Origin of the sequence: Geobacter benzoatilyticus (assembly GCF_017338855.1) — a bacterium.
Classification (GTDB): domain Bacteria; phylum Desulfobacterota; class Desulfuromonadia; order Geobacterales; family Geobacteraceae; genus Geobacter; species Geobacter benzoatilyticus.
This window is the reverse complement of sequence record NZ_CP071382.1, coordinates 1,226,148-1,283,818: the sequence shown is the minus strand read 5'-3', so window position 1 is coordinate 1,283,818 and position 57,671 is coordinate 1,226,148. Positions and strand designations below refer to the sequence as shown.

49 protein-coding genes, 1 tRNA gene and 2 pseudogenes (2 of these 52 cut by a window edge) are annotated in these 57,671 nt (G+C 58.2%); 26 read left to right on the top strand and 26 right to left on the bottom strand.

Annotation, left to right across the window (positions count from 1 at the left end; genetic code table 11):
• On the top strand, positions 1-1,950 hold the end of the coding sequence (locus JZM60_RS06055; protein ID WP_207164607.1) for a hypothetical protein. The gene continues 1,989 nt to the left of window position 1, outside the view; 1,950 of the gene's 3,939 nt are visible here — the last part of the coding sequence; its start codon lies beyond the left edge, outside the window; the stop codon is at positions 1,948-1,950.
• On the opposite strand, the gene JZM60_RS06050 is transcribed toward JZM60_RS06055, so the two are convergent.
• Positions 1,951-3,768 carry a KUP/HAK/KT family potassium transporter gene (locus tag JZM60_RS06050; protein ID WP_207164606.1) on the bottom strand — a complete coding sequence of 606 codons (1,818 nt, stop codon included), beginning with the start codon at positions 3,766-3,768 and terminating at the stop codon, positions 1,951-1,953.
• A gap of 154 nt (positions 3,769-3,922) precedes the next feature.
• Here JZM60_RS06050 and JZM60_RS06045 point away from each other — a divergent pair, with 154 nt between their 5' ends.
• The 5 genes from JZM60_RS06045 (at position 3,923) to JZM60_RS06025 (ending at position 10,479) form a co-directional block, all read left to right on the top strand.
• Positions 3,923-6,295, top strand: a complete 2,373-nt coding sequence (locus JZM60_RS06045) for a U32 family peptidase (protein WP_207164605.1) — start codon at positions 3,923-3,925, stop codon at positions 6,293-6,295.
• A 162-nt stretch (positions 6,296-6,457) separates the two neighbouring features.
• Positions 6,458-7,363 (top strand): Hsp33 family molecular chaperone HslO, encoded by a 906-nt coding sequence (gene hslO, locus JZM60_RS06040; RefSeq protein WP_207164604.1) that lies wholly within the window; start codon positions 6,458-6,460, stop codon positions 7,361-7,363.
• Between the two features lie 72 nt (positions 7,364-7,435).
• Positions 7,436-8,116: a cyclase family protein gene (locus JZM60_RS06035; RefSeq protein ID WP_207164603.1), complete on the top strand. Its 681-nt coding sequence runs from the start codon at positions 7,436-7,438 to the stop codon at positions 8,114-8,116.
• An 11-nt stretch (positions 8,117-8,127) separates the two neighbouring features.
• Positions 8,128-9,888 (top strand): diguanylate cyclase, encoded by a 1,761-nt coding sequence (locus JZM60_RS06030; protein WP_207164602.1) that lies wholly within the window; start codon positions 8,128-8,130, stop codon positions 9,886-9,888.
• A gap of 72 nt (positions 9,889-9,960) precedes the next feature.
• A complete protein-coding gene (locus JZM60_RS06025; RefSeq protein ID WP_207164601.1) occupies positions 9,961-10,479 on the top strand; it encodes a BCAM0308 family protein in 519 nt (172 codons plus the stop codon).
• Between the two features lie 37 nt (positions 10,480-10,516).
• Here the strand turns inward: JZM60_RS06025 and JZM60_RS06020 are convergent, their stop codons facing one another.
• From JZM60_RS06020 to JZM60_RS06010, 3 genes are all read right to left on the bottom strand, one after another.
• A complete protein-coding gene (locus tag JZM60_RS06020) occupies positions 10,517-11,410 on the bottom strand; it encodes an RluA family pseudouridine synthase (protein WP_207164600.1) in 894 nt (297 codons plus the stop codon).
• On the bottom strand, positions 11,407-11,928 hold the full coding sequence (locus JZM60_RS06015; RefSeq protein WP_207164599.1) for an NUDIX hydrolase: 522 nt from the start codon (positions 11,926-11,928) through the stop codon (positions 11,407-11,409). Before JZM60_RS06015 ends, JZM60_RS06020 begins: the two co-directional genes overlap by 4 nt.
• A 72-nt stretch (positions 11,929-12,000) precedes the next feature.
• Positions 12,001-12,456 (bottom strand): hypothetical protein, encoded by a 456-nt coding sequence (locus JZM60_RS06010; protein WP_207164598.1) that lies wholly within the window; start codon positions 12,454-12,456, stop codon positions 12,001-12,003.
• 188 nt (positions 12,457-12,644) lie between these two features.
• On the opposite strand from JZM60_RS06010, the gene JZM60_RS06005 reads away from it, so the two are divergent.
• Both JZM60_RS06005 and JZM60_RS06000 read left to right on the top strand, forming a co-directional pair.
• Entirely contained in the window at positions 12,645-13,706 is a 1,062-nt protein-coding gene (locus tag JZM60_RS06005) for a hypothetical protein (RefSeq protein WP_207165512.1), read from the top strand.
• Positions 13,703-15,010, top strand: a complete 1,308-nt coding sequence (locus tag JZM60_RS06000) for a M16 family metallopeptidase (protein WP_207164597.1) — start codon at positions 13,703-13,705, stop codon at positions 15,008-15,010. Before JZM60_RS06005 ends, JZM60_RS06000 begins: the two co-directional genes overlap by 4 nt.
• 4 nt (positions 15,011-15,014) lie before the next feature.
• Here the strand turns inward: JZM60_RS06000 and JZM60_RS05995 are convergent, their stop codons facing one another.
• The 3 genes from JZM60_RS05995 to JZM60_RS05985 all read right to left on the bottom strand — a co-directional run bounded on the left by JZM60_RS05995 (position 15,015) and on the right by JZM60_RS05985 (position 18,738).
• Entirely contained in the window at positions 15,015-16,472 is a 1,458-nt protein-coding gene (locus JZM60_RS05995) for a transglutaminase family protein (protein ID WP_241426384.1), read from the bottom strand.
• 7 nt (positions 16,473-16,479) lie between these two features.
• The gene (locus JZM60_RS05990) at positions 16,480-16,692 is read right to left on the bottom strand and encodes a hypothetical protein (RefSeq protein ID WP_207164596.1); all 213 of its coding nucleotides are present in this window, start codon (positions 16,690-16,692) and stop codon (positions 16,480-16,482) included.
• 153 nt (positions 16,693-16,845) lie between these two features.
• The gene (locus JZM60_RS05985; protein ID WP_207164595.1) at positions 16,846-18,738 is read right to left on the bottom strand and encodes a potassium transporter Kup; all 1,893 of its coding nucleotides are present in this window, start codon (positions 18,736-18,738) and stop codon (positions 16,846-16,848) included.
• A 311-nt stretch (positions 18,739-19,049) separates the two neighbouring features.
• Here JZM60_RS05985 and JZM60_RS05980 point away from each other — a divergent pair, with 311 nt between their 5' ends.
• Positions 19,050-19,232 (top strand): hypothetical protein, encoded by a 183-nt coding sequence (locus JZM60_RS05980; protein WP_207164594.1) that lies wholly within the window; start codon positions 19,050-19,052, stop codon positions 19,230-19,232.
• A gap of 133 nt (positions 19,233-19,365) precedes the next feature.
• On the opposite strand, the gene JZM60_RS05975 is transcribed toward JZM60_RS05980, so the two are convergent.
• The 4 genes from JZM60_RS05975 to JZM60_RS05960 form a co-directional block, all read right to left on the bottom strand.
• Positions 19,366-19,441: transfer RNA gene (locus JZM60_RS05975), tRNA-Asn, on the bottom strand.
• Between the two features lie 207 nt (positions 19,442-19,648).
• On the bottom strand, positions 19,649-20,596 hold the full coding sequence (locus JZM60_RS05970; protein WP_207164593.1) for a hypothetical protein: 948 nt from the start codon (positions 20,594-20,596) through the stop codon (positions 19,649-19,651).
• Positions 20,597-20,618: 22 nt separating this feature from the next.
• Entirely contained in the window at positions 20,619-21,626 is a 1,008-nt protein-coding gene (locus JZM60_RS05965; protein WP_207164592.1) for a diacylglycerol/lipid kinase family protein, read from the bottom strand.
• The gene (locus JZM60_RS05960; protein WP_207164591.1) at positions 21,623-22,822 is read right to left on the bottom strand and encodes a CDP-alcohol phosphatidyltransferase family protein; all 1,200 of its coding nucleotides are present in this window, start codon (positions 22,820-22,822) and stop codon (positions 21,623-21,625) included. Before JZM60_RS05960 ends, JZM60_RS05965 begins: the two co-directional genes overlap by 4 nt.
• 86 nt (positions 22,823-22,908) lie before the next feature.
• On the opposite strand from JZM60_RS05960, the gene JZM60_RS05955 reads away from it, so the two are divergent.
• Positions 22,909-23,865 carry a metallophosphoesterase family protein gene (locus tag JZM60_RS05955; RefSeq protein ID WP_207164590.1) on the top strand — a complete coding sequence of 319 codons (957 nt, stop codon included), beginning with the start codon at positions 22,909-22,911 and terminating at the stop codon, positions 23,863-23,865.
• Between the two features lie 27 nt (positions 23,866-23,892).
• Here JZM60_RS05955 and lptG read toward each other — a convergent pair whose 3' ends face one another.
• Together lptG and lptF are read right to left on the bottom strand one after the other, a co-directional pair.
• On the bottom strand, positions 23,893-24,957 hold the full coding sequence (gene lptG / locus JZM60_RS05950; protein ID WP_207164589.1) for an LPS export ABC transporter permease LptG: 1,065 nt from the start codon (positions 24,955-24,957) through the stop codon (positions 23,893-23,895).
• Positions 24,954-26,078, bottom strand: coding sequence for an LPS export ABC transporter permease LptF (gene lptF, locus JZM60_RS05945; RefSeq protein WP_207164588.1), 1,125 nt, complete (start codon positions 26,076-26,078; stop codon positions 24,954-24,956). The genes lptG and lptF overlap by 4 nt, the downstream gene beginning before the upstream one ends.
• 158 nt (positions 26,079-26,236) lie before the next feature.
• Between lptF and JZM60_RS05940 the strand changes: the two genes are divergently transcribed.
• From JZM60_RS05940 to JZM60_RS05900, 9 genes are all read left to right on the top strand, one after another.
• Complete coding sequence (locus tag JZM60_RS05940; RefSeq protein ID WP_207164587.1) at positions 26,237-26,995, top strand: phosphocholine cytidylyltransferase family protein; 759 nt, start codon at positions 26,237-26,239, stop codon at positions 26,993-26,995.
• Between the two features lie 96 nt (positions 26,996-27,091).
• Positions 27,092-28,273, top strand: a complete 1,182-nt coding sequence (locus JZM60_RS05935; protein WP_207164586.1) for an N-acetyltransferase — start codon at positions 27,092-27,094, stop codon at positions 28,271-28,273.
• 17 nt (positions 28,274-28,290) lie between these two features.
• Positions 28,291-29,118, top strand: a complete 828-nt coding sequence (locus tag JZM60_RS05930; RefSeq protein WP_207164585.1) for a nucleotidyltransferase family protein — start codon at positions 28,291-28,293, stop codon at positions 29,116-29,118.
• 97 nt (positions 29,119-29,215) lie between these two features.
• Entirely contained in the window at positions 29,216-29,680 is a 465-nt protein-coding gene (locus tag JZM60_RS05925; protein WP_207164584.1) for an HIT family protein, read from the top strand.
• Positions 29,677-31,461: a fatty acyl-AMP ligase gene (locus tag JZM60_RS05920; protein WP_207164583.1), complete on the top strand. Its 1,785-nt coding sequence runs from the start codon at positions 29,677-29,679 to the stop codon at positions 31,459-31,461. Before JZM60_RS05925 ends, JZM60_RS05920 begins: the two co-directional genes overlap by 4 nt.
• Positions 31,458-32,426: an NAD-dependent epimerase/dehydratase family protein gene (locus JZM60_RS05915; protein WP_207164582.1), complete on the top strand. Its 969-nt coding sequence runs from the start codon at positions 31,458-31,460 to the stop codon at positions 32,424-32,426. Before JZM60_RS05920 ends, JZM60_RS05915 begins: the two co-directional genes overlap by 4 nt.
• Before the next feature lie 34 nt (positions 32,427-32,460).
• Positions 32,461-32,712 carry an acyl carrier protein gene (locus JZM60_RS05910; protein ID WP_207164581.1) on the top strand — a complete coding sequence of 84 codons (252 nt, stop codon included), beginning with the start codon at positions 32,461-32,463 and terminating at the stop codon, positions 32,710-32,712.
• 3 nt (positions 32,713-32,715) lie between these two features.
• A complete protein-coding gene (gene spt / locus JZM60_RS05905) occupies positions 32,716-33,918 on the top strand; it encodes a serine palmitoyltransferase (RefSeq protein WP_207164580.1) in 1,203 nt (400 codons plus the stop codon).
• A 69-nt stretch (positions 33,919-33,987) separates the two neighbouring features.
• Positions 33,988-34,977, top strand: a complete 990-nt coding sequence (locus JZM60_RS05900; RefSeq protein WP_207164579.1) for a glycosyltransferase family 4 protein — start codon at positions 33,988-33,990, stop codon at positions 34,975-34,977.
• On the opposite strand, the pseudogene JZM60_RS05895 reads toward JZM60_RS05900, so the two are convergent.
• Positions 34,945-35,409 (bottom strand): annotated as a pseudogene (locus JZM60_RS05895) (IS630 family transposase); the annotation flags it as partial. The gene JZM60_RS05900 and the pseudogene JZM60_RS05895 overlap by 33 nt on opposite strands.
• Positions 35,410-35,592: 183 nt before the next feature.
• On the opposite strand from JZM60_RS05895, the gene JZM60_RS05890 reads away from it, so the two are divergent.
• Positions 35,593-36,735 carry an IS256 family transposase gene (locus tag JZM60_RS05890; RefSeq protein WP_241426420.1) on the top strand — a complete coding sequence of 381 codons (1,143 nt, stop codon included), beginning with the start codon at positions 35,593-35,595 and terminating at the stop codon, positions 36,733-36,735.
• 54 nt (positions 36,736-36,789) lie between these two features.
• Here JZM60_RS05890 and JZM60_RS05885 read toward each other — a convergent pair.
• The 6 genes and pseudogenes from JZM60_RS05885 to JZM60_RS05860 form a co-directional block, all read right to left on the bottom strand.
• Positions 36,790-37,428 (bottom strand): annotated as a pseudogene (locus tag JZM60_RS05885) (IS630 family transposase); the annotation flags it as partial.
• A gap of 166 nt (positions 37,429-37,594) precedes the next feature.
• Positions 37,595-39,187 carry a rhamnan synthesis F family protein gene (locus JZM60_RS05880; RefSeq protein ID WP_207164578.1) on the bottom strand — a complete coding sequence of 531 codons (1,593 nt, stop codon included), beginning with the start codon at positions 39,185-39,187 and terminating at the stop codon, positions 37,595-37,597.
• A gap of 236 nt (positions 39,188-39,423) precedes the next feature.
• Positions 39,424-40,410 carry an IS30 family transposase gene (locus JZM60_RS05875; protein ID WP_207164577.1) on the bottom strand — a complete coding sequence of 329 codons (987 nt, stop codon included), beginning with the start codon at positions 40,408-40,410 and terminating at the stop codon, positions 39,424-39,426.
• 211 nt (positions 40,411-40,621) lie between these two features.
• Positions 40,622-41,617 (bottom strand): radical SAM/SPASM domain-containing protein, encoded by a 996-nt coding sequence (locus tag JZM60_RS05870; protein WP_207164576.1) that lies wholly within the window; start codon positions 41,615-41,617, stop codon positions 40,622-40,624.
• A gap of 106 nt (positions 41,618-41,723) precedes the next feature.
• Entirely contained in the window at positions 41,724-42,890 is a 1,167-nt protein-coding gene (locus JZM60_RS05865) for a glycosyltransferase family 4 protein (protein WP_207164575.1), read from the bottom strand.
• Positions 42,887-43,882 (bottom strand): phospholipase D-like domain-containing protein, encoded by a 996-nt coding sequence (locus JZM60_RS05860; protein WP_207164574.1) that lies wholly within the window; start codon positions 43,880-43,882, stop codon positions 42,887-42,889. The genes JZM60_RS05865 and JZM60_RS05860 overlap by 4 nt, the downstream gene beginning before the upstream one ends.
• A gap of 235 nt (positions 43,883-44,117) precedes the next feature.
• On the opposite strand from JZM60_RS05860, the gene JZM60_RS05855 reads away from it, so the two are divergent.
• The 4 genes from JZM60_RS05855 to JZM60_RS05840 all read left to right on the top strand — a co-directional run bounded on the left by JZM60_RS05855 (position 44,118) and on the right by JZM60_RS05840 (position 49,643).
• Positions 44,118-45,830: an ABC transporter ATP-binding protein gene (locus JZM60_RS05855; protein WP_207164573.1), complete on the top strand. Its 1,713-nt coding sequence runs from the start codon at positions 44,118-44,120 to the stop codon at positions 45,828-45,830.
• 5 nt (positions 45,831-45,835) lie between these two features.
• A complete protein-coding gene (locus JZM60_RS05850) occupies positions 45,836-46,537 on the top strand; it encodes a hypothetical protein (protein WP_207164572.1) in 702 nt (233 codons plus the stop codon).
• A 409-nt stretch (positions 46,538-46,946) separates the two neighbouring features.
• A complete protein-coding gene (locus JZM60_RS05845) occupies positions 46,947-49,214 on the top strand; it encodes a sigma 54-interacting transcriptional regulator (RefSeq protein ID WP_207164571.1) in 2,268 nt (755 codons plus the stop codon).
• Between the two features lie 237 nt (positions 49,215-49,451).
• A complete protein-coding gene (locus JZM60_RS05840; RefSeq protein WP_207164570.1) occupies positions 49,452-49,643 on the top strand; it encodes a ribbon-helix-helix protein, CopG family in 192 nt (63 codons plus the stop codon).
• Positions 49,644-49,734: 91 nt separating this feature from the next.
• Here JZM60_RS05840 and cysS read toward each other — a convergent pair whose 3' ends face one another.
• The 6 genes from cysS to JZM60_RS05810 all read right to left on the bottom strand — a co-directional run bounded on the left by cysS (position 49,735) and on the right by JZM60_RS05810 (position 56,385).
• Complete coding sequence (gene cysS / locus JZM60_RS05835; RefSeq protein ID WP_207164569.1) at positions 49,735-51,186, bottom strand: cysteine--tRNA ligase; 1,452 nt, start codon at positions 51,184-51,186, stop codon at positions 49,735-49,737.
• Between the two features lie 16 nt (positions 51,187-51,202).
• Positions 51,203-52,864, bottom strand: coding sequence for a glutamine--tRNA ligase/YqeY domain fusion protein (locus tag JZM60_RS05830; RefSeq protein ID WP_207164568.1), 1,662 nt, complete (start codon positions 52,862-52,864; stop codon positions 51,203-51,205).
• Positions 52,865-52,900: 36 nt separating this feature from the next.
• Positions 52,901-53,374 carry a 2-C-methyl-D-erythritol 2,4-cyclodiphosphate synthase gene (gene ispF / locus JZM60_RS05825; RefSeq protein ID WP_207164567.1) on the bottom strand — a complete coding sequence of 158 codons (474 nt, stop codon included), beginning with the start codon at positions 53,372-53,374 and terminating at the stop codon, positions 52,901-52,903.
• Complete coding sequence (ispD, locus tag JZM60_RS05820) at positions 53,371-54,069, bottom strand: 2-C-methyl-D-erythritol 4-phosphate cytidylyltransferase (RefSeq protein ID WP_207164566.1); 699 nt, start codon at positions 54,067-54,069, stop codon at positions 53,371-53,373. The genes ispF and ispD overlap by 4 nt, the downstream gene beginning before the upstream one ends.
• 113 nt (positions 54,070-54,182) lie before the next feature.
• Positions 54,183-55,571 carry an L-seryl-tRNA(Sec) selenium transferase gene (gene selA / locus JZM60_RS05815; RefSeq protein ID WP_207164565.1) on the bottom strand — a complete coding sequence of 463 codons (1,389 nt, stop codon included), beginning with the start codon at positions 55,569-55,571 and terminating at the stop codon, positions 54,183-54,185.
• Positions 55,572-55,677: 106 nt separating this feature from the next.
• A complete protein-coding gene (locus tag JZM60_RS05810) occupies positions 55,678-56,385 on the bottom strand; it encodes a GntR family transcriptional regulator (protein WP_207164564.1) in 708 nt (235 codons plus the stop codon).
• 164 nt (positions 56,386-56,549) lie between these two features.
• Here JZM60_RS05810 and JZM60_RS05805 point away from each other — a divergent pair, with 164 nt between their 5' ends.
• Together JZM60_RS05805 and JZM60_RS05800 are read left to right on the top strand one after the other, a co-directional pair.
• Entirely contained in the window at positions 56,550-57,605 is a 1,056-nt protein-coding gene (locus JZM60_RS05805) for a potassium channel family protein (RefSeq protein WP_207164563.1), read from the top strand.
• On the top strand, positions 57,598-57,671 hold the start of the coding sequence (locus JZM60_RS05800) for a sugar phosphate isomerase/epimerase family protein (RefSeq protein WP_207164562.1). Its footprint extends 697 nt past the window's final position; only the first 74 of its 771 coding nucleotides appear in the window; the start codon lies at positions 57,598-57,600; the stop codon falls past the right edge of the window. Before JZM60_RS05805 ends, JZM60_RS05800 begins: the two co-directional genes overlap by 8 nt.

Genomic DNA, 57,671 nt, shown 5'->3' with positions numbered 1-57,671 from the left:
ATCCCCTACGGGCAGCCGGCCCTGGGGGCCGTGGGATCCATGGCCACGGTCATTGCGGACTGTGCCACCGGCGACGCTGAACCCCTCGACACGGCCGGAAAGCTCGGCGGCATACTGGCCACCTACGGCAAGGCCAGGCTGGATGAAAAAGCGGGAGAAATCACCAAGGCGGCAGACAAGAAGAAGCCCGACCCCGAGGCGGAGAAGGCCAAGGAAAAGGCGGCACAGCTTACCCACGTGGGGAAAACCATCGGGCCGGCAGTTACCGAGATATCAGGGGCACTCAAGGGGCTGAGGGTCCCCCAGAGCGAGGTGGATGCCGAACTGGCGCGCCTTGAGGCGAAGACGCCGGAATTCGGCGAGATGGCAAAGAAGATCCAGGGGCTCAACCGGAGGAAGGCGGCTTTCGCCGAAAAGCTGGATGAGACCCTCCAGGCCCTGGGGGGCGCCTACGGCAGAATCTCATCCAACCTGAACGCCATGGGAACCCTGGTCCGGCAGGGGCGGGACACCCTCGCCCACCTGGACCACGAGGCGGTGCTCTATACCCGCGACCTGGGGCAGCGGGCCCGGCAGACCCTGGTCAAGTACCTCTACTACCTGGTCAAGTCCTACGAGACCTCGGTGCTCAAGGAGGTGGAAACCGCCAACTACCAGCTTACCGACATCTTCGACAAGATCAGCGACCTGCTACAGGCGGGGGATAACCGCTCGAAACTGGATGTCACCAGGCTCGGGGTCTTCGCCGACCAGCTCAGGCCCATTTTCCGGGACAACCTGAGCCGCATCGAGCACAAGCTCATGGAGGACTTCCGCCCCGAGTACACCATCCGGCTCGAATCGCGACTCTCTGCCGAACAGACCCCCGGGATCATCCGGCAGCTGAACGACACGGGAGAGGCGGTCATCAACCTGCGGGATAGCGGCCTGATCCTCCCCGACCGGGAGAAAATCAAGATCGCCGACATTGAAGTCTCCGGCCTGGGTTTCGGGGACCGGGATCTGCCGGCCGGCGGAACCCTGGAGATAACCCTGGAGCCCCTCGGCGACGGCACCATCCGCTCCGGGGACCGGCTCTACGCAGTGCGCCACCCGGCCGGCAGCGGCCAGGGGGAAGGGGCTGAACTGCCGTCCCAGCAAATATGGGGGGCCACTTACCACTTCAGCAACCGTCAGCTCTCACCCATCAAGCCGAGCAGCGAATCCCTCGCCCTTCTCGGCTATCTCCTCCGGGAGACCGACGACAAGACCAGGGAAAAGCTGGCAAAACCGGCGGCCTGGACTGATCTGCGCATCCGCTTCCGCCGTTACGTTGAGGGGGGACCAGACCTGGAGAGCCTCCTCCTCGCCTGGCAGTTCAATTTCGCCACCCCTGTCGCCACCAACCGCCACGTCCTCGACGTCCGCGCCGAAGGGGGGGCTGTGCCCCTCATCCAATGCTCGCCGCCGGACATCAACGAGCGGGCCGACGGCTTCGGCTCCCTCTACCGCATCTACCGTCGGGCGACCCCCGTCACCCTCGCGGCTCCTCTCCAGTACGGCGAGCTCCTCTTCAGCCACTGGGAGTTCATCAACACCGATACCATGAAGAGCCGGATCATCCATGAGCCGAGCTGCTCCTTCAGCATCGAGGACAACCTCCGGGTCATCTGCACATACCAGGAGAAGTGCCCGGTCGCCACGCTCGCCATGCCCAAAGTCAAGACCAGGCGCAAGACCGTCACCAACGAGATGCTGTTGAAGGCCATGGCCGACGACCGCAGGGCGCGGCCGGCCCTTTCGAGCGCCATCCTCAACCGCCCTTCCCTGGCGGATGGGGTGAAACGGGGGTATCTCCCCGCCGATTCGGAGGTCGTTACCCTGGAGGGCCCCCGGGAGAAGGACGGTCTTACCTGGTACAAGATCGACCACGGGGGAACGGTCGGATGGGTCCATGAGGAGAGTCCGTGACTACATCTCCACCCGCGTCACGACCCCCTGGAGGCGGCTGGCAGGAAGTTTGTGGAACTGGACGAAATTGGGAGTGAGCTTCTTGAATACCGAGAAGACCCGCCAGATGGGGTTGCGGGTGGCGATGTCCTCGACCCCGTAGAAGATGACCTTCTCCTGGATGCCGTTTGCCTTGAGGTGCGTCTCGATATCCACAACCTCCATGTACCCCGCCTCGATCCGGAAGGCATCGAGCCCCGGCCCGATTCCCTTGATGAGCTCGGTTTCCACACCCAGGGGTTCGTCCGTGATCAGGAGGGAGATGAAGACGTTGCGCTCGTAGATGATGTTGCTCCGGATGATGCAGTGGACCACGTAGGGGGGGACCACGTCGGTTTCCCGGGTGAAGAAGAGGCCGGTCCCCCGGATGGGTCCCTTGGCGTAGATCTGTTCGTAGGAGAGGAGGAAAGTCTCCAGGTCCAGGGGCTTGAGGGCGTGGTAGAGGGAACGCTGCCCCCTGGTCCAGATGATGATGGTCACGAAGGGGATCGAAGCCAGGACAATGGACCAGTAGGCACCATGGGGGATCTTGGAAAAAGTGGAGAAGAGGTAAGAGGCGTCGATAACGGTGATGGCCAGAGCCACCAGGGCCCGCCACTTCTTCGTCGTATGGGCGAAGACGATGATCATCATGATGCCGGTGATGGTCATGGAACCGGTAACCGCCATGCCGTAAGCGGCGGCCAGGTTCTCGGACTTGCGGAAGACGAGCATGATGAAGATGACCGCCACCATCAGCGACCAGTTCACGGCCCCGAGATAGATCTGCGATTTGATCTCCCGGGAGGTGTAGTCCACCCGCATCAGCGGCAGGAGCCGCGTGGTTATCCCCTGGTAGACGATGGAGAATACCCCGCTGATAATGGCCTGGGATGCAATGATGGTGGCCATGATGGTGAGGATCAGGAACGGGATGTAGAGGACCGGCGCCTGGCTCTGGACCATGCCGAAAAGGAGGTTCTTCGCGTCGGGATGGGAGATGGCGAAGGCCCCCTGGCCCAGATAGTTCAGATAGAGGGCCACGAAGACGAAATGCCATGCCCGGACGATCGGCTTTTTGCCCAGGTGTCCCATGTCGGCGTAGAGGGCCTCGCCACCGGTGGCGCAGAGGATGACCTCGGAGAGAACAAAATAGCCGGCCAGGCCATTCTCCCTGAAGAAGGTGAACGCGTGCCACGGATTGATCGCCTCCACAATCTCCGGCATGGAGAGGGCAGAAGCAATGCCGGTGACGGCCAGGGTACCGAACCAGACCGCCATGATGGGGCCGAAGGCGCCGGCCACCCGGTCGGTGCCCTTGAACTGCACGGAGAACAGGCCGATGGCAATGGCCGCGGCAATGGCCACCAGGGTTCCGGTGGAAAGCCCTTCGAGGCCGGGTATAAGGAGAAGCCCCTCCACGGCGGAGAGAATACTGATGGCGGGGGTGATAACCCCGTCACCCAGGAGCAGCGACACCCCCACGAAGGAGAGAAACCCGGCAAAGGCCACGAGACGCCCGGTCTTCACCAGCTTCATGATGATCTCCCGCAGAACGATCTCCCCCCCCTGCCCCTTGCGCCCCAGGCTCATGGCGAGCCAGGCATACTCCATGGTGACGAGGATCGTCATGGTCCAGAATACCAGGGAAAGAATGCCGAAGACGTTTTCCCGGGTCGCCTGCGTCAGGGTGAAAATAACCGTGAGGGTATAGATGGGACTTGTGCCGATGTCGCCGAATACCAGCCCCAGGGCCTTAACGATTCCCCCCAGGAATGATTCGTCCTTGTGGTGTTCCATGAATGGTTTCCCCCGCGATTCAGCCGGTATTCTCCGGGTTTTGCAACCGGCACACCTTATACCACCTTAACACCGCATGGCACAAGCGCAAACCGGCTTCAGCACCGAGCCAATCCCCTTGACCTTTCCGCCCCCCTTCGGGTAGTCTGGACCGATGACAAAACCTTACGAACAGCCGAAAAAACCGGAACTTCTCGCCCCTGCCGGCTCCCTGGAGGCCTTCTTCGCCGCCATGGAGAAGGGGGCCGACGGGGTCTACGCCGGGCTGCGGGAGTTCTCGGCCCGGGCCAAGGCGAAGAACTTCTCCCTCCCCCAGATGGAGCGGATGGTGGCATACGCCCACGGCCTCGGCCGCAAGGTCTACATCACCCTCAACACCCTGGTTAAGGAGGGGGAGCTGCCGCAGCTTGTGGATACCCTCGCCGCCCTGGAGGCCATGGGGGCCGACGCCGTCATCCTCCAGGATTTGGGAGTTGCCCGCCTCATCCGGGACCACTTCCCGGGGCTCGCACGCCACGCATCCACCCAGATGACCATCCACAACCTCCCCGGTGCCCGCATGCTGGGCGAGATGGGGTTCGAGCGGGTGGTCCTCGCCCGGGAACTCCACATCGACGACATCAGCCACATCAGCCGGGAGTCGGGGGTGGAGATCGAGTGCTTTATCCACGGCGCCCTCTGCTTTGCCATCTCGGGGCAGTGCTTCTTCTCATCGTTTCTCGGGGGGCACAGCGGCAACCGGGGGCGCTGCGCCCAGCCATGCCGCCGCCATTACCGTTATCGGGGGAAGGAAGGATACTTCTTCTCCACCAACGACCTCTCCGCCGTGGACCTCATCCCCGACCTGGCCGCCGCCGGGGTGGCATCCCTTAAGATCGAGGGGCGGATGAAGTCGGCCGAGTACGTGGCCAGCGTGGTGGAAGCCTACCGCCTCGTCCTGGACGCCCCGGAGCGCAAGCGCGCCGAAGCGGCCGCCCGGGCCAAGGAGATCCTGAAGCTCTCCTTCGGCCGGGTCCCCACCAAGGGGTTCATGGCCTCCCACACACCAACCGACATCGCCATCCCCACACTCCGGGGCGCCACCGGCCGCTACCTGGGGGAAGTAAAAAGCGTCCGGGGGGACCGGCTCACCTTCGAAACCAAGGACCGCCTCTTCGTGGGGGATCGGATCCGGGTGCAGCCCAAGAGCGACATGGCCGGCAAGGCCTTCACGGTGAAGGACATCTTCCTGGGAAAAGAGCGGGTGAAATCGGCCAGGGAGCGGAGCATCGTCACGGTGGTGTCCCCCTTCGCTTTCAAGGCGGGGGACGCGGTCTTCAAGGTCTCCTCCGAAACAGCCTTCACCATGAGCGAAAACGCTTGCCTGAAGCGCCTCGACGCGGTGAAACCGGGAAAGATTCCCTGCAACCTGGAGCTTTCCCTGGCCGACGGGACCCTGCGCATCGTGGCCCGGGCCGCCGGGGCAACGTTTGCCGCCGAATTTCCCGTGGGGCCTCTGGAGCCCTCCACCACCAGCGACATGGCCGGCGTTCTCCGGGCCCAGTTCTCCCGTACCGGCGAGACCCCCTTCGAACTGCTGGGCCTCGCCGCCCCCGGCTTCCCGCCGGTACTCATCCCGCCGGCCCGGCTCAAGGATATCCGCCGTGATTTCTACCGCCGGTTTGGCGAGCAGGTGGCCGTCAAGATCGCCAAGCACCGGGCCGAGGCACGGAAACTGGCCCTGGCTTCCCTGGTCCCGCCCGGCCACCCGCGGCGGGAGACGAAAGCTGAAGCAACGGTCCGGATCGAGCACCTGCGGGACACGACCATCCTCCGGCAGCAGGGGGTCGATGCCGTCATCCTCCCGGTCTCCCGGGCAAATATTCACCAGATCCACCTCGCGGCGCGAAAGCTCCGGGGAGACGAGGGGCGAATCATCTGGCACCTTCCCTTTGTCATCTTCGATGCTGAAATCCCCTTTTACGAGGAGGCGATCGCCCTCCTCATGGGGCAGGGATTCCGGCGCTTCGAGCTTTCAAACCTCTCCCACTTCCCCCTCTTGGCGGGACGGGACGTGGAACTTGCCACCGACTACCGCCTCTTCTCCCTCAACACCCAGGCCGTCATGGCATGGCACGAGCTGGGGGTGACGACCGCCACCCTCTACATCGAGGACGATGTGGAGAACATGGCGGCGCTCCTGGCCGCGCCGGTGCCGGTGCGGCGGCGGGTCCTGGTCTACGGCGGGGTCCCGGCCATGACCACCCGGGTCGCCATCAAAGGGGTGAAGGGAGACGCCCCCCTGGTCTCGGACCGGGGAGAAGAGTATGAGGTGGCGGTGCGGGGGGACCTCACCACCATCACCCCGGCGATCCGCTTCTCCATCACCCACTTCCGGAGCAGGCTCCAGGAGGCGGGATGCGGCTCCTTCGTGGTGGACCTCTCCCAGGCCCCCCGGGAGCGCTGGCGCCCCATCCTCGACGCCTTTGCAAGGGGCGAGGGGATTCCGGAGACAAGCGAATTCAACTTCGTGATGGGGCTCGTGTAAGGCCAAAACCGCACGAAAAGCATTTACCACAGAGGGCACGGAGGTGCACGGAGGAAACCCAAAACCGGTTCTCTTCTTTGAGAAAGCTTTTCCTCTGGTTTTTTCTCTGGGTCCTCTGTGGCCAAACGGATTTTAAAGATTTGCTTTTATAAGGAATAGGCAATGGTAAACAGCACCGAAACGATCAGCACCGACTACCTCGTCCGCGTCATCACCAAGGACGGCAGCATCCGGGCCCTGGCCTGCGTCACCACCGGCCTCGTTGGGGAGCTCTGCCGCCGCCACGGCACCTGGCCCACCGCCTCGGCGGCCCTTGGGCGGGCCTTGACCGGCGGCGCCCTCATGGGGGCGCTTTTGAAGACCGGCCAGCGGGTGGCGCTCCGCTTCGAGGGGAACGGCCCCCTGCAGAAGATCCTCGTGGAGGCGGATGCCAACGGCGCCGTCCGGGGGCGCGTGGGAAACCCGGAGGTGAACCCCCAGCGGAAGGACGGCAAGCTGGACGTGGCCGCCGCCATCGGCAACGCGGGGCTCCTCACCGTCACCAAGGACCTGGGGCTCAAGGAGCCCTATACCGGTACGGTCCTCCTCTACACCAGCGAAATAGCCGAAGATCTCGCCTACTACCTGACCGACTCTGAACAGGTGCCGTCGGCGGTTGGGCTCGGGGTCTACGTGGAGCCCGACGGCGCCATTGCGGCGGCCGGCGGGTTCCTTATCCAATCCCTTCCCCCCCATAACGACGAGGCGGTGGACCAGCTCATGGAGCGGATCGCCGCGATGCCGCCGGTTACGGAGCTGCTGCGGCAGGGGAAAAACCCCGAGGAACTCCTGGAATATCTCTTCGAGGGGATACCCTGCGATACCCTGGAGAAGCGGGCCCTGGCCTTTGTCTGCTCCTGCAGCCGGGAGCGGATCGAGCGGGTCCTGATATCGCTCGGCCGCGACGACCTGGCCGCCCTTCTGGCCGAGCAGGGGGAGACCGAGGTAACCTGCGAGTTCTGCCGGGAGCGCTACCACTTCGGCCGCGACGATCTGGAGCGGATTCTGGCCGGGCTTTCGGCAATGTAGGATTCCTCCCCTCGCAAATCCCTCCGCTGCGGGTATACTTTTCAGTAATCCCTCACGCAGCGGAGGCTCCCCATGGTTATCCACGACATCACCGTTTCCCTCTCCCCGGACCTTCCCGTCTACCCCGGCGACCCGGCAGTCCTCTTCGAGCCGGTCACCCGAGTCGCCCGGGGAGACACCGCCAACGTCACCCGCATCACCATGACCACCCACAGCGGCACCCACCTGGACGTGCCGAGCCATTGCCGCGACGGCGGCGCCACCGTGGACCACCTCCCCCTGTCGCTTCTCATGGGAAAGGCCCGGGTGCTGGATGTTCGCGGGGAGCGCACAATCGGCCGCCGCGAGCTCTCACGCCTTCCGGTGCGGGGAGAGGAGCGGATTCTTCTGCGTACCGTAAACTCCCTTTTATGGGAGCATCCCGGCTTCCAGGAAGAGTTCGCCCATCTCACCGAAGACGGAGCAGCCTATCTGATCGAGGCAGGGGTCAGGCTGGTTGGAATCGATTACCTCTCCATAGAAGGGCTCGACAGCGGGGTTACCGTCCACCGGATGCTCCTGGACGCCGGGAGCGTAATCCTGGAAGGGCTCAACCTCTCAGGAGTGGAACCGGGGGAGTACGAACTCATCTGCCTCCCGCTCAAGATTGCCGGCGGTGACGGAGCCCCTGCACGGGCAATCCTCCGGGGGCGGGAGCAGAGCTCCGGCGAGCCCCCCTTCGACCCCCACACGACCCGCTGGCCGGTGGCCTGACGAGGTTAGCCATGGCCGGATCACGGAAGATCGTCAGCGCCCGGGAGCTGGACCTCCTGCGCCGCCTGCTCCGGGAGCGGACCGAAGAGCTGGAGCGGGCCAACGAGCGCCTTTTCATGGCGAACCAGGTGAAATCGGAATTCCTCTCCCACATGTCACGGGAATTCCAGCGCCCCCTGGACCATATCGTCGGTTTCGCCTCCTGCCTCCGTGACGGCGCCATGGGGGAAATCAACCCGGACCAGCGCCGCTGCCTGGATACCATAATAATTCGGGGAATCAGGCTCCAGCGGATGCTCGAACGGGTCCTGGAGCTTTGCAGCGTCGACCTGGGGATGACGGTTTTCCTCCCCAAAGAGTTCGCCGTACAGGATGCCTTTGACCGGGTAATTGCCAGGCTGAAAGATGCGGCGGAAAAGCGGGGGGTTGCCCTGGATGCCGGCAGCGCCGGCGAGGAAAGCATCCTTACGGCCGACGAGGGGAAGTTTTCCTTCATCATTGAAGAGCTGGCCACAAACGCCCTCAAATTCTCGCCGAAGGGATCGCGGGTCTCCATACGCCTGAGGGATGTGGCACCGGGAGGAGTGAACGAGCGGTACCTGGAGGTATCGGTTTCAGACCAGGGGAGGGGAATCCCGGAAACGGAACTGGGGCAGATATTCAAGAGCTTCGAGATGGGTGGCGGGATGGCCGCCGGACCCGGAAGCCTCGGTCTCGGCCTTGCGCTGGTTAAGCATTTCGTGGATCTTCACGGGGGGCGCATCGCCGTCCAAAGCCGTACCGGCAAGGGTAGCACTTTCACGGTCCTCTTCCCCAAGGGGGGACCGCCCGTTCACATGGTGCGCACGCCGCGGGTTCTGGTGGCCGGGCTCGAAGGGGAGGTTGCCGGACCTCTCCTGGCCGGGCTCCGGGAAGAAGGGTATGACACCATTTCCGCTTCCAGTGGCCCCGATGCCCTCGACAAAGGGATATCCATGGCTCCCGATCTCTGTATTCTCAGCCTCTCCCTCCCGGAGGTAGGAGGGATCGATGTCTGCCTGCGGCTTAAAGCCCACGAACGGAGCAAGCAGATTCCGGTCATCATCACCGCCTCTTACCCCGACCGCTCGGCCAAGGTCGGAAGCGCCCAGGCAGGGGCCGACGGATTCTTCGTTCTTCCCTCCGAAATGGGGGAACTCCTCCTCAAGGCCCGCAGCCTCATCACCCAGAAGCTCAATTACGACTTCCTCAAGCGCAACTACGAGATTGCCGCCAGCGAGGCATTCACCGACCCTCTCACCGGTCTTTTCAACCTGCGCCAGTTCTGGCTGAGCCTGGACCACGAACTGGCCCGGGCCCGCCGCTACCGCCGCAAGTGCTCTCTCGCCATGATCGATATCGACTTTTTCAAGCAGTATAACGACCGGCACGGGCACCTGCGGGGAGACGAAGTGCTGAAGGAGGTGGGGGGGCTATTCAGCGCCAGCATCAGGAATTCGGACATCGCGGCCCGCTACGGCGGAGAAGAGTTCATGGTCATCATGCCCGAAACCAACCGCGACCTGGCGTCCATCGCGGGAGAAAAGCTGCGGCGGGCAGTGGCCGATCACCCTTTCCCCCTCCAGGAAACCCAGCCGGGCGGCACTCTGACGGTGAGCGTCGGCATAGCCACCTTCCCCGACGACGCCACCACGGCGCGGGAACTGGTCGATGCCGCGGATCAGGCCCTCTACCGGGCCAAGCAGCAGGGGAGGAACCGGGTGGAGTGTTATGGTGACGCATGCGGGGAATGATAGGCTGAAGCTAATAATTCTGCATGATTGGGCGGAAGGCGGGAAGTCTTCCGGGAAAGGGGTGTGAAGCCTATGGCAACTCCACGGGGAACAGGACGGTTCGGCGTTGAGGAGCATGGCAAGAGAACGGCGCGCAGCACCGATGTCTACATGCCTGCCGAAGGGAAGGAAGAAGCTGCCGTATGCACCGGGTGCAAGGCTATCTTCCAGGGGAAGCGCTGGTTCAGCGAGGGTGACGACGGGGCGAAGCTCCCTGCCGGCCACTTGCCGGGCAAGGTGGTCTGCCCCGCATGCCAGCGGATTAAGGACGGCAATCCCGCCGGAGTCATCACCCTTTCCGGCGACTACCTCATCCAGCATGAAGAGGTCATCCTGAACGCCGTTAAGAACATCGAGGCGAAAGCGCGGGCCAAGAACCCCCTGGCCAGGATCATGAGAATCGACCAGGAGGGAAAAATCCTCACCATTTGCACGACCCACGAAAAACTGGCGGAAAAGCTGGGAAAAGAAATCTATAAATCCCACAGCGGTAAGCTGGGCTTCCAGTGGAGCGAAGACGAGAGTTTCGTCCGGGTGAACTGGACGCGCTGACGCGGGAAACGGGCGACGCCGCTGTCGCCCGTTCTTGTTAAGCGGCTGGAACCAGCGGTATGCCCCGGCCGGCGCACGCCTCTCGGAAGGCCGCATCAAGGGGGGCTTCGGCCGCAACCGGCCCCCCATCGGCCGCGGTGAACGTCATGGCCCGGCAGTGGAGCATCATGCGCGGGGCCTGCTCGCCGCCGTAAGTGGAGTCTCCCACGATGGGAAGCCCGCAATGGGCCAGGTGGACCCGTATCTGGTGGGTGCGGCCGGTGAGGGGGCGGGCCTCCACGAGGAAGCCCCCTACGCCCCGGCCGATGACGGTGAAGCGGGTACGGGCTTCCCGACCGGGGGTGGCCACCCCGTAGCGGGCGCTCCCAACCTTGGCGATGGGGGCGTCCACCTCCCACTGCTCCGATTCCGGTTCCGCCGCCACGATGGCCCAGTAGATTTTCTCCACCCGCCCCTCTTTCAGCCGGGCAGAGATGTGGGCTGCAGCCTGTTTTGTCTTGGGGAAGATCATCACCCCCGAGGTGCCGCGGTCAAGGCGATGGATCACCCTTGCCGGCTCCTGGCTGCCGATGGAGCGCAGGTAGAGGGCGACGGCATGCTCCACGGTCCCCTTGAGCTGATAGGGGGTCCGCTGGCAGTTGAGACCGGCGGCCTTGTTCACCGCCAGGTAATCGGCATTCTCCAAGAGGAGCTCATCCCGGGTGTAGGATATCTCCCGGTAGCGCTCCGGCTCCATAACGCCGAGAACGATCTCATCCCCCGCCCGCAGAGTCCGGGAGGCGACCCGCACCATGGCGCCGGCCACGGTGCATCCCCCCCAGTCGATGATCTTGCGGACGCGGGTCTTGGAAAGCTGCGGGAAGAGCCGCACCGCCCCGTCGTCAAGCCGCATCCCCGCCTCTTCAGTTCCTGCCCGTGCGATTAGAATCACGGCAGCAGCGCCTTGGCCCTGAATAGGGAAATAATCGTCTTGCTGTCGCGGATACGGCCATCCGTTGCCATGGTGAGGGCTTCGTCCAAGGTCATTCGCACCGCTTCAATCTCCTCGTACTCCTCCGGCTCGGCATCCCCCTGGAAAAGACCGGTGGCCAGGTAGAGATGGATTGCCTCGTCGAAGACACCCGGCGAGGTGAGGATAACGTCGAGGGAGTCGAGCCGGGACGCAGAGAGCCCCGTTTCCTCGGCCAACTCCCGGAGGCCGCACGCCGAAGGCTCCTCCCCGGGATCGAGGCGTCCCGCCGGTATCTCCAGCAACGCTTCATCCACCGCGGGGCGCAGCTGCCGGATAAGGGTCACCGTGCCGTCGTCGTGGAGCGGCAGAACACCGACCCCTCCCGGATGGCGCACCACCTGGAACGTGTGCCACCCCTTGTCGCCGATACGCACTTCCATCTGCTCTATGTTGACCACAAGCCCCGTGAAGGGGGTGGTTCGATTACGGGTATCCATTGGGCTCACCTCTTGAGGAAATGAAGTGAGCATATCACTAACGGGGGAAAGATTGGAAGGGGGAGAGGGGGATTACAGGGCGCAACGCAATAACTTTGCGCCGTCCTTGAAGAGGATTTCCACTTTATTCGGCTTTATGACGGTCAATACGATGCCGACACCGAACACGGGATGGGAGACAAGCTCGCCGTTGCGGAACGGCCGGTCCATGGCATAGGGGGTGGCGGTTTCCGGATCGACCCCTGCCATGGTCTGTTCCCATTCCGATGGCCCCTGGGGGATCGGCTCCCTGCGGGGACGCCCCGTTGCAGACGTGCGGGGGGAAGCGGACCGCTGGGCGGCAGACCGTTCCGCCGGTTTTTTCTCTTCCTTGGGGGGATGATAATTGTGCTGGCCGCCGCAGGTGTTGCACTGGACCCGGACAATCATATCTCCCACCATAGCCACGATGGTGTGATTCAGCACCGCCCGGCACCGGGTGCATTTTGCCTCGATAATATCTCCTGCTGAACGCTTCCTGACAATCATTCTTGCACCTCGCATTGTTTCCCCCGAAAGGGAGGGCGTTTATAGCACTTCGGCACCATGGTGTCAAGGACGTTCCCACCGGATTCCCCCACGTCGGTATGGACCTGGCGGCAGTAACAATGCTATGCTTCCGGGGTGCAGCGGAGAAGCTCGGCATTTCGAGCATTACAAGAGGTATAGCCTACGCCATGAATGTTGAACAGATGAAGACCGTCCTTCGGGAAATCCTGACAAAAACCGACCTCACCCCTTGCGTGGTGGGTCACCGGGGAGTCGGAAAAACCGCCGGCATCATCCAGCTCTGCCGGGAGCTGGACCGCCGCTATATGCCCCTTCGCCTCGGCCAGATGGAAGTGGGAGACCTGGTCGGCATCCCCTACCGGGAGGGGGAGGTAATGAACTGGTCGCGCCCCTGCTGGTGGCCTGCCGACGACGATCCGGAAACCGTCATCCACTGCGACGAACTGAACCGCGCCCAGCAGGAGGATACCCTCCAGGCCATTTTTCAGTTTGTGGAACCGCCGTCCGAGGGGATGCGCCGGGCGCTCCACACCCACACCCTTCACACCAGGCACAAGGTGGTGGTGACCATCAACCCCCCCGACGGCACCTATCAGGTGGCGACCCTTGACCGGGCCCTCATCGACCGGATGGTGATGCTCTACGTGGAAACCGACTACCATTGCTGGGCCGGCTATGCCGCATCCCGGGGACTGGACACCGGCGTGCGCCAGTTCCTTGCCGCCAACTCCATGTTCCTTTCCAGCCAGGGGAACCCCATGGAAATGGACGCCGAACCCACCGAGAGGGGGTGGGAGATGGTGAGCATCCTCCGCAAGAACTGCCGGTTCCCGAAGGATCTGGAAATGGAGATCTACGCCGGCATCGTCGGCAAGGAGGCGGCCATCGCCTTTTTGCGCTGGTGCGCCGAGAATGTTCGCCGCCCCGTCACCGCCATTGAGCTCCTGAACGACTGGGACACCGTGCGGAAACGCCTGGAAGCCCAGCGGGACGATCTGCAGGCAGCCACCATGGGGGATGTCGTGGCCACCCTGACCGCCGACCCGCAACTCGGGCCGGAGCAGGAAGAGAACCTTGTCCGCTATATCGACATTCTCCCCCGTGATATGCGGTTCGGCCTCGTGAAGTCGCTCCTGAAAATCCCCCCCGTGGCCCAGGCCATCTCCCAGGACAAATACGACGCCACCGTCTTCGACGCCATCCGAACAATCAGCGCGGACGCCCAATGACCACCATCACCCCACATCTGACAACACTTCCCAACGGCCTCCGCGTCGTGGCGGTGGAAATGCCCCACCTCAATTCGGCGGAGATCGCCGTCTATCTCAAGGTGGGGGGACGCCACGACAGCCGCGACAAGGCCGGGCTCGCCCACTTCCTCGAACACATGATCTTCCGCGGCAACGCCGAGCACCCATCGAGCCTTGAGCTGGAAGCCGACTTCGAGGCCATCGGCGGCTGCATCAATGCCGCCACCGACGCCGAAACCACCTGCTACTACACCAGGGTGCACCCCAGTCACGTGGCCGAGGGGCTGCGGCTGCTTTCGGTCATGCTCCTCTCCCCGGCCCTTTCGGGAATCGAGATCGAGAAAAAGATCATCACCGAAGAGGCCCTGGAGGACATCAACGAGCAGGGCGAGGAGGTCAACCCCGACAACCTGGCGAGCCGCCTCCTGTGGCCCGGCCACGGAATCGGCATGCCGACCATCGGCTATCTCGATACCATCGCTGGCCTCACCGAAGAAGATCTGCGGGATCACATGGCCCGGCACTACGTGCCTGAAAACGCCGTCGTGGTGGCGGCCGGGCAGATTTCCCCGGATGAGGTTTTCACGGCGGTGAGTCACGCGTTTGCAGGCTGGAGCGGCTCCTCCCCACCCTGTCAGGAACCGGTTTGCGAGAACCAGGAAGCTCCCGGCGCCATTTTTGTGAAAGACTCCGACAGCCAGGTTAATCTACAGATCGCCTTCCGGAGCTTCCCCCGGCAGGACGGGCGGCTGGCGGCGGCACGGCTCATGCGGCGCATTCTCACCGGCGGCGGATGCTCCCGGCTGCACCTGAGTCTGCGGGAGCGCCTCGGCATCGTCTACTCGGTGGATGCACAACTGGCGGCATACGACGACACCGGCTGTTTCGCCATTGAGCTCGCCACCGCCCCGGAGAACCTCTCCGTGGCGGTTGCGGAGGTTTTGCGCGAGACGCTGCGGCTGGCAACGGAACCCGTAGGTGAAAACGAACTGGGACGCGTGCGGCAGGGGTATTTCTTTGATCTGGATTACAGCAGGGACTCCACTTTCGATATGCAGGTGCGCTACGGGTGGGGCGAGCTGATGGAAATGATGCGAAGCATCGAAGAGGACCAGGCCGAGGCCGGCGCCGTTGATGCCGCAGCGGTCATGGCAACGGCGCGGGAGCTGTTTTCACCAGCGCGGCTCAATCTTGTGGCCGTGGGGCCGGTGAAGGCGGCGGTGAAGCGGGAGATTGCCGCCATAATCAAGCGGTATGAGGCGGATTTCCGGGAATTATCCTAAGACGTTACTTTGCTTCCAACACCCGCGCTTTGATCTTTCCCACCACCCCGGCGATGGCCGCCAGGTCGTCGGGGCCCTCACCCTCCACAAGCTTCACATGGGTGGCATCAACGGGCACCTGGCCGAAGGTGGGGTCCACCTGGAGCCATTTCCCGTTCACAAAGCTTTCGGCCCAACTGTGATAGAGAAATCCCTTCCCCTCCAGATACACGAGCCCCGAGACGAAGCGGGTGGGAATCCCCGCAGCCCGTGCGAGTGATGCATAGAGGCGGGCGTGGGACTGGCAATTTCCCTTCCGCAAGGCAAGGGTATCGAGGGGCGAGGGAGCATCGGTAACCGTATCCTCCACGGCAGCCGCCACCCACTGCACCAGCTTCTCCACCCGCTTGCGGGGATCGGTCTCTTCCCCCACCGCTTCCCGGGACCGGGCAATGATGTCGGGGTGCTTCGCCGGGAGCCGGTCAGATTCTTCGGTGAAGCTGCGGAGAACCGCTTCGGTATCGGATGCCATCTCAGCCTTCAGGGGTTCAATGGTGAATACCACCGTTGTCCCGGCAGTTCTGCGGGCACTCTGCCCCCCCCCCTGAATTAGGGGCATGGCCGGGGGAATGCCGTCCAGTTCCATAACGAGCCGGGTGAGGAGGGCAGGTTTGGCGATGGGTGGCTCGACCCTCACCAGGCTGAAGTCAAAGACAAGATCCCGACGGGAGAGGGCCGCATCCGCAATAAACCGCCGGACGCTCTCCCCATCCTCGGCAACGGTCTCGACAAGGCCGTCCCGCACCGATTCACGGACCGTGTTCCCTGCCGCATCCACCCAGATGTCGTTGTCCACCAGGGGGAAGAGGTCGTTGCGGAGGTGAAGCGCCCGGGTTCCATCCGGCAAGGTCTCATATCCCAGTACCGTAACGGTCACCGCTTTCAGCTTTGCCGCCTCGACATCGAGCATCTGAACCCGCAGGCGCTTGCCCGCTGCGGTTTTTTTCAGAAGAGGGAGGATATTCATGGCCGCAGGCGGATAAACCGGCCCCTTGGCCGCAAGAAACTTCTCTTTTTTCGACCCTCCCGACTCCACAACAACCTTGATCCCCTTGGGAGTTGCCTCCCCGGCTAGCCTCATGGGGGTGCCGTCGAGAACCTGCTCCACCTCGAACGACCTCAGGGAAAGGTCAGGCCCCACGAAATACCGTTCGCGCGAAGATGCCTCGCGGGAAAATCCCATGACGACCATCTTCACGCTCCCCTCCACTGATATATCGAACCCTCCATCCTTCTGGACGATACTCTGGTGGGCGAAGCCGGTGCGTTCGCTCCCCAGGAAAATGCCGAACCACCGCTCGCCGAGAGGAGGCTTCGCCGGCAGTGGAAGCGGATTTGTCGCAGCGCTGACGGCAACCGCAGCGAGGGCAAGGACGAGAATACAGCTAAGGCTTAAGACAAGGGAGCGGGCAAAACGCATCATGGGGTGATTACTCGGTAAAAATCGGCTCTTTAGCCGTTTCCGGGCGATCTGCTTTCCGGTCGAGGGTACAACTGTTTCGAGGGGAGGAATCATCACCGGACGCCTCCTTGCCTTTCCCCTTCTGCAGCAGGGATGCAAAATCGAGGAGCTCTTGCCGCCCCTCCTGGTTCAGGCGCCGGAATTCAGCAATCAGTCTCTGCTCGTCAAGGGAGAGTTCCATGGGTGGCTCCTTGGCAATGTGATGAAATCAGTGGAAAGATAGCACAAATCGGCAATGGGGGCAATGTACGCCTTGGACTGCGGTTGAAGCGACCCCCTGTTGTCCGGGAATACGCCCTCCCCTGGTTCGTCATGAACAATTCAAGGTCCCCTGTCAGATCTCTACCTGGATGCCAATCTCCACAACACGATTGGGGGGGATGTTAAAAAACGCGGTTGCCTGGAGTGAGTTACGAAACATGAAGCTAAAGAGTCTCTCGCGCCACAGGGGCATGCCGGATATGCGCGGCGTGGGGATGGGGGTTTCCCGGCCCAGGTAATAGGTGACGTCGTTCGGATCGACCACGAGGCCGAGCGGCTCACATTCCCTTAGAATTACCGGGACATTGGGGCTCTGCATGAATCCATAGCGGGCTATGAGCTGGTGAAATCCCTGGCCAAGGTCAGTGAGGACAATCCGCTCCGCGGCCGGCACCCGTGGAATGTCCTCGGTTTCCACTTTGAGGATGATGACCTGCTCATGAAACACCTTGTTGTGCTCCAGGTGGTGAAGAAGTATGGGAAGCGTGCTGTCACTCTGTTTCGCCATGAACACCGCCGTTCCCGGCACCCGGTTGGGGGGATCTGCGATAGTCCGTTCCAGGAACTTGGAAATACTTGTAACACTGTCAAGGAGTTGGGTTGCGAGGAGTTCCCGTCCGCGCCGCCAGGTCGTCATGAGCACAAAGACCGTAATGCCGGCAAGGAGAGGAAACCAGCCGCCATTCAGCAACTTGAGGATGTTGGCCCCGAAGAACGACAGGTCAACCACCAGAAAGGCAATGGTGAGCCCCCCGGCGGCGACGACAGACCACCGCCACAGCCTCCTCATGACATAGCAGACGAGGACCGTGGTAATCACCATGGTCGTCGACACCGCTACTCCGTAGGCGGCGGCGAGGCTGCTGGAACTCTGGAACCCCAATACCAGGAGAATCGTAATGGTCATGAGACCAAAGTTTGCCGCCGGGATATAGATCTGCCCAATCTCCTCGGACGATGTCTGTATCACCCTCATTCTGGGCGACACATCTAGCTGTATGGCCTGATTCGTCAGGGAAAAGACCCCGGAGATGACCGCCTGGGAGGCGATGATGGTGGCTAAGGTCGCAAGACACACCAGCGGGTAAAGGGCCCACGGAGGGGCGAGATGATAAAATGGCTCGGTTGCTTCGGCAGGATTCTTGAGCAAGAGCGCCCCCTGCCCGAAGTAATTGAGGAGCAGCGCAGGAAGCACCCCACAGAACCAGGCAAGACGAATGGGGCTGCGGCCCAGGTGCCCCATATCGGCGTAGAGAGCTTCGCCGCCGGTCACTACCAGGAAGACGGCACCAAGAACGTAGACCCCGTCCCACCCTTCCCGCATGATGAATCGGAAACCATGGAGCGGATTGATAGAGTCGAGCACTTCGGGCGCCAGGGAAATCCCCCGTACTCCGAGAAGAGCGAGTACCGCGAACCAGACCACCATAACTGGGCCGAAGAGCGCCCCCACTCGGGCGGTACCTCTGCGCTGGAGAAGGAAGAGAAGTGTCAGGATCGTCACGGTTGTCGGAACGATATAGGGTTGCAAAACCGGTGTTGCGACCTTGAGCCCCTCGACGGCGCTCAACACCGAAATAGCCGGCGTAATGGCGCCATCCCCATAAAGAAGGGCTGCTCCGAAGAGCCCGATCACCAGGATTAGCCGTTGCGAGAACCTGCGATTCTGACGCCAGGGAGTGAGCAGCGCCATCAGGGCCAGAATCCCCCCTTCTCCACGGTTGTCCGCCCTCAAAACGAAAACGAGATACTTGATTGAAACTACGACAATGAGGGACCAGGTAATGAGCGACAGGGCACCGAGGACATTGTCCGGTGTTGCCGGGTGGGGGTACGTTCCGTGAAAACACTCCCGCAGGGCATACAACGGGCTCGTGCCGATGTCGCCGTAGACGATCCCCAAAGCGGCCATAACGAGGCTTGCATGCTGGGATCTGTTCTGATTTTGAGAGCTGTTCATTTTCATGATTATGAAACGCCGGCCAGAAGCCCCTCTCCGCCAGGGCCCTTCTCTAGCGCTCCTTCAGGGTGAATCCGATTTTCGTGGCAACCTTCATTCACTCCCACGCCCGGTAAAGGTTATCACAAGCCCGGCCTCTTGCCATGACGACTCTTTGACCTCACAACAGCTATTCCCAGATTCATTCACGTGCGTTATCAGGGATAGTTGTACTATCCGGTTCTTAAGTTATACTTCCCGAAAAACCGTCTCATTTTGATGCTATGCGCTGGATGGCGATCTGTCGGCACTCACTTATGACGAGGAAAGGAGATATCATGAGCGCTCAGGAACAGTCGTGCGACATCAGGGTATGGTGCGAGGAATGTCAGCAAAGCAGTTATACAACCAAGGAAGAGAAATATCTGTGCGCCGTTTGCGGCAAGATTCTGAAGCTTGATCATGAGGTTCGTCATGAGGGATTCCCCCATGTGAGCGGTGATCCGGACAATCTCTCCTGAAGCTTCTGGAGGACTAAATCAGGGGGGCAAACGAAAAGCGCGCCTGCCTGGGAGCTATTGTTCCCTGGCAGGCGCGCTTCGTATGTCAACAAAGTCAAGGCAACTTCCTTGAGTGCCCAGCTTTGTCCTTGTATGGCTCCCCGTCGCGGACTCGAACCACGGACAAGGTGGTTAACAGCCACCTGCTCTACCGACTGAGCTAACGGGGATCGGAGGTTTACCGCAAGTTGTTAGCCTTGCGGCGCTTTCTGCTTGGTCCAAGTTTTCAGCACTCTTTAGTAAGTGACTGAATTCAGGTCCCAAAAACATCTTGAAGCGAAAAGCGAAGATTCTTGTAACACACCCGCACGGGAGATGTCAACAACATTCCTTTTGACACCGGGGAATATAATTTCCCGCTGCGCTGCGAAGCAGGCTTAACGGAACCCTCCTTTCCTGAACAGTCTCCAGAAAGTGACGCATACCGCCAATGCGGGGAAGCGGCGCAAGGAAGGGCCGGGTTCAATGCGGGCCCCGGAATGCCGCTCGATTTTCCAGAGGATGTAATCCAGACCATTGTCAAAGGTAAGGAGAGCCTTGAGGAGTCTCAGGGCGGAGAGCACCTTGCCCTGCACCTTGCGCAGGTGCCAGCCAAGAGTGTTGAGATGTTTTTCCCTCCGGGGAATCAGGGTGCGATAACTGCCGGGGGCCCGGCCGGCAACTGGCTCGACGGCAAGCCCTTGGGCTTTCAGGGCTTCAGTGGTAACTGCCTCATAATAGTCCGGAGCGGCGTCATAGAGACGAACTGCAGTGCCCGGTTTTTCCGACCGTAGCTCGCAGCGATAGCTCAGTCCCAGCCCGACACACCAAAGTTCACGTGGCGTGAAGATTTCCGGAACCTGGGGCAGGGCGCGCCCCACGAAGGTATAAAGAGCACGGGTCAAGGAATCCTGAACCTGCGCGGAAGATTCCGCGTCGCGGGCGTAAACCAGGCCGGAAGGTTGGGCGAAACGCCCCCAGATGTAGGAATGAAACCACGTGCCGGTCCCTTTGGCAAAATCATCGAGGGTCAGAACGGCGTACTTGGCCCGCAGGGTTCTCCCCTCATAAGGGAGTTCCAGGTAAAAGACGTTCGGCGGCAGCAGGCGATTCAGCAATGCCTGCAATCGCGAATTAAACGCCACCTTATAATCATCGACAAGCAGGTAAAGATCGGCAATCCCTTCATCCACGCGGCCGCTGCGCAGCCAGGAGCCATAGAAAAGCACGGCGGCAACCCCGTCATGACGTTGCCTGGCGGCATCGGACAACGCAATGATCTCCGGCGGCAGGGCGCGCGTGTTCCACTTCTGTATGATTCTCTTTATGCTTTCGTCGCTCTTCATGGGGGATCTTTGCCTCGCCGGCTCAGATTTTCAGAAACCGGGCAGGGCCTGCCGGCTCAATGATTAATGGACCTTTTGCCTCGAAGATTTCTCCGTCGAGAGTGAATTTACCCTTAAAATCCAGGGTGATTTCCCAGACATTGTGGCTGAAAAAGCCGTTTTCCGGCGAGGCCGTTGTGGTGCGCCGGCCTCGCAGCAAGTACGGCAGATTGCGGAGCAAATAGGGGGGATTCGCTTTCAGCGCGGTAAACCGGAGCGGCGCGGCCTCGGTTCCCCAGAAGGGATGCAGGCCGAGGAAGAGGCGCTCCAGGGTGCTGATCATGGCGAAAAGGTATGAGTTTTCCAGGGGAGGAGCTGCGTCGAAACGGATCTCCATATCGGTCGAAGGGACGAAGGTCCCTTTGCCGGTTAGGACCGCCAGCAGGAACCGGGCAATTATAAGTCCCGGCAGCAGTTCTCCGCGAACGCCGTTGGGGTTCATGCTGGTATGGCAGAGGTCGATCCCCTGCGGGATGGCTCCCGCGCCGAAGAACATGCCGCAGATCGGCTCCGAATCGTCTGCCTGGCTGATTTTCAGTACGGGGCGCTCGAAGACGGATTGATTGCCCGCTCCGGCACCGGTACTCCAGTCAAGAATCTTCGCCAGAGCGGCCAAAGGAGTGCCGCGGACCCCCACATCACGGGAGAGCATGCTGGTGGTCCCGGCCTGCAGCAGGGCGAGGAGAGGGGGGACAGAAAAAAGCGAGCGCACGTAAAGGGCGGTCAGGACCGACTGGACTGTCCCATCTCCCCCATTGACCACCAGCAGGTTCACACCTTTCGAAGCAAAATCGGCAAGAACCCCCTGCACTTCCGAAGGAGTGACGGCCTCCCCATGGTGGATCCCGGGATTCCGGGCCAGAAATTCCCGGATTTTGCCGAGGCCCTTCTTATTGCCTCCGCTCCGGGGGTTCGTGACCATGCCGATGGTCACGGCACGGCACCGGGCAAGGTCATGGAGATCCGGCGGCGAGGGGATTCCCCCTCTCACACGCGGTTGTTCGAGAAACATCGCTGGGCAAGGGTGGGGTTTTTCTCGTCGGGATCGATGTCAAGAAACCAGGATTGCAGAGGGCCCTTGACGATCCGGAGGGCAAAACCGGTTGCCAGCCGCACCACCAGGAAAATGCTGGAAATGACCGTCCACAGGGCAACCGCCACCAGCCCCAGGTCCGGCCGTCCGGCAATGAGTCCCAGGGTTAGCAGGATCAGGTTGGGATTGCGCCGCCCCGTTATCAGGCGGAAATAAGAATCAATGGGCCGCCAGCAGAAAATCCCCGAAGGCTCCAGGCATTTTTTGAAAATCCCTTCAACCATGCGGCCGGCAATGTACCCGATGAAGATCAGCCAGAATGCGTCCACCATCGAAAGAGACATTCCCGGATTCCAGCTCGCCAGCCCGAACCCCCAGACAAGGTACCAGAAAGGGGGCGAGATCAGATCGATAGCATGGTCGAAAATGTGCCCGAAATAGCTGGAATTGACGGTGACCCGCGCAAGCTTGCCGTCGACGGTATCGAGGAATGTCATTCCCCAGGCGGCAGCAAGACCGAGAGCGAAGTGGCCATGGTAAAAGAGGAAACCGGCGATTATTACCAGTACCAGGCTTACGGAGGTTACCATGTTGGGGGTAATGCCCCGGTTGGCGCAGAAGCGGGTCACCACCTGCGCCGGCCTGGGCCAGAGCCATTTGGTGACCAGATCGGTAACCCCCTTGTACGACCCGGAGAACAGGCGTCGTTCCAGCTTTTCCCGGTTCTCCTCGACAATGGGGAGGAGATAGGGGGGGTCGATCTTGCGCAACTGCTTCATGTATGTCGGCGCAAGGGTCTGGGGTGTCTCGAACGAAAGTGACGGAGGGAACGCGCTGCCGGACTTTCCGTCCAGCACATCGCGAACAAGGAGCGCATCGGTCGCCGCGACGTGGGCGGCAACGGGCCTGCTCCCCGCTTCTGCGGCGGTCTGTAGAACGGTTCCGGATTTCTGGACCAGGTTCCTGATGAGACGCTCATCATAGAGGTAATCACCTCGCAGGAGCAGAATCGAATCTTCTCTGGAGACGGATTCAGGGTCATCGATCACACTGGTGATATTTATTTTTTTCAGGATACGCTCGAGACGCTGGCGGCTGGAAAGGCCCCACAATCTGATGGGAGCCTCCGCAAGGATTAACGCATGTACGGTCATGTTATATGCTCTCGGGGAAATATTGGAATGTACGGCAATAATCAAAGCTGATGGAAAAAAGCGAAATAGTATCCTATTATATCCGGATGATATCTGTAAAGCCGAATCCTTCCGGGAACAACGGGAAAGAAACGTTTGTTCTTGCCCATATATCGGACCTGCATCTCTCTTCACTGACAGGGGTCAGTCTCACCTCTCTGCTCAACAAACGCCTGCTCGGCTATCTCTCCTGGCAACGTCGCCGCCGCCACATACACTCGCCGCGTGTTCTCGACGCGCTGCTGCTGGACCTGGCCGAAGCGGCGCCGGACCATGTGGCCGTAACCGGAGACCTGACCAACCTGGGGCTACCGGACGAGTTCCGTCAGGCGGCCCTCTGGCTCCAGCGCCTTGGCACGCCGGAAGGGGTTACGGTCGTCCCCGGCAATCACGACACCTACGTCGCCACGTCGTGGCAGGAGACATTCAGCCAGTGGGCGCCCTATCTGGCTGGGGACGATGACGGCGCTGCCGCCGGTGTCTATCCGAGCTTGAGGGTGCGAGGCCCGGCGGCATTGATCGGCCTTTCATCCGCCCGCCCCAGCATGCCGTTTGTCGCCGTGGGAAGTCTTGGCCGCCAGCAGCTGGCGCGCTTCGAAGAAGTGCTGGAGCAGACCGGACGGCTCGGCCTGCTGCGAATTGTCCTGATTCACCATCCGCCAATTCCCGGCAGCATCTCCTGGCGCAAGCGCTTGACCGACGCCCCCCTTTTCGGCGAGGTTGTTGCCCGCCAGGGGGCGGAACTGATTCTTCACGGCCACGCTCACGTATCAATGGAGGATGAACTCGTTGCCGGGACGCATCGTATCCCCGTTCTCGGGGTTCCATCGGCGTCCAATTCCAGCCCCATCCCCCAGCGTACGGCCCGTTATCACATTTGCCGTTTTCAACGCACAGCAGACGGTTGGCTGCTGCGGCTCGTCATTCGCGCCTACTCTCCCGCCCAGCACAGATTCATAGCAGGTCCGGAGAAGGAAATCCGCCTGCCTGCCTGCACCCCCTGACGAATCCACCGCAAGCCGGCTCCCGTTTCAGGAGATTCTTCGCGTCAGGAAAACCCCGCCTGCCAGGACAGCCAGAGCAGGAATGAGAGTTGTCCAGGCGGGCGAAATCTGGAGGATCAGGCCGGTGTAGCCGAGAATCTGGTTGAGGAAGAAGAACGCCACGCCGGTAATCGCACCGACCATGATGAGCCAGCCGAGACCGGAACTGCGGGTCGAGCGGCACACAAAGGGAAGCGATATCATTATCATCGCCCCGGTCATCACCGGAAGGCTCAGCTTCTGCCAGAGCGCCAGCCGGTAGCGCCCCGGGTTTTCTCCCCGTTCCTGCTGATTGCCGATGACACTGGCGAGTTCCGTCAAAGAGAGGGTCTGCGGCGGCAGCGCGAGTTCAGCAGCCTGTTTGCTGGTGAGCAGGCCGGGGAGGACAAGATGGGGGATCTCACGCACCGCCCCTCCCTGGTCCGTAATGACCTTCTGCCACACTCCGTGCAATGCCCATCCCCCCTCGGGGCCGATCTTTGTCTCCCGGGCATGGATATAGCCCTCCAGCCTCCTCCCCTCGTCAAACTCGTAGATGTCGGCCGCCTGAATTCCGCTCTCCCTGCCGGTATGCAGGTTTATAAAGCGCCTTCCGCTTCTGGTCCAGAAATCCCCTCTCGGCAGAATTGTTCCCGACTCTGAAAGCGCGGTTTCACGCCGGGTCCACGCCGTCTGCTCAAGGGACGGAATGATGAACTGGGCGCCAAGCAGAAGGGCGAGAAGGGTAAGGAGAGCGGGTTTCGCAAAAGCCCACCCGACACGCTGGATGGAGATACCGCTTGCCCGCATGGCAAGCAGTTCGAGGTTCTTGGACAGCAACCCAAGGGTGATGATGCTTCCGAGCAGAGCGCTCGGCGGAGCCAGCTCGATCATGCGTCCCGGCAGGGTCAGGGCAACATACAGCAGGGCGTCGCTCGAACTGTAGTTCCCCTTGCCGACGTCGTCCAGCTGGCTGGCCAGCTCAAGAAAGCTGAGCAGCCCGGCCAGGACAAGATTGACACTGAACCATGTGCGCAAAAAACTGGCCGCCAGATAACGGTCGAGAATCTTCACGGCAACAACTCTCCACTGACACGGGGGCGGCGCCCCGAGAGGCGGCGAAAGGTATTGCGTTCCGGAAGCAGTACCAGCACCAGGGTACCGAGCAGGGCAGTTACCCACCAGATGCCGGGCACGGCGCCAACCACCTGTTTTTCGACCCAGGTCTTGGCTATCAGGTTAAGGTTGTAAAAAGCGAAGAAGAGGACGATGGCAATGGTCACTTTGCCGTATTTGCCGCGCCGCGGGGCAACACGGCTCAGGGGAATCGCCAGCAGTGACATCAGGACGGTGGAAATGCCCGTGGAAAGCCGCCATTGGAACTCCGCAATATCCTCCGGCTCCGGCGAGCGGGCCAGATGCAGAGTCGATGCGGCCTTGCGTCGATATTTGGCGGGAGGGGTCCGGTCGGTATCGAGCTGGAATACGTTTTCACTGAAGTGGATAATTCGATCGGTTCCCTTCTTCCGGTTCAGCACATAGTGGTAGCCATCCCGAAAAACCAGGGCCTTTTGTCCCTCTCCCGGACCATTTATCTGGTGGGCGCTGCGGGCCGTTGTCACTTTCTGCATGCCCGATCCCAACTCCCATATCCAGACATTTCCGGCCTGGTTCCCAGCCGGGTCAAGCTTTTCGGCAAAAAAGACCACTTTTTCGCCCAACTCGTAGAACCGGCCGGCCTCAACCTTGGCGATGTCGAATTCATCCTTCCCCTTGGCTTCCAGGGCATAGATTTGCTCATAAGCCCAAGGACGAACGAAGAGTGAAAGGACGGTAACCACGAGGCCGAGGACAAGGGCAAGGGAAAAAACCGAGACTATGATTCGCCCCGGGCCCACACCGCCAGCCTCCATGGCCGTAATCTCGCTGTCGGCATGCAGGCGGCTCAAGGCAAGGACAACAGCCAGATAAAGAGTGACCGGAAGAAGGACTTCAAAGGCGATGAGCACCTTGAGCCCAACCAGGGCGACAACCGTTTCGCCGGAAAGCAGGCCGTTGACCGCATCGTTAAGAAACTGGATTGCGCTGTAGCCGGCGAAAATCATGATCAAAACCGCGCAGACCGCCACCAGGGGGGCCATAATTTCCCGTACTATATAGCGCTCCAGAATCAAAAACGGCTCCAAAAATTTCAAATGATTTTGCACGAGATAAAGGATAGTTCCGGCATCAGGAATTCCCTTGACCCTTATAGGCATTTTCTATAAATTACTACAGCTAATCGTAACATACTAAAGCTGCATCCGACAAGAGACTGCCGGTTATCGAAAGACGGAGAGGAGATCGAATCAGCATGAAAGCCATTATTCTCAGCGCAGGACAGGGGAAGAGACTGCTTCCCTATACCGCTGAACGGCCCAAGTGTACCGTTCCCATCAATGGTCAGGCAATGGTTGAATGGCAGATCGACGAACTGATCAAGTGCGGCGTCGAAGACATCTGCGTCGTGGTCGGGTACGGGGCCGACAAGGTCGAGCAACTGCTCTATGACCGGTACGGACAAGGTGGCGTACGCACCATTTTCAACCCCTTCTACTCCGTGGCCGACAACCTGGGCACATGCTGGATCGCCCGATCCGAGATGACGGAGGATTTCATCATCCTGAACGGCGACACCCTCTTCCAGGCCCCCGTCCTGGAGAACCTCCTCGCCTCCGAGCCGCGGCCGGTAACTGTAACCATCGATCGCAAAAACAGCTATGACGGCGATGACATGAAAGTGATTCTCGATGGCGAGCGCCTGGTACGCATCGGCAAGGACCTACCCCTCGACCAGGTTCACGCCGAGTCCATCGGCATGCTGCTGTTCCGGGGAGAGGGGCCGGAGCTGTTCCGGCAAACCGTGGAAGATGTCATGCGCAATCCCACCTCCCTCAAGCGCTGGTATCTGTCCGTTATCGACGAACTGGCACAGAAGTCGCCCGTCTGGACCTGCTGCATAGAAGGACTGGTCTGGGGCGAGGTCGACTGCCCCGCAGACCTGAAACATGCCGAAAAAGTGGTGCGCGGAATTGCGGAAAGACAGGCCGGCGACATGCGCGGAGCAGTATAAAAGCGTTGTCGCGGTTCAGCAAAATCCAGAAAGCAGTTCCGGGCCATGCCCGGAGCTGCTCCCACAGACTTCCAAGGAAAGTACTCCCGGATACCCATGACCACCCGGCCCAATGAATCGGCAATGGCTGAGAAGGACTCTTCCTCGGCTGCCCCGCTGGAAATCCTGCCGGTATGCGACAGGGCCGCACACCGCGAATTTCTGCATCTTCCCGAATCGCTGTATACCCACGACCCGGCCTGGATTCCACCCCTGCTCCTCGAACGCAGGGAGCATCTCTCAAAGAACAACCCCTATTTCAGACACGCGACATTCCAGGCGTGGATCGCCCGGCGCGGAAGCAAAACCGTCGGACGCATCAGCGCCCAGGTGGACCAGCTCCATCTGCAGCGCTATGACGACCATACCGGTTTTTTCGGCATGCTGGAGGCGCAGGATGATCCGGAGGTCTTTCAAGCCCTTTTAGATACAGCTCAAGCCTGGCTGCGCGAGCGGGGCATGAAACGCATCCGGGGGCCCTTCAACCTTTCGATCAACCAGGAATGCGGCTTGCTCGTCGAGGGCTTCGACACTCCCCCCGTAATCATGATGGGGCATGCCCTGCCGTACTATTCCCGGCGTATCGAAGAACAGGGGTTTACCGCTGAGCAGGATCTCCTGGCCTATCGCATCGGGTCGGACTTTGCCGCGCCCCGCCATCTTGAGGCACTGAGCTCACGCATTGCCGGACAGGTGCGCCTGCGGCCGATGCGCCGCCGGGAATTCACGGAAGACCTGGCGATTATCAAGGACATCTTCGAAGATGCCTGGGCAAACAACTGGGGCTTCCTGCCGTTCACCACGGAGGAGTTCGACGATTTGGGGAAGAGCCTCAAACTCCTCGTGCCGACCGACTTCGTCCGCATAGCAGAAGTTGATGGCGAACCGGCGGCAATGATGGTAGTTTTCCCCAATCTCAACGAGGCCATCAGGGATCTGGACGGCAGGCTGTTCCCCCTGGGGTGGCTCAAATTGCTCTGGCGGCTCAAGGTCAGCGGTGTTAAAACCGGCCGGGTGCCGCTCATGGGAGTTCGGCAACGCTATCAGAAGAGCCGTCTCGGTGCGATACTGGCGCTGCTGATGATAACCTCGCTGCAGGATTCGGCGCGCAGCCGCGGCATGGAAGAGGTCGAGATGTCCTGGATACTGGAAAACAACGTAGGGATGCGCAGGATCATAGAATCAATCGGCGGTGAATCCTACAAACGCTACCGCATCTACCGGAAGGACCTCCCTTGAGTGAGATATCCGCTAACATGAACCCTATTCCAGTAAAGTTTGCCGCCGTTATTCTCGCCGGCGACCGCGGCGCCGAAGACCCCCTCGTCAAGGCGGCCGGCGTCAGTTGCAAGGCACTGGTTCCCGTTGCCGGGCGGCCCATGATCCTGCGCGTACTCGATGCCCTCGAAGGTGCGGCCGTCATCGATTCATGCCTTGTGTGCGGCTCCTCGGACCGTCTCCTGGGCAGATCCCCCGAGCTGGATTCCCTGATCTCTTCCGGAAAGATTCGCTGGGTCGAGAACAAAACCTCGCCAAGCCGTAGCGCCCAAGCGGCCCTGGACGAGCTGCCGCCCGACCGGCCGGTGCTGGTGACCACCGCGGACCACGCGCTCCTCACTCCGCAGATGGTAGATCATTTCTGCACCCAGGCCGTCAAATCGGAATGCGACGTCGTTGCCGGCCTTGCTCGCTCCGAAATGGTGGCGGCGGCCTTTCCCGAGAGCCGCCGGACCATAACCCGCCTGCGCGACGGCGGATATTGCGGATGCAATCTCTTTGTGTTTCTAACTCCCCGGGGCGGCAATGCGGTAACCTTCTGGCGGCGGGTCGAAGAGCAGCGCAAGCATCCTCTTAAAATCGTAAAATCCCTCGGATTCATGGCTGTTCTGCGCTATCTTCTGGGCCGCCTGACCCTTGAGGAGGGATTGTCCCGCATGTCGTCGCTGATGGATGCCCGCGCCGGGGTGGTCTGGATGCCCGACGCGGAAGCGGCAGTGGATGTGGACAAGGTCGAAGACTGGGCTCTTACGGAGAAAATCCTTTCAGGACGCCGGGAAAGCGTGTTGAAAAAGCCTTTTTATTAAATTGAACTTGTGCAATAATGTAACAGATTTGCCTCGTCGCCGGGAACCCCCGCGGAAACAAGGCAAAGGCCAGACAGAGTGGTTCAAGGATGGCTTCATGACCAATACGACCCTTGATAAATTCGGCTATCCCGGCACGCTCATCGAAGACGGTCCCCGCTGGGCCGTTCTGCTCCGCCCCGCCCAGGTGACGTTGGGATCGTTGGTACTGATCTGCAAAGAGCCGGTTCAGGAGTTTTCCGCCCTGAGCGAGCAAGCTTTTTCCGACCTCCGTGATGTAACCGGACGCATAGAGCGATCGCTTCGAAGAATCTTCGCTTTCGACAAAATCAACTACCTCATGCTGATGATGGTTGATCCCGACGTCCATTTTCACGTTATTCCACGCTACGCCCAGGAGCGCCGATTTGCCGGAACGGTATTCCGGGACCCGACCTGGCACGGACCGCCGGACCTTAGCCGGAGCAATGAACTTGACGATGGGACCAGGCAGGAACTCTTGCAGCACCTACTCTCATGTTGGGAACGGACTTCCCCGTCCCCTGGAATATCCGATCTATGAATGAACTTAAAATGACGCCGACCGAAAACTCCATCGCCTTGCGTCAAGGCGATTTCCAGAGTCTGGCCGAAGCCCTTGATTATGCAGCGGAAGGCACTACGGGAATCAATTTCTATTCCGGGAAAGGGGCGCTCGAAGCCTCTGTCTCCTATACGCAGTTGCGACAAGGTGCCCGGTCGCTGGCGAGCAAGCTCCTGGGGCTCGGCCTCAAGCGGGGCGAGCGGATGGCCCTGGTCGCCGATACCGATGCTGATTTTGTGCGGTTTTTCTTTGCCTGCCAGTATGCCGGGCTGGTTCCCGTCCCTCTGCCTGCAGCAGTACATCTGGGCGGACGCCAGGCCGTTATTGAAAATTTACGCAAACTCCTGGTCTCCTGCGGAGCTAAGGCCGCCATGAGCTCCAGTTCCTTCTACCCCTTTCTGGTTGATGCCGTTGACGGTCTGAACCTGGATCATGTCGGTGAACCAGCCTTCTTCGACGCCCTTCCCGAAGCGGATTTGCCGCTGCAGCATCCTCGTCCCGATGAAGTCGCCTACCTGCAATATACTTCGGGCAGCACCCGTTTCCCCCGCGGAGTTGTAATCACGCAGAAGTCAGTCATGGCCAACCTGGAAGGGATCATCCGCAACGGGCTCGGTGTCCGCCCCGGAGACCGGTGCACCTCATGGCTCCCCTTCTACCACGATATGGGGCTTGTGGGCTTTCTGCTGGCGCCGATGGCTTCGCAGCTTTCCATTGATTACCTGAGCACGCGGGATTTCGCCATGCGTCCGCGCCTCTGGCCGGCATTGATTTCCAGAAACCGCGCCACAATCTCCTACAGCCCCACCTTCGGATACGCCCTGTGCGCGCGGCGCATTCGCCCGAATGAAATCGAGCGATACGATCTGAGCTCATGGCGCATCGCCGGAACAGGTGCCGAGCCGATCAGGGCGGATATCCTGGATCGTTTCGCCCGGCTGCTGGAACCGGCCGGCTTCCATTCCCGGGCCTTCGTGGCCTCCTACGGCATGGCGGAATGTTCCCTCGCCGTAAGCTTTGCCCCCCTTGGCAAAGGTCTGGTTATCGACCGGATCAGCGCCGAGACCCTCGCGGAAAACGGAACGGCCGTGCCCGTTGAGGAAAGCAGATGCAGCAGAGAAACCAAAGAACTAGTATTCTGCGGCGCACCCCTTCCCGGACACGAGATCGAGATCCGCGACGAACAGGGAAGGGTGCTGCCCGAGCGGCGCTGCGGAGTGCTACATGTGCGCGGCCCCAGCGTCATGAGCGGATATCTCGGCGATCATGAATCCACAAGGGAAGTCCTGTCTTCCGATGGTTGGCTCAATACCGGCGACCTCGCCTACCTGGCCGACGGACAGGTAATTATCACCGGCCGCAAGAAAGACATGATTATCATCAACGGCAGGAACATATGGCCGCAGGATATTGAATTTATCGCTGAGCAGATGCCGGAAATCCGTTCGCGGGACGCTGCCGCATTTTCCACCGGCGGGGTTGGAGAAGACGAGGCCGTGGTTCTGGTGGTGCAGTGCCGTCAATTCCGTCAATTCGACGAAATGGAGCGCGACCGCCTTGTAGAGGCCCTTCGCGGCCGCGTCAGGGAAGAGTTCGGCATCGATTGCATGGTTGAGCTCGTCCCCCCCGCACACCCTGCCGCAAACATCATCCGGCAAGATATCAAGAACCATGGCACGGGCCGATTTTCTCCACCGCAACCAGGATCTGTTCCCAGCCCCCCTGCAGTATGTCGGCCAGACCGGGAGCTAGCAGCATGACTGACCCCGTACGGGAGTCGCACAATGATGCCCCGTCCGCCCACGTCACAACCGTCGCCATTACCGGCGGGACCGGCTTCATCGGCAAATCTCTCATTTATCGCTTCCTGCAGGAAAATGTTTGTGTCAGGGCGCTGGTACGCCCGGCTTCTATCTCGTCGTGCTTCACCGCGCCGGGACTGACATGGATTCATGGCGAGTTGAACAGTGAAGACAGTCTGGGGAAACTTCTCGACGGAGCCTCGGCTGTGATTCATTGCGCCGGATCCGTGCGCGGCGCATCGGCATCCGACTTTATGCCGGCCAACGTTTCCGGAGTGGAAAAGATTGCACAAATGGCGCGGAGTTCAGCGGACTCTCCGCGCTTTCTTCTGATCTCCTCTCTGGCTGCCAGATCACCGGAACTCTCCTGCTATGCCGCAAGCAAGCGGCAGGGGGAAGAGGTTCTGCGCGGTGCGGCCAACAGGCTCGACTGGACGATTATCCGGCCGCCGGCAGTGTATGGCCCCGGAGACCGCGAAATGCTACCCCTGCTGCAATGGATCCGGCGGGGAATGGTCTTTGTCCCCGGAGGAGGAACTGGGCGCTTTTCGCTGATTTTCATCGACGACCTTACGGAGGCAGTCCTGAGCTGGCTGATGAGCGGTGCCGGCAGCGACGGCTGCTTCGAACTGCACGACGGCAAGGCAGGGGGGTACTGCTGGGAAGAAATCCGGGAAATAGCCTCTGAGCTTTACCGGCGTCCCGTCAGACGCATCGATGTTCCGCGGATAGCCCTGGACGCCGCGGCCCATGTCAACTCCGCCATCTCCCGGCTTGCCGGATATCTGCCGATGCTGACGCCGGGCAAGGTCAGAGAATTGTGCCATGACGACTGGGTCTGCGATAATGCGGATTTCAGTTGCATCACCCGATGGGCTCCGGAAGTCGGGCTGCGCGAAGGGTTGCTCCGCACGCTCGGATGATGGGCTAATCAAATTAACTTAGAGGACCGAGGCTATGCCCAAAAAAGACTATGCGGAAATATTCGAAGAGGTCAAGGCGCTCCTCCAGCAGTTTGACAAGGTTCCGGAGAACATTGGGGAGGAGACGGAGCTTGTCAACGATCTTGGTCTCGACTCCCTTCTGGTGATGGAACTTGTTCAGGAAGTGGAGGACGCCTACGATATTTCCTTCCCCTTGAATGACCTCTCCGGAATCCGGACGGTCAGGGATTTCGTGTTGCGGATTCAACAAGAGCTCGAGGCCTGAGACATGGGACTCTTCAACAAACTCGCATTAATTGCCCAAGCGCGCAAAACGCTGAATGAGATGGGAATTGATCCATTCAACGTGGAAATTGAGGAGATCCTCTCGCCGACCGAGGCCCGCATAGCCGGCCGCAGAGTGCTTCTGGCCGGTACCAACAACTATCTTGGGCTGACCTTCGATCCCCAGTGCATTGAAGCCGCCTGTCAGGCTACCCGCTCCGAAGGAACCGGCACCACCGGCTCGCGCATGGCCAACGGCACATTCTCCGGGCATCGCGCCCTGGAAAGGGAGCTGGCCGAGTTCTTCGGCTGCGCCAAAGCCATCGTCTTCTCCACGGGATTCGTGGCCAATCTCGGGGTAATATCCACCCTCACCGGCCCCGGGGATACCGTCATCATCGACGGCGACTCCCATGCCAGCATCTACGACGGCTGCCGGATGGGGGGAGCCGACATCCTCCGCTTCCGTCACAACGATGCCGCAGATCTCGAAAAGCGCCTGCGCCGCCTGGGCGATCGGGCAAAGAATGCCCTTGTTATCGTCGAGGGGATCTACAGCATGCTTGGCGACCGGGCGCCTCTGGCCGAAATCGTCTCCCTGAAGAAGCAATACGGCTTCTGGCTCATGGTCGACGAGGCCCATTCGCTGGGGGTTCTCGGCAAAAAGGGCAGGGGCCTTGTGGAAGAGGACGGCTGTATGGGTGACGTCGATTTCATCGTCGGCACCTTCAGCAAAAGCCTCGGGGCGATCGGCGGATTCTGCGTGAGCAACCATCCCGAGCTCGACCTGGTACGCTATGCGAGCCGCTCCTACCTCTTTACCGCATCTCCGTCTCCTGCCACCATTGCATCGGTGCGCCAGGCGCTTCAGGCTCTTGCCGCCGGAGCGGATCTGCGCGAGCGGCTCTGGGCAAACGCCCGGAAGCTCTACGAGGGGCTTTCAGAGCTGGGCTACCGCCTCGGCCCCGAGCCGACACCGGTAGTTGCCGTCTACATGGGGTCGAAGGAAGAAACCCTCGCCTGCTGGAAAGAGCTCCTGGATAACGGAATATATGTCAATCTGGTATTGCCGCCGGCAGCCCCCGAGGGGAAAAGCCTGCTGCGCTGCAGCGTCAGCGCGGCCCATACGGAGGAGCAGGTTAAGCGGATTGTGTATATGTTCAAAGATTTGGCCGCAAAAGTCAGTTTGCAGCATGCTCCCGCCTAGATCAGCACCCAATCTGGGATGCAAAGCATTCCACGATCAGTAAGCCAGTTGTAACTTCGAGAACAATTAATGCTAAAAGTACTTTTTGTCTTCAAAAAGCAACAGCTCGGTTCAAGTAGAATTCGCGTTCTAAACCTGCTTCCAGAATTATTGACAAACGGAATCGATGCCGAAGCCTTACCCTGGCCCACCACATTCAGCGCTAAGACTGGCCTGCTGACCCGCCTGCCATCTTACGATGTTGTAATTCTTCAGAAGAAACTACTTCCTCTCATTGATCTCTTACTGCTGAGAAAATTAGCAAAACGTCTTATTTTCGACTTTGATGACGCTATCTTTATTCGGAATGACCGGGCCGGTGATCCTTCCTGCAAGGTTCGGCGTTCCAGATTCGCTCGAACTGTCGCATGCGCCGACTTGGTGATTGCCGGCAACCCCTTCCTGGCCGATGAAGCGCTCCGTTATACCAAGCAGGTGACAATACTTCCTTCGGCTGTTGAAATTACCGGAGTTCCAGCAAAAAAATGGAATATCGATACAAAACCCCATGTTATCGGGTGGGTCGGATATGGCCACAACTTGCACCATCTATCGGCGATAGGAGAGCCACTTAGAAGGCTTGCAAAAGAATATCCGTTGGAATTGAGAGTCGTTTCGAATTGTAATCTGCAACTGGACGGCGTAAAGGTTACCAATATCCCTTGGAGCCTGGAGGGCCAAGCTACGGAAATTGCCGATTTTGATATTGGTGTCATGCCCCTGCCCAAAAATCGCTATACGGAAGGAAAGTGTAGCTACAAAGCCCTCCAGTATATGGCTGCCGGCGTTCCTGTTGTAGCAACCAACTGGGGGTACAATAATTATGTGATAGAAGACAGGGAAACCGGTCTGCTTGCGGATAACAACGAACAATTCTATGACAAGCTTAAGTTGCTAATCGAATCACCAAAACTTGCAAAACACATCGGAGACATGGGGCGTGCGCAAATTGAGCGGGAATTTTCAATTGAAGTTGTCGGAACGAAGCTAGTGTCCCGTTTGGTTAGTCGCATCAGTTAATAATTGCTTTGCTCTGTTGACTGCCTCAATGATGGAATTGGCACTTTTGGTCCATTTGAACGGTTTGGCGCTATGTGCGTTATGCACCCTGATGAACCGCTGAATTTCGTCGCGAAGCTCTTTAACACTGGTAAAAACGCCCCGATAAATCGCCCGCCGTTCCAATTGGGCAAACCAGCCTTCCACGGCATTGAGCCATGAAGCGCTGGTGGGGGTGAAGTGCAATATGAACCGAGGATGCTCGGCAAGCCACTTGTTGACCTCCGCTGTCTTGTGAGTACTGCTGTTATCAAGAATAACGTGGAGGTCCAGTTCTTTGGGTGTTGAGCGGTCAATCTGGCGTAAAAAATCGAGAAACTCTTTGGCTCGGTGCCTCTTGGTGACTCGGCCGATCACCTTACCTGTCAGAACGTCAAATGCAGCATACAGGCTGATAACGTAAAATATTTTTCGCTTTTTTAAAATGAAGCACGGCAGTGCCTCGAATCGGTTAGAATTGCGTCGCCAAACGAAAATTCGACCCGAAAGGAGCACGCTGCCGTGGAAGAACATTGTACCCCAAAGGCCCAAATCATCCAACTGAATGAAACTGCCGTCCGCGACCACCTTGGAGAAATGGTCCGCAGTACCGTAGAAGAGACCCTGAACCGAATGCTCGATGCCGAGGCAGACCGTTTGTGTAACGCCGAGAAGTATCAGCGTCATGAGGCCAGAGCCGATACCCGAGCCGGCTATTACCAGCGTAAGCTCCAGACTAAGGCCGGAGAAGTGACGTTAAACATGCCGAAGCTCCGGCGCCAGACCTTTGAGACGGCCATCATCGAGCGCTACCGTCGGCGTGAAACCTCGGTGGAAGAAGCGTTGATCGAGATGTACCTGGCCGGTGTTTCAGTAAGACGAATCGAAGACATTACCGAAACCCTGTGGGGAACCAAGGTCAGTCCCGGCACTATCAGCAACCTTAACAAGAAGGTCTACGCCAAGATCGAGGAGTGGCGAAACCGTCCCATCAAAGGGGAGTTCCCCTACGTCTATCTGGACGGCATCGTGCTTAAGCGCTCCTGGGGCGGCGAAGTGACCAATGTCTCGGTACTAGTAGCCATCGGCGTCAATGACCAAGGATATCGCAAAATCCTCGGTGTCTGCGAAGGGGCCAAGGAAGACAAGGCCGGCTGGTCGAGCTTCCTGCGCCACCTCAAAGAGCGGGGTCTCACTGGCGTGCGGCTGTTCATCACCGACGCTTGCATGGGGCTTGTGGAATCCCTGGCTGAGTTCTACCCGCAAACCAAATGGCAGCGCTGCACGGTTCATTTCTACCGCAATGTCTTCAGCGTGGTGCCGGCAAAGCGGATGGCGGAAGTAGCGGCCATGCTCAAGGCGATCCATGCGTCGGAAGACAAGAAGGCGGCCCTGGAAAAGGCCGAGGCTGTCTTTGCCAAGCTGGAGGCGATGAAGCTCAAGGAAGCGGCCAAGAAGGTTCAGGAATCGATTGCCGAAACCTTGTCTTACTATGACTTTCCCCGCGAGCATCGCATCCGCATCCGGACCAATAACGCCCTTGAACGGATCATGAAAGAGATCCGACGGCGGACGAAAGTTGTTGGCGCTTTCCCCGACGGGCACTCGGCATTGATGCTCTGCGCCGCTAGACTGCGTCACATTGCTGGAACCCAGTGGGGAACGAAACGCTACCTCAATATCGATCTTCTCAGAGAACAGGAACTGAACCAGCAACTCGAAGGGGCTGAGGCTGTCTAACTTTTTGAAGGCACTGCCAAAAAGAAAAAAGCGAAAAATTCTTTACACTACCTACAGGCTGGTAGTGCCGTGGCGTTTGTAATCATGGGTACGACGTTCGATCTGGCCAGGCTTCAATGGCAGCATCGGCTGAGTGCGATCCAGTGCCTGAATCTGGGTTTTCTCATCCACCGACAAGACAACGGCATTGTCGGGAGGGTTCATGTACAAGCCGACGACATCGACGACTTTGTCGGCAAACTGCGGATCATTGCTGATCTTGAAGGTCTTGAGGCGATGGGGCTTCAAGTCCGCGGCATCCCAGATCTGCCGAACCTGCCAGGTGGTAATGCCGGCAGCTTTGGCCATCAGGCGTACGCTCCAATGGGTCGCCTCTCTGGGGATGCATTCAACAGACAGCCGCAATACTTCCTTGACTACCTTTTCGGAGAGCTTTTTCGGTTGTCCGCTACGTGGTCGATCCTGAAGACCTTCAAGGCCATGATCCTTGAAACGTTTGCGCCACCTATACACTGCACGAGTGGTTGTGCCAAGGGCGACAGCAACCTCTTCAGAGGTTTTGCCATCAGCAGTAAACAGAATTACTTTCGCCCGAGAGACAAGGCTTTGGGCGGCTTTGGGAGATCGTAGTAGTGACTCCAGAGCCTTACGATCTTCTACTTTCAAGTCATATAGTTCGTGTGTGCGTGCCATGTGGGGCACTATAGCACACTCATGCGTTAAATGACAGAACTAACCGCACACGACACTAGCAATGATTCTTCAGCGGTTTTCTAAACACAACTTATAATCAAGGAAAGGCACTCTATACAAAACAACAAATCACAAGGCATTTCATCGACTTGTATTTAGCGGACTGTTAATCGGTCCGTTTAGTGGCAATTGCAAAACATTCATCACCACCTTTTCCAGTCAACATATTAATAATGTATCCCACCATTTGACTGGTTACAGGAAGCAGTTCTCTACCTAAACGATGAGCACTTCTAGTATCAGTCCACTTGTCTACTAAAATATCAAGACTATGCATCACAAATATTTCTGTGTTAAGTGCAACTGTTTTATTTTGTATCACGTTAAACCCTGATGCGGTCAATATTAATTTTAATGCAGTAGGGGTAAACACAACAAAGTGCCTTGGTGCTTCCAAACCACGCCAATTTTTCCCGAATATCAAATGTGTTAGCGATCTAGCGTTAGGAGTAGACACATAAAGCCCTCCCCCCGGCTTTAACAACCTGCGACACTCAACTAGCAACTCTTTGATATTGCTCACATGCTCAATAACATGTGATAATAAGATAGCGTCAAACTGGTTATCCTCAAGATCACTCGATATTATATCCCCTTCAATGACATTGATACCTTTTTGCCGCAATGGTGCAAAAAGCTTAGGATCAACCTCCTGTCCCGCTACTTCCCATCCAATTTCTTTCAAACTAACTAAACGGTCTCCACTGCCACATCCTATTTCAAGCAATTTACCGGGCCGTATTTTATCTAGCCCATGCAAATAAAAAGATTTTCTCTTTTTGTGCAGTTGCAATGTTTTATTTATGAAATTCACATATTTTGTCAAGCAATTGAATATGGTATTATTTGCAACTAAATATTCAGAACTGCTACATTCATGAGTATAGTAGTTTTTGTAAGTAGATTTTATTTGTTCAAAAGACAAAGGCGGATGTAACCATAAAACACGGCATTTAGCATTGCTGCAACTATAATAATTATATCTCCCTACATTGTACAGATTTAGTCTATCTTTTGTTTTTTTGTAATACAACTTGCCTGTAGAACCACAAACTGGACATCGGTTTTCGTCTTTCCAATCGTATTCATCTATGAATTCTACTGGATACGAATTCTCACGTAATATATGGACAATACTTTTCATATCAATCGACTTTTTCTTGATCGGCTCTCTTTTCAAAAACGGACTACCAATTTTTAGCAATTCAACTGCAAATCTTACCGATGGGTTACTTTTCACTTTCATTTTAATTTTATTCTGATTTAAGAAATATTTTAGTCTATCAAAACCACAATAAACCCCCATTTCAAACCCAGACCCTATCAGCCATTGAGATAAACCAACCTCATAACTCATTATCACCATACGCTTATTACTATACGGCAAAACACTATTCCAGAATTCATCAAAAGCATTTGACAAAATAACTCTTTTTTTAAAAACCAAAAAATAGCTTTGAATGTGCGGCTCTATATTAAAATTTTCCGTAATGCCCCAGAAATCACACAATTCGTTATTCATATGGTCAAAAATAGGTTCTAACGTCGCAATTGGACCGTACACACTCGAATTAGCTAAAACTATTTCATCATACAAAGTATAATCAATTCCTTTTAAAGCAGATTTCCACATACAAAAATCATAACCAGAGTTAGCATTTATAATTACATGATCACACAGTAACTGAAGTTGTTGCATATCTTCTTCCGCTAATGGCGAATTACTAACGAATATCAATGTATTGCAAATACAAGAATACTGTTTTAAAGCATACTTCACAAAGGGCTTGACATTACCTAACTCATCATAATGAGCATAACACAACAATCTATTCATCATTTCCCCACTACTGCACTTCTAATGTCTTGTGCAGTTAGTTCTGTTATCTAAAATTTAAATGTGCTATAGCGCGTCTCATGACAGACAGGGCAGATTCAAATTGCAAGTGCACCACGTAAAGCTTGCCGCATGACTTCCGCAGGTGTCCGGTAGTCTAGACACTTTCGTGGTCGATTATTTATTTTCTTTACCACGAGTTCCAGCTCTTCGTGGGTGATTGTGGTGAAGTCGAAGCCTTTTGGGTAATAGTGGCGCAGGATTCCGTTCGTATTTTCGTTCGTTCCCCGTTGCCACGCCGCATACGGATCGGCGAAATAAACCGTCAGGCCAGTCCTTGCTTCCAGTTCTTTGAATTGAGAAAACTCTTTTCCGTTATCGACGGTCAGCGTTTGCCTGAGAACCTTCGGCAGTCGCCAAAATGAAGTTGCTGAGGCCTGCGTCATAGTTGCTGCCCTCTTGTCGGCAAGCTTTGCGGCCATAAGGAACCTGCTTTTGCGCTCGACATGCGTCGCGAGGTGTCCGCAGCCTTTCTTGCCTTCGAGCGTGTCTCCTTCCCAGTCGCCGAAACGCTCACGAGCTGCGACGATTGACGGACGTTGTGAAATCGGCACGCGCCCAGGCATGAAGCGTCTTCCCGAACCATAGCGCGTTTGCCGGCGCCGTTTTCTGTGCCGCCGGCGCAAGTGTTGGTGAAGGTTGCCGCCTCCCATGGCATCAAGATAGATCCAGCGGTAAACCGTCTCGTGACTGACTCGCATCAGCTCGTCATGCGGGTAATCAAGCTTCAGTCTCGCAGATATCGCCTCCGGCGGCCACTCAAGCTTGATCTTGTCCCCGACATACTCGACAAGAGGCAGATGGCTCTGCCGCCGGAAGCAGCGTGCTGTGTGCCGCTTGAGTTCCACGTCACGTTCGATGAAGTAGTACCAGTACGTGGAGTGGGGCGGCTTGTTGCGCTTGATCTCACGACTGATCGTGGTGTGATGTCGCCCAAGGCGGCGGGCGATCTCACGGTAGCTCATCTGGCCGTGCAAATGACTGATGACATATCGGTCTCTTGCGGTAAGATGCGTGTAGGACATGGTGGGCTCCTCCTGGGGTATGTGTTGGTCGCGCTTCACACACTACCAGATTTGCCTGCCATGTCCTTCGCTTAGCTCATGTGGTGCACTTACGAATAGAATCTACCCAGCAACAATCTAACCGGGCAATACTGCAAAAAATATTCAAATTTTAGCTCAGATTGCCTATAGATTTAGGCATTTGTATTTTGTTCTGTTCACTCAAAGACGGCTACCCCTTAAGACGTTGCAGCAGCGAACGTTTCGGCTTGTACGAAAAATCCACTTCATCCTGGACCATGCAGCTGGCGCACAGGGTTCCCTTGACATTTCCCGCCAGATAATTCCGGCGAAACCGGAGATACTTTTCGTTATGCCACACGCTGTACAAACCCTCCGCGGCCACATTCCCCAGAACCGTTGTGCGCTCCCAGTCCACGCAGCACAGGACGCAATCGCCGTTCCACAGGATATATGCCTGCTGCATGAGCCGGTCGCAGTCGTCGGATAATGCCCGCATCGGCAATGCATTGAGGCCACGCTCTTCAACGGCATTGTGCGAGCGGTTTTCGAAGGCATGAATATTGACCGTTATGCCCCGGGAGTTCCAGTATTCGCGAATCTCGTCCAGTTCACGGTCGATGGCCTTGGTATGGACCATCGTGATCTTGAGTTTGGGGGTTTTTGCCTTGCGCCGGGCTTTCAGCTCGATGAAGCGATTGACATTGGCGAGGTTCTCTTCCCAGCTCAGATTGCCCATGCTGGATTCGTAGGTTTCCCTGCGTATGCCGTGGAAGCTGACATGAAGGCGGTCCAGACCACTCTCGATCAGGCGCTCCCCCATCTCTTCGTTCAGGTACGAAGCGTTGGTATTGATCTTGGTCCGGGTCATCGCCTGCTTGCGGTCGGTTATGTAGCGGATCAGGTCGGGAAGCCGCGGATCAGCCAGCGGTTCGTTCATCAGATAGGGGCTGATGCGTTTTACGGGATACTTTACGGCTTCATCGATGATGCGGAAGAACATATCTTCATCCATCCGCCCCATGGAGAGCTTGCCGCTGGTGCTCTCATTGGGACAAAACCGGCAATGGGCATTGCATCCGGACTGGGTCTGGATCTGAATGTTTTTCGGAAAGCCGGGCACCGGACGCATACCTTGCAGCCGGCGGCGAATGAACCGCTCAACCCCGCTTTTGCAGTCTTGGGAGAGAAAGTATCTAATGGGCATTGAGGTATATCCTTTTCGTTGGAAATGAGCTCCTTAATTTATTCAACAGGACAGGCGCCAAATATAAATCCGGCTATTGTTTCGTCATGAGAAAACGCACCAAAGACTAACTCAAAAGAAGTTCGCGGTATATTCCTTCAGCACGGGCTGCCCGCTTCTCTTCCGTACATAGCTCAAGCACGAGTTCACGGCCCCTTGCGGCGCAGCCCTGCGCCAGTTCAGCGTCCCGGAGCATCCTGCTTATTGCGTCGGCCAGGGCCGGAGGGTCTCCGGGCGGAACGAGCAGACCAGTGCTGTTATCGATGACCAGTTCCCGATTGCCTGCCACATCACTCGAAATTACCGGACGAGCCATGGCGAGCGCCTCGCGCAACGCTCCGGTCAACCCCTCGCCGCGCAGTGATGCGCAGACGACAATATCTATTGCAGCCAGCGCCGCGGGAACATCTTCCGTAAAGCCAGCAAAAACCACCCGGTCGGACACCCCCAGTGAGGTTGCCATGGTTTGCAGCGCACCGGAATCCCCCTCGCCCACCAGCACAAAACGCAATTCGGGGTATCGGTCCTTGAGAAGGGCCGCTGCCTCCAACAGCACCGGCTGCCCCTTCTTGGGAGTATTCAGGGAGCCGATCAAGCCGACAACCGGGACCCCCTCGGGCAGTTGCCAGGCACGGCGCATACCGGCACCGGAAACTTCCGGACGAAAACGGTCAGGGTCGAAACTTCCGTACACTACTTCAACTTTTTCCCCGGCAATGCCATCGGCCACCAGAGCATCCCGGACGGCATCCGCTACGGCGAATATACGGGCAACATGGCGGCGGTGGATAAAATAAGCCAGACGGCTTTGCGACAACGGGTAGACGGTACCCCGATTTGCCGCCCAGACAGGGCGGCGCATCCCCAAGGTAGCGAAGTAGGCGCAAAACAAGGCCCGGTTTTTGTGCGTATGGAGAACATCGGGATGCTCTTCAGCCATTAGCCGCCGAAGTTGCATCATCCCGGCAAGGCTTTGCAGTCCAAGGCGCCGAATCCGGACCCCGGCGTTTTGCAGGCTCTGGAACCAGACCCCCTCCATCGGCTGATCCGGTTCGCCGTCAAATATACAGGTGACGCGATGCCCGCGCCGGGCGAGGGCTCGCGCAAGGGAGGCGCACTGCACGGCTCCGCCGCGCTCGACAGAACCGTGGGAGTCAACCATCACTATGTTGAACCGTTTATTATCGCAGGGAATTTCAGCGGCATTGTTGCTGGTTTTGTCATGGATTGTCATGAAAACATCGCCTCTGTTTCGTCAAGCATCTGCTTCCACCGGATCTCGAAAGCATCATAGAGAAAAGAACTGGATGAAACCACTAAAAGTTCGTGATTTGCATGGAGCGAGCTTTTCGAAAAATTCATGCTGCCGAAGATGACTTCCCGGCTACGATGGGTATCTATCAGAATGAACTTGTTATGCATGGGAAATCCTTGCGGGTGCCGGTAGCGGCGAAAGACCAGGTGTTCATCCAGCAGATTCTCGACCCACCGGGGAACCCGCCGCTCCGTATCATGGGCGAGGATCTCGATTTGAATGCCGCGCTTTTTGAGGGTGAGCAGGGTTTTCCCCATCTCGGCATCGTTCAGATGGGAAATCGCCATGCGCAGAATCGTCCCCCCCGGCAGCGCAAGGAGCTTTCGGCGGAGGACGTCGCGATGGAGCCGGGGGAAAAGGTAGATGCTCGTATCTCCCGCCGTCAGCGCCCTGTTGTTGCGCGGCAGAAGGCGTTCCCAGGGGCCGTGCGGGCTGTTATGCAAGAGGCGTAGATGATCGCGCAGGGGGGTGACTAGGCGGCTGTCGGTAATTTCCACCAGGTGATTGTGCCCTCGGTCCTGGTCGCCGATTTCTTCAACGATGTGCGGATCTTCGGGCTGATTGCCGGAAGGATTGAACGTGCCGGCAAGAACGTGGGGTTCAGGATGGCTGAAGTAATAGAGCTTTATGTGCAGTCGGGGTTTTTTCCACCGAAGGTTGTCAGGACAGGAATGCCTGAGCGGCCGGCAATCGCCGGCAAGATTGCCGGGACGTTGCAGCATTTCCAGTACGGGGAGATTGACATGGTCACTGCGCGGATTCGCTTCCAGGGTCAGCCTGACCGCGACCCCCCGTTTCTTGGCCTGAACAAGCGCATCGGCCAGCGCTTCATCGCGGAAATAATAGGTTGCCCAAAAAATCTCGCCGCCGGACGGCACGGCGGAGACATGGGAATGGAGCAGATCGCGCAAGGCCCGGGGGCAACAGTCTGGCCCGCCAAAAAAGACGCGGAAATGCGGATTGCCTGGCGAAGATGTAGATATGGTCATAAAGAAATCTCAGTGGTCAGAATAGTTTATATGTCGGTGCTTTTTCAACCGGTTTTTTGCCCTGGAGACCGTGTCCGCTTCCATTGAGCCGTGTATCATGTTATAAAAAACGGTCTATATTATAGTACTCTTCCCGATGCTGCTCAAGGACGAATAAATGCGACTTATGCTTCACTTTTTCCGGGCTTACCCCCGGCATACCCTCACCATGCTCCTGGCCCAGCTTCTCGCCGGCGTAATGGAGGGAATCAGCCTGACCGCCCTTCTGCCGATGCTTAACATTGCCGTTGGCGGCACCAAGACTTCCGGGATCGGTAAATCCGTCACCTCCGCACTGCATGCCATGGGTATTGCGCCGACAGTCCCCTCATTGTTGATGGTCGTGGTTGCGGGCGTTCTTCTGAAAAGTGCCCTAGTGCTGCTGGCCGACCGCAAAGTCGGCTACACCGTTGCCCTGGTGGCGACGGACTTGCGCCTTACATTGCTGCGCGCCCTTCTTGGAACCCGCTGGGAGTATTATCTTAGCCATCCCATGGGCAGCCTGGCTAATTCAGCGGCCAGCGAAGTCATTCGGGCCTCTACTGCCTACATACACGGGACTTTGGCCATTACCTACATGGTACAGTGTTTCGTTTATGCAGTTGTCGCCCTGATGATCTCCTGGAAAGCCAGTGTCGTGGCCTTTGCAGCCGGGTGCCTGCTGATGGTTTTACTTAATCGCCTCATACGCAAAGCCAAAAAGGCCGGCAGGCAGGAAACCTCTTTGATGCAGTCCCTGCTTTCCCGCTTAACGGATTGCCTGCAATCGGTAAAACCGCTGAAAGCTATGGGACGGGAGCAGTTGGCCGAAAAAATGCTCGAGGAGGACACACTAAAGCTCAATAAGGCGCTGCGCAGACAGGTCTACAGCAAAGCCGTACTGAAAAGCCTCCAGGAACCGTTCCTGATTCTCATGATAGTGGCAGGGCTCTATGCAACGCTGGTCCTTTGGAACTATGAGCTGCCGACCGTCATGGTACTGGTTTTTCTGCTGGTGCGGCTTCTCGGTGAATTCGGAAAGATGCAGCGCAAGCTTCAGGAATTGGCCACCTGCGAAAGTGCATTCTGGTCGCTGCAACAAAAAATCAACGATGCCAACCGCCAGAAAGAGCCGAACCTGGGCCAGAAAAAGGTGGAACTGGAGAAGAACCTGCGTTTCGACGGGGTCAGCTTCAGTTATGGCAAAGTCCAGATTTTGAAGTCGGTATCCCTTGAAATCCCTGCCGGAGCCTCCATTGCGGTAATCGGGCCTTCGGGAGCCGGCAAAACCACCCTGGTGGATCTTGTGACCGGACTTCTGCGTCCGCAGCAGGGGGAGGTTCTGGTGGACGGCGTGCCCATGGGTGACATGGACGTGAAATACTGGCGCAGCAAAATCGGGTACGTTCCCCAGGACACGGTCCTTCTTCACGATTCCATTCTGGCCAATATCACCCTGGGGGATTCCGGGCTCGACGCAACCGATGCCGAGGCAGCGCTTCGTGCCGCGGGAGCCTGGGATTTTGTCTCGGCCATGCCGGAGGGGATGCAGACTATTGTCGGGGAACGCGGCTCAAAGCTGTCGGGCGGCCAGCGCCAGCGTATCGCCATTGCCCGCGCGCTTGCCCATCGGCCGGCTCTCCTTATTCTCGACGAAGCGACCAGCGCCCTCGATCCCGAGAGCGAAAAAGCAATTTGCGAAACCCTGGCGAGTCTCCGCGGTAAAGTCACAATGCTTGCCATATCTCATCAGCCCGCGCTGGTCAAAGTTGCAGACCGGGTTTACGGCATCAAGGATAAGGCTGTGGTGCTCGATCGCCCCGAACCCGCGATGGTATCCACCGGAGGGTAGCACCAGTGAAATCGCATCACATGCTTCTTTTGTCCGCTGTCCTGTCCATGCCCTTGAGCACCCCTTCAGTTTGGGGAGTCATACAGCCCCCCTCTTACCTGGTTGCAGCCGTTAAAACTCAGGAGATACCCCTATGGCGCAAGGCGTACGACCAGTACGAACTTGGCCGGACAAGCAACGACCCGCGTAACAAATCTGCTCATTTCCGCCGTGCGGAAGCACTGGCGCAGCAGGCCATCAAGGCGGACCCGCGTAATGACGAAGGATACAAATGGCTGGCCGTTGCCCTGGGTGCCCAGGCCGAAGATGTCAACGTAAGGGAGCAGATCCGCCTCTCGCGCAAGGTTAAGGAAAACATCGAAAAAGCTCTTTCCCTTGATCCCGACGATGATATTTCCCTGCTTGTGCTCAGCCGCTGGCATTACAAGGTTGCTTCTCTACAGCCCTGGACCAGGGCTTTTGTCAAATTTGTCTACGGAGGACTCCCCCCCGCCTCTCTGGAAAAAGCAGAAAGCCTCCTGCTGCGGGCAATTGCGACAAAAGACCGCATATCCCATCGGTACAGCCTGGCTAAGGTCTACCATGCCATGGGACGGCGCGAAGCCGCTCTCGCCCAGTTGCGGCAAGCCATCAAACTGCCGGTCACCTTTCCGGAAGAAGCCGATGATCTCGAAAAAGCACGCAAAAAACTGATCAACTGGGATTGATGTATCTTCCCGAACGGATTCTCCCCGAAAAATTCAGCAATCTTCCAAGCCGGTCCGCATAGCGTTTCCCAGGGAGCCGCAAACGCTTGCCTCGTATTCGGCGCGGCTTGGCCGGCCACTTGTTGCGAATCTTAAAAATCGTTGTATATTGGTTGCTTATAAAATTTATTCGCTTGCAGATGTACAGGTAAGAAGCTATATTAAATATAGATAGAAGTGCGAGGGTCCAACGACCCTCATTATGCCCTAGTCGACTTTCCCTCCTAGTCGCTAGGGTGTTTTTTGTTACATGCTGTGCCATAAATGACACACGCTTTCAGCCAAGTGCCATACGTTGCACAGAGGATTGCATTGCTATAAGATGCGCTGTCCGGTCTATCCGGCCGAGAGTGCTTGAAACGGGGAAAACATGGAGCCTATCGTCACCGTAAAAGAAAAGTGCCGAAAGTGTTATTGCTGCGTCCGGAGCTGTCCGGTCAAAGCGATTAAAGTGGACAAGAGCTACACCGAAATCATCTTCGACCGCTGCATCGGATGCGGGAACTGCCTCAATAACTGTCCCCAGCAGGCCAAGATGGTTACCGACAAGGTGGGAGTTACCGAGAAGCTCCTTTCCTCCGGAGAAGAAGTCGTCGCCGTCCTTGGTTCGTCCTTCCCCTCATTCTTCCATAATGTCACCCCCGGCCAGCTGGTGTCGGGGCTGAAGAAAATCGGCTTCGCCCAGGTTCATGAAGGGGCATACGGTGCCGAACTTGTTGCCGACGACTATGCCAGGGCAACTGCAAAAAAAGACCGGCCCCACATAACCTCCCACTGCCCCGCCATTGTCGATCTAATCGAACGCCATTACCCGAAGCTTATCGGAAGCCTTGTGCCGGTGGTTTCGCCAATGGTGGCAATGGGACGCTATCTAAAAGGAACCCTCGGCCACCATGTACGAGTCATCTATATCAGCTCCTGCATCGCCGCAAAATTCGAAACACAGATGGAAGAGACCCGCGGTTCCATCGATATCGTACTCACCTACAAGGAATTGGCGGGAATATTCCGGAGCCGGCAGATTACGCTGTCTGCCCTGGAAGACGAACCGCTTGACGGCATGCGCCCCTCCGCCGGCAGGCTTTTTCCACTTGCAGACGGAACTTTCCGCGCGTTCGGCATCGACTTCGACCCCCTGGATACCGAAGCATTTACCGCATGCGGCGAAGTAAACGTCATGGGATTCATCAACGATCTTGCCGCCGGGCGCATTTCTCCCCATATTGCCGACCTGCGGTTCTGCTACGACGGCTGCATCGGGGGCCCCGGCAGAAACCACGCCCTTACGGAATTTTATCGTCGCAACCGGGTGATTTCCCATTACAAGCAGGAAGTTCCCTGCCGGACCGTTTCAGATTCGGCGCCGCCCCTCACCGGCATCCCCTTCGGGCGAAGCTTCACCAGCAAGTATGCCAAGCTGGAAACCCCCAAGGCGAACGAAGTTCGAAAAATTCTCAATGCAACCAACAAGTTCACTGTGAAGGACGAGCTGAACTGCCGCGCCTGCGGCTACCGCTCCTGCCGCGAATATGCAGTTGCGGTATTCCAGGGACTCGCGGAAATCGAGATGTGCCTCCCCTTCACCCTCCAGCGGCTGGAGGAGGACCGGGGACGGCTCATCCAGAAATATGAATTGGCGCGCCGGGAACTGGAACGGGAATATGGCGACGAATTTATTGTCGGCAACGACCGCAAGACCCTGGAAGTACTCGGCCTGATCAAGCAGGTTGGCCCCACCCCCACCACGGTTCTCATCCGGGGAGAGTCGGGAACGGGCAAAGAACTCACGGCCCGGGCGATCCATCGCTACAGCAAGCGCAACGACAAGCCGCTGGTAACCGTCAACTGCACCACCATTACCGATTCGCTCCTGGAAAGCGAACTCTTCGGGCACAAGAGAGGTTCATTCACCGGTGCTGTTACCGATAAAAAAGGGCTCTTCGAAGCGGCCGACGGGGGCACCATCTTTCTGGACGAAATTGGCGACATTACCCCCAAACTTCAGGCCGAACTGCTGCGGGTTCTCGATATGGGGGAGGTGAGGCCCGTTGGCGGTACAACGGCCAAAAAAGTTGATGTGCGCCTCATTGCCGCCACCAACAAAAACCTGGAGCAGGGGGTACGGGAGGGTTGGTTCCGGGAGGACCTCTATTACCGCCTCAATGTTTTCACCATAACCATGCCGCCGCTCAGAAGCCGTGTCGAATCAATCCCCATCCTTGTCCACCACTTCATGGACAAAGCGAGCACCAAGCTGAACAAGCGGATGGTCGGCATTGAGGAACGTGCCGTCAAAGCCCTCACGACGTATCCGTGGCCTGGCAATATCAGGGAAATGCAGAACGTCATCGAGCGAGCAGCCGTCCTTACCCACGACGGCGTAATCCGGGTCGAGAACTTTCCGCTGGCCCTTTCCGAAAAACTGGAAGAGAACTCAACCATGAGCCTCGACGTCCGCACGTCATTTCGGGCCGAGCGCGAACAGCACGTCGTCAAGCTGGAGAAAAAACTTATCCAGCGATATCTTGAGGAGGCAAACGGTAATGTCACGCGGGCAGCTAAGCTTGCCAATATCCCCCGGCGCACCTTTTATCGCCTAATCGACAAGTATAGACTCCGCGAGCGAGACCCACGCTAAGACCCTGATGGCATAGCGTAAACAAAGTGTGCACTTTTGACCGACAGTGTGCCAACCGTGGCACAATAGCGTATACGGAAAATTTGATTAAAATAAACCAATGTTATAATTTGCAATAATTCCGGAGCATTGCAGCTCTTTTATTTTTCCTCTCACTTTGGCATGTATATGGCAATAGTGTTGTGCAAGAACGATCAAACGTTACCTAGCACATCATAAAACGGAGGATAGAAAGCTATGGGAAAGATGAGAGAGAATCCGCGTTACAATGTTATATCCATGAGAATCAGCGACGAAGAGCGTGACCAGCTCCAGCAGATCATGGATGCTACCCACAAGAGCGTTTCCGACATCATGCGTGAGGCGATGGCGGTCCTGGCTCTTAACATGGAAGCAAAAGATCAGCCTGCCCAGAAGCGGGCAGCTTAAAAAAAGGGTCGCGTAATGCGACCCTTTTTTTACATCCGAACAAGTGTGCCGCGGTTGGCACAGCGGCTAATCACCCTGTGCCAACCGCGGATTACTTCACCTTCCAGGTTGTGCCCTGGGGGGAATCAAGTAGCATAATCCCTTGGGCAGCAAGGTTATCGCGGATTTCGTCGGCACGCCGGAAGTCACGGGCCGCGCGGGCTGCAAGCCGTTCTGCGATAAGCCGCTCAATCTCCTCGGCGGCAATGGGAAGCTCCGCCGCCTTGCGGTTTTTGAGCCGCTCCGCAAAAGCATTGGGCTCGGACATGAAGAGGCCGAGTACCACCCCCACCTCCCTGATCCTGCTGCCGGCATCAATCAGAAGCTCACGATTTTCACCTCTGCCTTCCGCCAACACCCGGTTTGCCGAACGCACCAGATCAAAAACGAATCCCAGGGCCTGTGCCGTATTGAAGTCATCATCCATGGCTTCACGGAACCGGTCGGCAATGGTGGCCGTTTTCCCGGCCAGTTCCTCGTCAGCCTCCCCTTCCGCATTCTCCTCACCCTTTGCCGCTGCCTCGTCGATACCCGCAAGGGCGGCGTAAATCCGCTCAAGACCAGCTTCGGCCTCCCGCAGGTTCTGGTCCGAGAAGTCGATGGGGGAGCGGTAATGGGCCGAGAGGAGGAAGAAGCGGAGCACCTCGGCATCGTACTTCTCCAGCACCTCTTTGATGGTGAAAAAATTCCCCAGGGACTTGCTCATCTTCTCGGAGTTGATGTTCACGAAGCCGTTGTGGATCCAGTAGTTGGCGAAGGGCTTACCGTTGGCCGCCTCGGACTGGGCAATTTCGTTCTCGTGGTGGGGGAAGACGAGGTCCTTGCCGCCGCCATGGATATCAAAGGTTTCCCCCAGGTATTTCATGCTCATGGCCGAGCATTCGATGTGCCACCCCGGCCGTCCCTCTCCCCAGGGGGATTTCCAGAAGGGCTCCCCCGGCTTCGACCCCTTCCAAAGGGCGAAATCCATGGGGTGGCGCTTCTTCTCCCCCACCTCGATCCGGGCGCCGGCCTGCATTTCGTCCAGGTTCCGCTTGGAGAGTTTCAGGTAGGGATCGAACTTCTCCACACAGAAATAAACGTCGCCGTCCGCCGCATAGGCATAACCTTTATCAACGAGACGGCTGATAACATCGATCATCTCGGCGATGTGCTCCGTTGCCTTGGGCTGGTGGGAGGGGAGGTCAAGCCCCAGGGCCGCCATGTCCCGATCGAACTCGGCTATGAACCGCTCCGAGATGACGTTGTAGGGGACCCCCTCCTGATTGGCCCGGTTGATGATCTTGTCGTCCACGTCGGTGTAGTTGCGGACGTAGGTGACGTCATACCCCGCGTGGCGCAGGTAGCGGTAGATCATGTCGAAGACCACGTTGGCCCGGGCGTGGCCGATGTGGCAATGGTCGTAGACCGTTACCCCGCAGACATACATGGAGACCTTCCCCGGCACGAGGGGTTTGAATTCTTCCTTGGTTCCGGAAAGCGTATTGTAGACGCGCAATGTCATGCACTACCTCTTGAATTTATTTCTTGGTCCACGAATCCCGCAGGGTCACCGTCCGGTTGAAAACCGGCGCCCCCTCGGTTGAGTCCTTCAGGTCAACGCAGAAATACCCCTGGCGCTCGAACTGGAACCGGTCTTCGGCCCGGGCCGCCGCAAGGGACGGCTCCAGCCGGCAGTCGGCCAGAATCTCCATGGACGCAGGGTTTAGGAGTTCCTTCCAGTCGTCGCCGGAGGGGTTCGGGTCGGTGAAGAGCCGGTCGTAGAGGCGCACCTCTGCCGTCACGGCGTGGCGGGCCGACACCCAGTGGATGACCCCCTTCACCTTCCGGTCGGAGCCGGGGAGGCCGCTGCGGGTCTCCGGGTCGTAGGTACAGCGGACTGCGGTGACGGTGCCGTCGGCATCCTTCTCCACGCCGGTGCACTTCAGGATATAGGCTCCCCGCAGCCGGATCTCCTCGCCGGGAGACATGCGCTTGAATCCCTTGGGGGGCATTTCCGCAAAGTCGTCCCGCTCGATGAAAAGCTCACCGCAGAATGGGACGGAGCGGCTCCCCAGCTCCGGTTTCTGGGGATGGTACGGGATGGTAAGCTCCTCGGCCACCCCATCGGGGTAATTCTCGATGACGAGCCGCAGGGGTCTCAGCACCGCCATAACCCGGGGAGCCCGCTCGTTAAGGTCCTGACGGACGCTCTCCTCCAGGATGCTCATATCGATCCAGCTGTCGCTGCGTCCCACGCCTATGGTTTCGCAGAAGCTCCGAACCGCCTCGGGGGTGTATCCCCGCCGGCGGATTCCCATTATGGTCGGCATGCGCGGGTCGTCCCATCCGGAGACATCGCCATCCTTCACCAGTTGCAGGAGCTTGCGCTTGCTCATGACCGCATAGGTGAGGTTCAGCCGCGCAAATTCGTACTGCCTTGGCCGGTGCGGCACCGGCAGGTTGTCCAGGAACCACTCGTAAAGGGGCCTGTGACCCTCAAACTCAAGGGTGCAGATGGAATGGGTGATTCCCTCGATGGCATCCGACTGGCCATGGGCGTAATCATACATGGGATAGATGCGCCAGGCATCCCCCACATGGGGGTGGGTGGCATGGAGAATCCGGTACATGACCGGATCACGGAAATTCATGTTGGGTGAAGCCATGTCGATCTTCGCCCGGAGCACCTTCGCGCCGTCGGGAAATTCTCCGGCCCGCATCCGGCGGAAAAGGTCCAGATTCTCCTCCACGGAACGATTTCGCCAGGGGCTCTCTTTCCCCGGCTCGGTCAGGGTGCCGCGATAGGCGCGAATCTCGTCGGCCGCCAGGTCGTCCACGTAGGCCTTCCCCTGCTGGATCAGATACTCGGCCCACTGGTAGAGCTGCTCGAAATACTCCGAAGCGTAGTAGAGGTGGGACCCCCAGGAAAACCCGAGCCAGCGGACACTTTCCTTGATCGACTCGATGTACTCCGTGTCTTCCTTAACCGGGTTCGTGTCGTCGAAGCGCAGATGGCAACGGCCGCCAAACTCTTTGGCCAGCCCGAAGTTCAGACAGATGGACTTTGCATGCCCGATGTGGAGGTAGCCGTTGGGCTCCGGGGGAAAGCGGGTGACGATGGTTTCGTGCTTGCCGCTCTTCAGATCCTCCTGAACGATGGTGCGGAGGAAGTTTGCAGCTTGAGTCGTTTCGGTAGACATGAACGTAATCCTTTTGGACGTTATTTCAAGGGGGCACTATTTGCGTTCCATGAGCACCACCGCGTAGGCGGCAATCCCTTCGCCACGGCCGGCAAAGCCCAGTTGCTCCGTTGTGGTGGCCTTGACGTTCACGCGGTCCGGCTCCGCATCCAGATCCTTGGCAATGTTGGCCCGCATTTCAGCAATAAAGGGAGCCAGCTTGGGACGCTGGGCTACGATGGTGGCATCCACATTGCCAAGGAGGTACCCCTTCTGCTCGGCCAGGGCGAGCACGTGGCGCAGAAGTTTGCGGCTGTCGGCCCCCTTGTACTGGGGATCCGTATCGGGGAAATGCTTGCCGATGTCCCCCAGCGCCAATGCGCCGAGGATGGCATCTGCGATGGCGTGCAGAAGCACGTCGGCATCCGAATGCCCCAGGAGCCCCTTTTCATAAGGGACATCCACCCCCCCCAGGATCAGCTTCCTTCCCTCCACGAGGCAATGGACATCGTAACCGTGACCAATTCTCATTGCTGCTTCTCCTTTAAGAACGCTTCGGCCAGGACCATATCCTCCGGCGTCGTGATCTTGGCGTTGCGGTAGTCCCCCACTACAATCCGAACCGGACGGCCCAGCCGCTCCAGGAGCATTGAGTCATCGGTACCGAGAAACCGCTCGGCATCGGCAATTTCGTGGGCAGCCCGGATTACGCAGTAGCGGAAAGCCTGGGGAGTCTGGGCCAGCCAGAGGGTCTCCCGGGGGGGAGTTGCCGTTATCACGCCGTTTTCCACCACCTTGACCGTGTCCTTGGCCGGAACCGCCACCAGCGCTCCGTCGTTTTCCCGGGCCGCGGCGGTTGCCCGGCTCAGGATATCTTCCGAGACAAAGGGGCGGACCCCGTCGTGGATCAGAACGACGTCATCATCCGCCGCCACCCCTTCCATGGCCCGCAGGCCGTTCAGGACCGACTGCTGCCGCTCGGCCCCGCCCGGAACAATGCTCCGCACCTTCGAAAGGCCATACTGCTCCACCACCTGCTCGCGGCAGAAGGGAATCTCGTCCTGGGGAATCACCACGAAGATACCGCCCACCAGGGGAGAACGCTGGAAAACTTCCAGCGTTCGGGCAAGGATCGGCACCCCGTCAAGGAGCAGATACTGTTTGTTGATGGAGGCCCCCATCCGCTTGCCCATGCCGGCCGCCGGAATCAGGGCGAAAACAGCCATGTGTCAACCTCGCGACTAGCCGGCGCCCACGGGGCAACCGGCCGGAATTAACCGATTATACAAAAGGATAGGCAAAAGGCCAGACAAAAGTCACCCCGGTACGGCAAGGAAACTCAGTCGGTCAGGCTACGGAGGGCAGCGGCAATGAACGGGATATCGTCATCCTGGAGGGTGCGCACGTCAAGGAGGAAACGCCCCTTGTGAATGCGGCCGGCGACCGGACCCCCCCCCCCCCGGAGGCGGACTTCCATATCCTGGGGCGTAATCCCATCAATTTCCACTGCGATGAGGGTGGTTGGGAGTTCAAGAAGAGGGTAGGCTCCCCCCCCCACTTGGGAAATGCCGCCGGCGAGAGTGAGCCGGACAGACGGGGAAGATGCGCGGCGGATTCGCCGGGCGATGCTTCGAGCACGGGACTCCAGCTCGCCGGCCGACGCGGTGAGCATCCGCAGAGTCGGTATTTCCGCCAGGGCCTGCCGCTCGTCCCGGTAAAGGCGAAGCGTTCCCTCCAGGGCCGCCAGGGTCAGCTTGTCAATCCGCAACGCCCGCAGCAGCTGGTGTTTCTTCAGGGGGGCGATGAATTCCCTGCGGCCGACTATGATCCCCGCCTGGGGGCCGCCGAGGAGCTTGTCGCCGCTGAATGTGATGACATCGACACCGGCCCGGATGAATTCCTGAACCGTCGGCTCGCCGCAGATACCGAAAGGAGAGAGGTCAAGGAGGCAGCCGCTGCCGATGTCGGCCATGACCGGAACGGAATGCTCTCGGCCGATGGCCACAAGGTCGGCGGCGGTTACTTCGGCGGTGAAACCCACAACGGCAAAGTTGCTGGAATGAACCTTGAGGAGAAGAGCCGTTTCCGGCGTAATTGCCTGACGGTAATCGCGGGGGTGGGTCCGGTTGGTGGTCCCCACCTCGCGGAGGATGGCGCCACCCTGGCCCATAACATCGGGGATGCGGAAGGAACCGCCGATTTCCACCAACTCTCCCCGGGAAACAACGACTTCCTTACCGGCAGCCATGGCCGACAGGGCAAGGAGCACCGCAGCGGCGTTGTTGTTAACCACCAGGGCGGCCTCGGCGCCGGTCAACTCACAGAGAAGCCGCTCCACATGGCTGTACCGGCTCCCCCGTTCACCCTTCTCCAGGTCGAATTCCAGGTTTGAATACCCGTAGGCAATCTCGTCAAGGAGCGGTTTCACCCGTTTCGACAGCAGTGAGCGCCCCAGATTCGTGTGAATCACAACGCCGGTGCCGTTGACCACTCGCCTGAGACTGCAGGCGGTTGCACGGGCGACTTCCCGCTCGATTCCGGCAGTCACTGCACCTTCGTGGAGCTGCTCCTCCTGAAGCGTACCGGCACGGGCAGAGGCTCGCAGGCTGTCGAGAACGGCCCTGATGGCATCGAGTACGATCGGGCGGGGATGAAGGCCCAGGAGGGCCTTGATTCCATCCCGTTCGAGAATCCTGTCAACTTTGGGAATGCTTGCCAGAAGCGTCACGAAAGTGTCCTTTGCCTGGGAAAGTAGGCGGTTTGGAGCAAGAAACCTTCAGTAACAGATTGATGCAGGCCTGTCAAGGCTGCCAGGAGGGAGTGGAAGGTGAGATTTAGAGGTCGAGGTGAAGGGCCGCCGCCCGCTCCGCCGGTTTAAGGAGGGGCAATCCTTCACCGTCCTGCATGAGAACCTTGCCGCCGAACTCGGCGTTTTTCCGCACCAGGGTCTCGGCCTTGTTGGCGTCACGTTTCAGGAATGCATCGATGATTCTGTCATGCTCCTGCACCGATATTTTCATCCTGCCGGGGAAGCTGAGGGAAGCGTAGCGCATGCGCTGAAACCTGCGCACGAGATTTGAAACCAGTTCGTAGAGCTTTTCGTTGTCGGCTGCCTTGATGAAGATGTCGTGAAAGTCGCTGTGAATCCGAAAGAAGTTTTTTATATCGCCGATTTCTGCCAGGTGACGGAGCCGGTCATTGATGCTGCGAAGGCGTTCGATGTCCTTGTCGCTCAGTTTTTCACAGGCCCGGCGGGCTGCATACCCTTCCAGGATACTCTTGATGGCGTAGAACTCTTCCACATCCCTGGGGGAAAAAGAGGTGACCACGGCTCCCTTGCGGGGAATGACGGTGAGATATCCTTCCGATTCAAGCTGCCGGAATGCCTCGCGAATCGGTGTGCGGCTGATACCGAAACGCTCCGCCAGGTCGGGCTCGGCAACTTTTTCCCCAGCCTTGAGTGCGCCGGTCATTATGGCGTCGCGAATGGTTTCGAGTATCTTTTCCCTGAGAGTCAGGTGTTTTTCCAACGATTTTCTCATTAAATATCTCCACCCAAAGGGACTAGCTTATTGTATACAGTATACATAGATTGTCAAGCGGGAGTTGGCTTGTCCTAAAAAAAAGAAACTTATGGTTCGGGGCTCAGTTACGCTCTTGCCAAAAGGACGGCTCGGATAGTATTTTGTGGAGAGAAAGAGAGGCCATGGACCCCGTTCGTCACCTGAAAATTTCTGTCGCCATTCTGCTGCTCCTTGTCTCCATCGGGACCGTCGGCTATATGTCCATCGAGGGGTGGGTGTTTCTGGACGCCCTCTACATGACGGTCATAACCCTCGGCACGGTGGGGTTCAAAGAGATTCACGATCTGGGTGATGCCGGAAAAATCTTCACAATATGCCTGATTATTTTCGGGGTAAGCGTTCTGGGCTACATCGTGGGAAGCCTCGCCCAGATCATGTTCGAGGGGCAGATACAGCGGATCATCGGGAGGAAGAAGGTGGAACGAAAGATTGAAGCCCTGCAGGACCACTATATCATCTGTGGTTTTGGCAGGATCGGCGCCCTCATATGCAGGGAATTCGCGGCCAAGCCGATACCATTTCTGGTGATCGAGAAACATCCGGAAGTGCACGAGAAGCTGCACCAGGAAGAGTATCTGCACATCCGTGGCGATGCCGCCGAAGACGAAACGCTGCTGCGGGCAGGAATCAAGCGGGCGAAGGGATTGATCTCGGTGGTCACCTCAGACATGGAAAATGTCTACATAACACTCACGGCCAGGGGCCTCAATCCCGAGCTTTTCATTCTGGCCCGCTCCGGCGAGGAAGGGTCTGAACTGAAACTCAAGCGGGCCGGAGCCAACAAAGTAGTTTCTCCCTATATCATCGGCGGCAGCAGAATGGCCCAGGCGATACTGCGCCCCAACGTGGTGGACTTCATCGAGATTGCCACCGGCCGGGAGCACCTTGATCTGCAAATGGAAGAGATACTGGTCCCCGGAAAATCGGTTTTCATCGGCGAGAATCTGGTAACGGCCGGCTTCCGCAAAGAGACCGGGGTCATCATCGTGGGGATCAAGAAGGCCACGGGAAAGATGGTCTTCAACCCCAATCCCCACACTAAAATCGAGGCCCTCGACACCCTCATCGTCCTGGGCGAACCAGTGGCCATCACAAAACTTGAACAACTGGTAGCATGCAACTCCAGCACCGACACAATCATCAAAAATCACCGAAAAGAGCACCCCGATCATGAGTAATCACGTCTATGCCCACGTTCCATACCCGATGCTGGCGACCAACCTGCCGGTCATTGCCTCAAGGCG

Bases quoted from the DNA above. Each gene is read 5' to 3' on its own strand.
- ispF (WP_207164567.1), bottom strand. From the start codon at position 53,374: ATGAGAATTGGTCACGGTTACGATGTCCATTGCCTCGTGGAGGGAAGG.
- JZM60_RS05960 (WP_207164591.1), bottom strand. From the start codon at position 22,822: ATGACCGTACATGCGTTAATCCTTGCGGAGGCTCCCATCAGATTGTGG.
- JZM60_RS06000 (WP_207164597.1), top strand. From the start codon at position 13,703: ATGACCACCATCACCCCACATCTGACAACACTTCCCAACGGCCTCCGC.
- JZM60_RS05925 (WP_207164584.1), top strand. From the start codon at position 29,216: ATGACCAATACGACCCTTGATAAATTCGGCTATCCCGGCACGCTCATC.
- JZM60_RS05900 (WP_207164579.1), top strand. From the start codon at position 33,988: ATGCTAAAAGTACTTTTTGTCTTCAAAAAGCAACAGCTCGGTTCAAGT.
- hslO (WP_207164604.1), top strand. From the start codon at position 6,458: ATGGTAAACAGCACCGAAACGATCAGCACCGACTACCTCGTCCGCGTC.
- JZM60_RS05995 (WP_241426384.1), bottom strand. From the start codon at position 16,472: ATGATGCGTTTTGCCCGCTCCCTTGTCTTAAGCCTTAGCTGTATTCTC.
- JZM60_RS05855 (WP_207164573.1), top strand. From the start codon at position 44,118: ATGCGACTTATGCTTCACTTTTTCCGGGCTTACCCCCGGCATACCCTC.
- JZM60_RS05810 (WP_207164564.1), bottom strand. From the start codon at position 56,385: ATGAGAAAATCGTTGGAAAAACACCTGACTCTCAGGGAAAAGATACTC.
- JZM60_RS06010 (WP_207164598.1), bottom strand. From the start codon at position 12,456: ATGATTGTCAGGAAGCGTTCAGCAGGAGATATTATCGAGGCAAAATGC.
- spt (WP_207164580.1), top strand. From the start codon at position 32,716: ATGGGACTCTTCAACAAACTCGCATTAATTGCCCAAGCGCGCAAAACG.
- JZM60_RS06025 (WP_207164601.1), top strand. From the start codon at position 9,961: ATGGCAACTCCACGGGGAACAGGACGGTTCGGCGTTGAGGAGCATGGC.
- JZM60_RS06045 (WP_207164605.1), top strand. From the start codon at position 3,923: ATGACAAAACCTTACGAACAGCCGAAAAAACCGGAACTTCTCGCCCCT.
- JZM60_RS05890 (WP_241426420.1), top strand. From the start codon at position 35,593: ATGGTCCGCAGTACCGTAGAAGAGACCCTGAACCGAATGCTCGATGCC.
- JZM60_RS05920 (WP_207164583.1), top strand. From the start codon at position 29,677: ATGAATGAACTTAAAATGACGCCGACCGAAAACTCCATCGCCTTGCGT.
- JZM60_RS05910 (WP_207164581.1), top strand. From the start codon at position 32,461: ATGCCCAAAAAAGACTATGCGGAAATATTCGAAGAGGTCAAGGCGCTC.
- JZM60_RS05940 (WP_207164587.1), top strand. From the start codon at position 26,237: ATGAAAGCCATTATTCTCAGCGCAGGACAGGGGAAGAGACTGCTTCCC.
- JZM60_RS05805 (WP_207164563.1), top strand. From the start codon at position 56,550: ATGGACCCCGTTCGTCACCTGAAAATTTCTGTCGCCATTCTGCTGCTC.
- JZM60_RS05930 (WP_207164585.1), top strand. From the start codon at position 28,291: ATGAACCCTATTCCAGTAAAGTTTGCCGCCGTTATTCTCGCCGGCGAC.
- JZM60_RS05865 (WP_207164575.1), bottom strand. From the start codon at position 42,890: ATGACAATCCATGACAAAACCAGCAACAATGCCGCTGAAATTCCCTGC.
- JZM60_RS05980 (WP_207164594.1), top strand. From the start codon at position 19,050: ATGAGCGCTCAGGAACAGTCGTGCGACATCAGGGTATGGTGCGAGGAA.
- JZM60_RS06035 (WP_207164603.1), top strand. From the start codon at position 7,436: ATGGTTATCCACGACATCACCGTTTCCCTCTCCCCGGACCTTCCCGTC.
- JZM60_RS05830 (WP_207164568.1), bottom strand. From the start codon at position 52,864: ATGTCTACCGAAACGACTCAAGCTGCAAACTTCCTCCGCACCATCGTT.
- cysS (WP_207164569.1), bottom strand. From the start codon at position 51,186: ATGACATTGCGCGTCTACAATACGCTTTCCGGAACCAAGGAAGAATTC.
- JZM60_RS06015 (WP_207164599.1), bottom strand. From the start codon at position 11,928: ATGGATACCCGTAATCGAACCACCCCCTTCACGGGGCTTGTGGTCAAC.
- JZM60_RS05935 (WP_207164586.1), top strand. From the start codon at position 27,092: ATGACCACCCGGCCCAATGAATCGGCAATGGCTGAGAAGGACTCTTCC.
- JZM60_RS05955 (WP_207164590.1), top strand. From the start codon at position 22,909: ATGATATCTGTAAAGCCGAATCCTTCCGGGAACAACGGGAAAGAAACG.
- JZM60_RS06050 (WP_207164606.1), bottom strand. From the start codon at position 3,768: ATGGAACACCACAAGGACGAATCATTCCTGGGGGGAATCGTTAAGGCC.
- JZM60_RS05845 (WP_207164571.1), top strand. From the start codon at position 46,947: ATGGAGCCTATCGTCACCGTAAAAGAAAAGTGCCGAAAGTGTTATTGC.
- JZM60_RS06005 (WP_207165512.1), top strand. From the start codon at position 12,645: ATGAATGTTGAACAGATGAAGACCGTCCTTCGGGAAATCCTGACAAAA.
- JZM60_RS05915 (WP_207164582.1), top strand. From the start codon at position 31,458: ATGACTGACCCCGTACGGGAGTCGCACAATGATGCCCCGTCCGCCCAC.
- JZM60_RS05985 (WP_207164595.1), bottom strand. From the start codon at position 18,738: ATGAAAATGAACAGCTCTCAAAATCAGAACAGATCCCAGCATGCAAGC.
- JZM60_RS05970 (WP_207164593.1), bottom strand. From the start codon at position 20,596: ATGAAGAGCGACGAAAGCATAAAGAGAATCATACAGAAGTGGAACACG.
- ispD (WP_207164566.1), bottom strand. From the start codon at position 54,069: ATGGCTGTTTTCGCCCTGATTCCGGCGGCCGGCATGGGCAAGCGGATG.
- JZM60_RS05875 (WP_207164577.1), bottom strand. From the start codon at position 40,410: ATGTCCTACACGCATCTTACCGCAAGAGACCGATATGTCATCAGTCAT.
- JZM60_RS05990 (WP_207164596.1), bottom strand. From the start codon at position 16,692: ATGGAACTCTCCCTTGACGAGCAGAGACTGATTGCTGAATTCCGGCGC.
- JZM60_RS05870 (WP_207164576.1), bottom strand. From the start codon at position 41,617: ATGCCCATTAGATACTTTCTCTCCCAAGACTGCAAAAGCGGGGTTGAG.
- JZM60_RS05880 (WP_207164578.1), bottom strand. From the start codon at position 39,187: ATGCAACAACTTCAGTTACTGTGTGATCATGTAATTATAAATGCTAAC.
- JZM60_RS06030 (WP_207164602.1), top strand. From the start codon at position 8,128: ATGGCCGGATCACGGAAGATCGTCAGCGCCCGGGAGCTGGACCTCCTG.
- JZM60_RS05840 (WP_207164570.1), top strand. From the start codon at position 49,452: ATGGGAAAGATGAGAGAGAATCCGCGTTACAATGTTATATCCATGAGA.